This window comes from Lentzea kentuckyensis (genome assembly GCF_002150765.1).
GTDB lineage: Bacteria > Actinomycetota > Actinomycetes > Mycobacteriales > Pseudonocardiaceae > Lentzea > Lentzea kentuckyensis.
In genome coordinates, this window is record NZ_MUYM01000064.1 from 1 (window position 1) to 57,671 (window position 57,671).

General features: G+C 70.1%; 13 protein-coding genes (1 of these 13 running past the window's edge). 9 read left to right on the forward strand and 4 right to left on the reverse strand.

Annotation, left to right across the window (positions count from 1 at the left end; genetic code table 11):
* From B0F77_RS49990 to B0F77_RS28505, 4 genes are all read left to right on the forward strand, one after another.
* A partial coding sequence (locus B0F77_RS49990; RefSeq protein WP_143466942.1) for a type I polyketide synthase occupies positions 1-17,060 on the forward strand: 17,060 nt, incomplete at its 5' end.
* 30 nt (positions 17,061-17,090) lie between these two features.
* The gene (locus tag B0F77_RS28495; protein WP_086666086.1) at positions 17,091-21,722 is read left to right on the forward strand and encodes a type I polyketide synthase; all 4,632 of its coding nucleotides are present in this window, start codon (positions 17,091-17,093) and stop codon (positions 21,720-21,722) included.
* 2 nt (positions 21,723-21,724) lie between these two features.
* Complete coding sequence (locus B0F77_RS28500) at positions 21,725-33,121, forward strand: type I polyketide synthase (RefSeq protein WP_425435737.1); 11,397 nt, start codon at positions 21,725-21,727, stop codon at positions 33,119-33,121.
* A gap of 27 nt (positions 33,122-33,148) precedes the next feature.
* Positions 33,149-48,205: a type I polyketide synthase gene (locus B0F77_RS28505; protein WP_086666087.1), complete on the forward strand. Its 15,057-nt coding sequence runs from the start codon at positions 33,149-33,151 to the stop codon at positions 48,203-48,205.
* A gap of 270 nt (positions 48,206-48,475) precedes the next feature.
* Here the strand turns inward: B0F77_RS28505 and B0F77_RS48100 are convergent, their stop codons facing one another.
* From B0F77_RS48100 to B0F77_RS28515, 3 genes are all read right to left on the reverse strand, one after another.
* Positions 48,476-48,682 carry a DUF5988 family protein gene (locus tag B0F77_RS48100; protein ID WP_281252554.1) on the reverse strand — a complete coding sequence of 69 codons (207 nt, stop codon included), beginning with the start codon at positions 48,680-48,682 and terminating at the stop codon, positions 48,476-48,478.
* A gap of 135 nt (positions 48,683-48,817) precedes the next feature.
* Positions 48,818-50,707 (reverse strand): ABC transporter ATP-binding protein, encoded by a 1,890-nt coding sequence (locus B0F77_RS28510; protein WP_086666088.1) that lies wholly within the window; start codon positions 50,705-50,707, stop codon positions 48,818-48,820.
* Entirely contained in the window at positions 50,704-52,431 is a 1,728-nt protein-coding gene (locus B0F77_RS28515; RefSeq protein ID WP_086666089.1) for an ABC transporter ATP-binding protein, read from the reverse strand. The genes B0F77_RS28510 and B0F77_RS28515 overlap by 4 nt, the downstream gene beginning before the upstream one ends.
* Before the next feature lie 240 nt (positions 52,432-52,671).
* On the opposite strand from B0F77_RS28515, the gene B0F77_RS28520 reads away from it, so the two are divergent.
* Entirely contained in the window at positions 52,672-53,154 is a 483-nt protein-coding gene (locus tag B0F77_RS28520) for a glycosyltransferase (RefSeq protein ID WP_086666090.1), read from the forward strand.
* 68 nt (positions 53,155-53,222) lie between these two features.
* Here the strand turns inward: B0F77_RS28520 and B0F77_RS28525 are convergent, their stop codons facing one another.
* Positions 53,223-53,675 carry a hypothetical protein gene (locus B0F77_RS28525; protein ID WP_143466943.1) on the reverse strand — a complete coding sequence of 151 codons (453 nt, stop codon included), beginning with the start codon at positions 53,673-53,675 and terminating at the stop codon, positions 53,223-53,225.
* Between the two features lie 414 nt (positions 53,676-54,089).
* Here B0F77_RS28525 and B0F77_RS28530 point away from each other — a divergent pair, with 414 nt between their 5' ends.
* The 4 genes in view from B0F77_RS28530 to B0F77_RS28545 are tightly spaced (each overlapping or abutting the next) and all read left to right on the forward strand, a layout consistent with a single transcriptional unit that may run on beyond the window.
* Complete coding sequence (locus B0F77_RS28530) at positions 54,090-56,369, forward strand: sensor histidine kinase (RefSeq protein WP_245848758.1); 2,280 nt, start codon at positions 54,090-54,092, stop codon at positions 56,367-56,369.
* Positions 56,366-56,794, forward strand: a complete 429-nt coding sequence (locus B0F77_RS28535; protein WP_169730994.1) for a roadblock/LC7 domain-containing protein — start codon at positions 56,366-56,368, stop codon at positions 56,792-56,794. Before B0F77_RS28530 ends, B0F77_RS28535 begins: the two co-directional genes overlap by 4 nt.
* Positions 56,791-57,207: a DUF742 domain-containing protein gene (locus B0F77_RS28540; RefSeq protein ID WP_086666092.1), complete on the forward strand. Its 417-nt coding sequence runs from the start codon at positions 56,791-56,793 to the stop codon at positions 57,205-57,207. Before B0F77_RS28535 ends, B0F77_RS28540 begins: the two co-directional genes overlap by 4 nt.
* On the forward strand, positions 57,191-57,671 hold the 5' portion of the coding sequence (locus B0F77_RS28545) for a GTP-binding protein (RefSeq protein WP_086666093.1). The gene runs 104 nt beyond the window's last position; only the first 481 of its 585 coding nucleotides appear in the window; it begins with the start codon at positions 57,191-57,193; its stop codon lies off the right edge, out of view. Before B0F77_RS28540 ends, B0F77_RS28545 begins: the two co-directional genes overlap by 17 nt.

Sequence of the window (57,671 nt, forward strand, 5' to 3'; positions counted from 1 at the left end):
CCGGACTGATGGGCAGTCCGGGCCAGGCGTCCTACTCGGCGGCGAACGCCTTCCTGGACGCGTTGGCCCACAACCGCAGGAGCACGGGTCTTCCCGCGCGCTCACTGGCGTGGGGCGCCTGGCAGCAGTCCGGCGGTATGACGGCCTCCTTGTCGGACACCGACATCCACCGGATGACCAGGGACGGCATGCCGCCGCTGTCGGTGGAGGAGGGCCTGCGCCTGTACGACATGGCGGTCAACCTGGACGAGGCGCTGACGGTTCCGCTCCGGCTGGACGTGGCGNNCGGGATCACCCGGCGCACCGCGGCTCGGGCCGGGTCTTCCGGCACCGCGGGTTCCCTGGCCCGGCGTCTGGTCGGCCTGCCCGACGACGAGCGGATCCCGGCGCTGGTCGAGCTGATCCGCGCGGAGGCGGCGGCGGTGCTCGGGCACGGCAGCCCGAGCGCGATCGACCAGGGCGTCGAGTTCCGGGGCCTGGGCTTCGACTCGCTCACCTCGATCGAACTGCGCAACCGGCTGGTCGCCGCCACCGGGCTGCGGTTGCCCGCCACCCTCGTGTTCGACTACCCCACACCGGACGCCCTGGCGGAGTTCCTGGTGCGGGAGCTGACAGGCTCGGACGGCCCGATCGTCGCGCCGGCCGCACCTGTCGCCGCCACGACGGACGACCCGATCGCGATCGTCGGCATGGCCTGCCGGTTCCCCGGTGGCGTCACGTCCGCGGACGAGCTGTGGGACCTGGTCGTCTCCGGCCGGGACGCGATCGCCGGCATCCCCGGTGATCGTGGCTGGGATCTCGGCGCGGAGCGCGGTTCGACCGACTCCGGCGGGTTCCTGGAGGACGTGGCCGGGTTCGACGCGGGTTTCTTCGGGATCTCGCCACGGGAAGCGCTGGCGATGGATCCGCAGCAGCGGCTGTTGCTGGAGACGTCCTGGGAGGCGATCGAGCACGCCGGAATCGACCCGCGATCGTTGCGGGGCAGCCAGACGGGCGTGTTCGCCGGGGCGTCGGGCACCGACTACGCGAGCCTGCTGGGCGACGGGTCCGAGGGCCTGGTGCTGACCGGCAACACGACCAGCGTCATCTCCGGCCGGGTGTCCTACACCTTCGGCTTCGAGGGCCCCGCGGTCACGGTGGACACCGCGTGCTCGTCGGCCCTGGTGGCGTTGCACCTCGCCGTGCAGGCGCTGCGCGGCGGCGAGTGCACCCTCGCGCTGGCCGGCGGTGTGTCGATCATGGCGGATTCCCTGGTGTTCACGGAGTTCTCCCGCCAGGGCGGACTCGCGGCGGACGGCCGGTGCAAGGCGTTCGCGGACGCGGCGGACGGCACCGGCTGGGGTGAAGGCGTCGGAGTGCTGGTGGTCGAGCGTCTGTCCGACGCTCAGCGCAACGGGCACCGTGTGCTGGCGGTGGTGCGCGGTTCGGCGGTGAACCAGGACGGTGCGTCGAACGGCCTCTCGGCGCCGAACGGCCCGTCGCAGCAGCGGGTCATCCGCAGGGCACTGGCAGTGGCGGGGCTGAACACGTCCGATGTGGACGTTGTCGAGGCGCACGGCACGGGTACCGCTCTGGGTGATCCGATCGAGGCGCAGGCGTTGCTGGCGACCTATGGTCAGGATCGGGATCGGCCGTTGTTGCTGGGGTCGGTGAAGTCGAACCTCGGCCACACGCAGGCCGCCGCCGGTGCGGCCGGTGTGATCAAGATGGTGCAGGCGTTGCGCCATGGTGTGGTGCCACAGACGTTGCACGTGGATGAGCCGTCGTCGCATGTGGACTGGTCGGCGGGCTCGGTGGAGCTGTTGTCCGAGGCGGTGTCCTGGCCGGAGGTGGATCGTCCGCGCCGCGCCGGTGTGTCGTCGTTCGGGATCAGTGGCACGAATGCGCACGTGGTCGTCGAACAGGCGCCGGTCGTGGAGGTGCCGGAGCCGGTGGAGGTGCCGGCGGTGCCGTGGGTGGTGTCGGCGAGGTCGGAGTCGGCGTTGGCGGCTCAGGTCTCACGGTTGCGTTCGGCCGACGCCCCGCGGGTCGACGTGGGCTGGACCTTGCTGGGGCGTTCGGTGTTCGAGCACCGGGCGGTGTTGCTCGCGACCGAGACCGACGTCGCTGAGGTGGCTCGCGGTACGGCCTCCGGCCAGCGTGTGGCGTTTGTGTTCTCTGGTCAGGGTTCGCAGCGGGTGGGGATGGGCCGTGGTCTGGCTGAGCGGTTCCCGGTGTTCGCTGAGGCGTTGGACGAGGTGCTGTCGCGGTTTGATCCGGTTCTGCGTGAGGTGATCTGGGGTGCGGATCAGGATCGGTTGAACCGTACGGAGTTTGCTCAGCCGGGGTTGTTCGCGGTTGAGGTGGCGTTGTTCCGTTTGTTGGAGTCGTGGGGTGTGCGCCCTGATTTTGTGGGTGGGCATTCGATTGGTGAGGTGGCTGCCGCGCATGTCGCGGGCGTGTTGTCTCTTGATGACGCTTGTGTGTTGGTTGGTGCGCGGGCGCGGTTGATGCAGGCACTGCCCGAGGGTGGGGCGATGGTGGCGGTTCAGGCCACCGAATCCGAGGTCGTGCCGCACCTGACCGACGGTGTTTCGATCGCTGCGGTGAACCGGCACGACTCGGTGGTGATCGCGGGTGAAGTGTCCGCTGTGGACGGCGTGTTGGCGGCGTTCGCGGACCGGAAGACCTCGCGGTTGCGGGTGTCGCATGCGTTCCATTCGCCGTTGATGGAGCCGATGCTGGCGGAGTTCGCCGAGGTAGTGGAGGGCTTGTCGTTCGGTGAGCCGCGCATTGCGGTGGTGTCGAACGTGACCGGTGCGCTGGTCACGGATGAGCTTGGCGTGCCGGAGTATTGGGTGCGGCATGTTCGGGAGACGGTGCGGTTCGCCGACGGTGTCCAGGCGCTGACCGACGCCGGTGTGACGATGTTCGTTGAGCTGGGCCCAGACGGTGTGTTGTCGGCGTTGATCGACGATGTGCCCGCGGTGCCGTTGCTGCGCAAGGAACGCGACGAGGAAACCACGCTGCTGAACGCGCTCGGGCGTTTGTACGTCAACGGGGTTGATGTCGACTGGCGGGGAGTGGTTCCCGCCGGACGGCTGGCGGACCTGCCGACCTACGCCTTCGACCACCAGCGGTACTGGCCGGAGATCGGTCGGCCGAACGACGCCGGGTTCGTGGACGCGGATTTCTGGGCTGTGGTGGACCGGGCCGATGTCGGAGCTCTCGCGTCCGATCTGGGGATCGACGACGACGCGGCCTCCGTGCTGGCGCCCGCACTGACGTCGTGGCGTGCGCGCCGGCAGCTGTCGTCCGTGGTGGATTCGTTGCGCTATCGGATTTCCTGGTCGCGGCTGGCTTCGGCGCCGGTGGCCGGTGGCGTGGGCCGATGGCTGGTCGTCGTGCCGGCGGGGGAGTCCGATCGTGAGCGGGTCGGCGTGGTGACCGCCGCGCTGGGCGCGGACACGGAGCTTCTCGAGGTCGCGGAAACGATCGACCGGGCCGCGCTGGCGGAGCTGCTCGTCGCGACGGGCCCGTTCTCGGGTGTGGTCTGCCTGGCGGGTTCCGTCGAACTGACGTTGGTGCTGACGCAGGCCATGGCCGACACCGGCCAAACCGTGCCGTTGTGGTGCGTGACCCAGGGCGCGGTCTCCGTGGGCGACGACGATCCGGTGACCAGTCCGGAGCAGTCGTCGATCTGGGGCTTCGGCCGGGCCGCGGCGCTGGAGCACCCGCGGTGGTGGGGCGGACTGGTCGACCTGCCGGCCGTGGTCGACGAGGGCGTCGCCACCCGTCTGCGCGGTGTGCTGACCTCGTCCGGTACTGAGGACCAGATCGCCGTACGGCCGGCTGGAGTGTTCGGCCGGCGGCTGGTGAAGGCGCGGAGCTCGGCGCGGGCCGGCGGCACCTGGAGCCCGGCGGGCACCGTGCTGATCACCGGTGGGACCGGTGGGCTGGGCAGCGTCGTGGCGCGCTGGCTGGCGCACAACGGTGCTGAGCATCTGGTGCTGATGTCGCGGCGCGGCATCGACACGCCAGGCACCGTGGAACTGCGGAACGAACTGACGGCACTGGGTTCCCAGGTGAGTGTCGTCGCCGGTGACGCCGCCGACCGGGACGCGGTCGACGCCGTGCTCGCCGGGATTCCGGCGGAACTGCCGTTGACGGCGGTGTTCCACGCCGCTGGTGTGGTGGACGACCAGGAGCTGTCGGGACTGACCCGTCAGCAGCTGACCGCGGTGCTGCGGTCGAAGGTCACCTCGGCCCGGCACCTCCACGAGGCGACCCGAGAGCACGGGCTGACGGCGTTCGTGCTGTTCTCCTCGATCGCCGGTGTGTGGGGCAGCGGCGGTCAGGCGGCCTACTCGGCCGCGAACGCCTACCTGGACGGACTGGCCGGACTCAGGCGGGCGGAAGGCCTGCCGGCCACCTCGGTGGCGTGGGGCGCGTGGGCCGAAGCGGGAATGGCGGCGGATCCCGGCGCCGACGCTCGGCTCCGGCGACAGGGAATCCGGCCGATGCACCCGGCCACTGCCATCGCGGCGTTGCGCAGCGCGTTGGATCACGACGAGACGGCCGTGGTCGTGGCGGACATCGACTGGTCGAAGTTCGCCACGCTGTTCACCTCGGGGCGTGGCAGCGCGCTGCTGACCGGGCTGCCGGAGGTCGCCGAGATCCTCGGTGCCGCAGATGGCGGGGATGGCGCGGAGCCGTTGTTCCGGCGGCGTCTCGAGGGCCTGGACGAGGCCGGGCGCCGGCGTGCGGCGCTGGACGTCGTGCGGACGCAGGCGGCCGCTGTGCTCGGGCACGACGGTCCTGGCGCGGTCGCCGTGGACAGGGCGTTCCGCGACCTCGGCTACGACTCCCTGATGGCGGTGGAACTCCGGGCCCGGCTTGCCACCGCGACCGGACTCACGCTGCCGTCGACGGTGGCGTTCGACCATCCGACGCCGGAGATCCTCGCTGATCATCTACTGGCGGAGCTGTTCGGGGCGCGGGCCGACGTGCCGGTGCGGACGACCGCAGTCGGCGGACCGGCCGAGGATCCCGTGGTGATCGTCGGCATGTCCTGCCGCTTCCCCGGTGGGGTCGCATCGGCGGACGACCTGTGGGAGCTGGTGGTCGCGGGACGTGACGCGATCGCGGAGTTCCCCGCCGACCGAGGCTGGGATCCCGAACTGACGGGTTCCGGCGGGTTCCTGGAGGACGTGGCCGGGTTCGACGCGGGCTTCTTCGGCATCTCGCCGCGCGAGGCGCTGGCGATGGATCCGCAGCAGCGGTTGTTGCTGGAGGTGTCCTGGGAGGCGGTCGAGCGGGCCGGGATCGACCCGCGATCGTTGCGGGGCAGCCAGACCGGCGTGTTCGTCGGAGCTGGCAGCGTCAACTACTCCGAGCTGCTGACGGAGGAGTCCGAGGGCCTTGTGCTCACGGGCAGCGTCACCAGTGCCATCTCCGGCAGGGTCGCGTACACGCTGGGGCTGGAAGGCCCGGCGATGACCGTGGACACGGCGTGCTCGTCGTCTCTGGTCGCTCTCCACGTCGCCATTCAGGCTCTGCACCAGGGAGATTGTTCGCTCGCGCTGGTCGGCGGCGTGAACGTGATTCCTGATCCGTTCATCTTCGAGGAGTTCGCCCGCCAGGGCGGGTTGTCGTCGGACGGGCGGTGCAAGGCGTTCGCCGACACCGCCGATGGCACCGGCTGGTCAGAAGGCGCCGGCGTCCTGGTGGTGGAGCGACGCTCCGAGGCCGAACGCAACGGGCATCGCGTCCTCGCCGTGATCCGGGCGAGCGCGACGAACCAGGACGGCGCGTCGAACGGCATGACCGCGCCGAACGGTCCGTCGCAACGCCGCGTGATCCGCCGCGCGCTGTCGATCGCGGGACTGTCCCCGTCCGAGGTGGACGTGGTGGAGGCGCACGGAACCGGGACGACGCTGGGTGATCCGATCGAGGCGCAGGCGCTGCTCGCGACCTACGGTCAGGATCGGGACCAGCCGTTGTTGCTGGGGTCGGTGAAGTCGAACCTCGGCCACCCCGCGGCAGCCGCGGGCGTCGCCGGCGTGATCAAGATGGTGCAGGCGTTGCGTCATGGTGTGGCGCCGAAGAGCCTGCACCTCGACGCTCCTTCGGCGCAGGTCGACTGGTCGGCGGGCGCGGTGGAGCTGCTGGCGGAGAACACCGCGTGGCCGGAGGTGGGTCGCCCGCGTCGTGCCGGTGTGTCCTCGTTCGGGATCAGCGGAACGAACGCGCACGTGATCCTGGAACAGGCCGAGCCGGTGTACGAACCGGTGTCGGTGGAGGTGCCGGTCGTGCCGTGGGTGGTGTCCGCGAAGTCGGAGCCGGCGCTGGCGGCTCAGGTCGAGCGCTTCGAGTCCGTTGAGGACTCTCGGGTCGACGTCGGTTGGTCTTTGTGTGCAAGGAGTGTGTTCGAGCACCGGGCGGTGTTGCTGGCGACTGACGCCGGCGTCGCCGAGGTGGCTCGTGGTGTGTCTTCTGATCAGCGTGTGGCGTTTGTGTTTTCTGGTCAGGGTTCGCAGCGGGTGGGGATGGGCCGTGGTCTGGCTGAACGGTTCCCGGTGTTCGCTGCCGCGTTGGATGAGGTTCTTGGACATTTCGACCCTGCCGTGCGTGAGGCGATGTGGGGTGCAGATCAGGAACGTCTGAACCGCACGGAGTTTGCTCAGCCGACGTTGTTCGCGGTTGAGGTGGCGTTGTTCCGGCTGCTGGAGTCGTGGGGAGTTCGCCCGGAGTTCGTGGGCGGGCATTCGATCGGCGAAGTGGCCGCCGCTCACGTCGCGGGCGTGTTGTCGCTGGCCGACGCGTGTGCGTTGGTTGACGCGCGTGCTCAACTGATGCAGGCGTTGCCCGAGGGTGGGGCGATGGTGGCGGTGCAGGCCACCGAGGCTGAGGTCGCGCCGCACCTGACCGACGGTGTGTCGATTGCGGCGGTGAACAAGGCTGACTCCGTGGTGATCGCGGGTGAAGTGTCCGCTGTGGACGGTGTACTGGCCGCGTTCGCCGATCGCAAGACCTCGCGGTTGCGGGTGTCGCACGCGTTCCACTCGCCGTTGATGGAGCCGATGCTGGAGGACTTCGCCGAGGTTGTCCGAGGCTTGTCGTTCGGCGAGCCCCGCATCGCGGTGGTGTCGAACGTGACCGGTGCACTGGTGACGGATGAGCTTGGTGCGCCTGAGTATTGGGTGCGGCATGTGCGGGAGACCGTGCGGTTCGCCGACGGCGTCCAGACGCTGACCGATGCCGGTGCGACGATGGTCGTGGAGCTGGGGCCGGATGGTGTGTTGTCGGCGTTGATCGACGATGTGCCGTCGGTGCCGTTGCTGCGCAAGGAACGTGACGAGGAAATCACGCTGCTGACCGCGCTCGGCCGGTTGTACGTCAACGGTGTGGACGTGGACTGGCGGGAAGTCGTTCCCGCAGGACGGTTGGTGGACCTGCCGACCTACGCCTTCGACCATCAGCGGTACTGGCCGGCCGCGATCGTGTCGCGGGCGGGAGATGTGGCCGCCGCAGGGCTTGGCGCCCCCGCGCACCCGTTGCTGGGCGCGGCGGTGCCGGTGGCGGGCTCGGACGAGGTACTGCTCACCGGCAGGCTGTCGTTGTCGACCCACCCGTGGCTCGCCGGGCATCGCGTCGGCGGCGTGGTGCTCTTTCCCGGCACCGGCTTCCTCGAACTGGCTGTTCGTGCCGGGGACGAGGTCGGGTGCGGCCGGGTCGAGGAGCTTCTGCTCACCGCGCCGCTCGTGTTGCCGGAACGGGAAGCGGTGCAGCTCCAGGTCCGCATCGACGCGCCGGACGACAAGGGGCGTCGCGGACTGCTGGTGCACTCGCGGCCGGTCGACGGCGGCGAGCGGCAGTGGACCCTGCACGCCAGCGGAACTCTGGCGGAAGGCAGCTCCACGCCACAGGTCGGTGAGTGGCTGCCGCAGGGCGCCGAGCCGATCGACCTCGGGGAGTTCTACCCGGCGTTCGTCGAAGCAGGGTTCGTCTACAGCGGTGCGTTCCAGGGCGTGAAGTCGGCCTGGCGACTGGGCGGCGAGATCTACGCCGAGGTCGAACTGCCCGCGGACCTGCCCGGCGCCGGTGCGTTCGGGATTCACCCGGCGCTGCTCGACTCGGCGCTGCAGGCGTCGTCATTGACCGACGGTGCCGCGGGTCTGCCGTTCTCGTGGCAGGGCGTGACTCTGCACGCGTCCGGCGCGTCGGTGCTGCGGGTACGGCTCACCGCGACCGGTCCGGACTCGATCGCACTGGTGGCCACGGACCCCGAAGGCCAGCCGGTCGTGTCGGTGGATTCCCTGGTGTTCCGTGCGATGTCCGCCGAGCCGGCACGGACCCGGCTGGACTCGCTGCTCCGGCTCAGGTGGACGACGTGGACGGGCGACGTGCTTTCCTCGCCGGACTGCCGGATCGTCGACTCCCTGGCCGAACTGGACGTGGTCGCGGAATTCGTGCTCGTCCCGGTCTCCGGCGGCACCGGACCGGAGGCGGTTCGGGCGTTGACCGCGCGCGTTCTCGGGCTGCTGCAGGAGTTCCTGGCCGACGAGCGGTACGACCGGTCGAAGCTGGTCCTGGTGACCAGCGGTGCGGTCGCGACGGACGGCGACGAGTCCGTTGTGGACCTGGCGGCGGCCGCGGTCTGGGGACTGGTGCGTTCGGCACAGTCGGAGAACCCGGGTCGGCTGCTCCTGGTCGACTCCGACGAGGTGGAGGCCGCGGTCGGCGTGGCCGGGCTGCTGGAAGCCGGTGAGACTCAGGTTGCCGTGCGCGGTGGTGTGATCCGGGTGCCGAGGCTCGCCCAGACGGAGACGTTGGTACCGCCGGTGGGTGTGCCGTGGCGACTGGACAGCACGCGCAAGGGAAGTCTGGAGGCGTTGGCTCTTCTGCCCTGCCCGCAGGTGCTGGAGCCGTTGACCGGCCGTCAGATCCGCGTTCGCGTGTCGGCCGCCGGGGTGAACTTCCGCGACGTGCTGAACGCGTTGGGCATGTACCCCGGTGAGGCTGGTCTGCTCGGCGGTGAGGCCGCCGGCGTGGTGGCCGAGGTCGGCCCGGACGTGACCGGCGTGCGGCCGGGTGATCGGGTCATGGGGATGCTCTTCGGCAGCTACGGCCCCGTGGCGGTCGTCGACGAGCGTCTGGTGATCCGTGTCCCGGACGGCTGGTCCGACGAGACCGCCTCGTCCGTTCCGGTGGTGTTCCTCACGGCGTTCCACGGTCTCCTCGACCTGGCTCGGCTCGAAGCGGGAGAACGCGTGCTGATCCACGCCGGTGCCGGCGGCGTCGGCATGGCGGCGGTCCAGCTCGCCCGGCACGTCGGCGCCGAGGTGTACGCGACCGCGAGCGAGGGCAAGTGGGACGTGCTGCGCGCGATGGGCATCCCCGACGACCGGATCTCCTCGTCCAGGACGCTCGACTTCGAAACGAAGTTCCCCCGCGTCGACGTCGTGCTCAACGCGTTGGCCGGCGAGGCACTGGACGCGTCGTTGCGACTGCTCGGTCCTGGCGGCCGGTTCGTCGAGATGGGCAAGACCGACGTCAGGGACGCCAGCGAACTGTCCGATGTGGACTATCACACCTTCGACGTCGGAATCGTGGCCCCGGAACGGATCCAGGAGATGCTCGTCGAGCTGGTGGGCCTGTTCGAGCGTGGCGTGCTGGCGCCGCTGCCGGTGATCACGTGGGACGTCCGCCGGGCACCGGAGGCGTTCCGGTTCATGAGCCAGGCCAAGCACGTCGGCAAGATCGTGCTCACGGTGCCGAAGGCGTGGGACCGCGACGGCACGGTGCTGATCACGGGTGGCACCGGCGCACTGGGCAGGGAACTGGCCAGGCACCTGGTGGTCCAGCACGGGACCCGGCACCTGCTGCTGACGAGCCGCGGCGGGCAGATGCCACCCGAGCTCGTCGAGGAGTTGACCGGGCTCGGTGCGACGGTCGACGTGGTCGCCTGCGACGCGGCGGACCGGGACGCTCTCGCCGAGCTGCTGGCAGGTGTCCCCGCCGAGCGTCCGCTGACCGCGGTGGTGCACGCCGCCGGTGTTCTCGACGACGGTGTGATCGGATCACTCACGCCGCAGCGGCTGGACACCGCGATGAGGCCCAAGGTCGATGCCGCGTGGAACCTGCACGAGCTGACGCGGGACATGGACCTGGCGGCGTTCGTGCTGTTCTCGTCGATCTCGGGAGTTCTGGGCAACCCCGGTCAGGCCGGCTACGCCGCGGCGAACGTCTTCCTCGACTCACTCGCGGAGCACCGCAGGAACCTCGGGCTCCCGGCGATCTCGCTGGCCTGGCCGCTGTGGGAGAGCACCGGGGGCATGGCCGGGTCGCTGACCGACGCCGAGATCAGGCGGATGACCAGGGAAGGATTCCCGCCACTCGCGGTCGAGCAGGGCCTGGAGCTGTTCGACTCCGCTGTCGGCACCGACGAGAGCCTGGTCGTGCCGTTGATCCCCAACTACTCCGCCCTGCGTTCCCGCGACGACGTTCCACCGCTCCTGCGAGGGCTCGTCAGGACGACCGGCCGCCGCACGGCGGCCTCGGCCGACGCCACCGCGCCAGGCCTCGCCGACCGGCTGGCGGGGCTGCCGGAAGCCGAGCGCGAGGAACTGCTCCTCGACCTGATCCGCAACCAGGCCGCGCTGGTGCTCGGCCACGACAGCGGGACCGGCGTCGAGGCCGGCCGGGAGTTCCGCGCTCTCGGCTTCGACTCGCTGACCGCGGTCGAGCTGCGCAACCGGCTCGCGGACGCGACCGGGCTGCGACTGCCGGCCACCCTGGTCTTCGACTACCCGAACCCCTTGGTGCTCACGAAGTTCCTGCGGGACGAGCTGCTGGGATCGGACGCTCCCGCACCGAACCCCGTGCTGCCGCGGGTGCAGACGCAGGACGACCCGATCGTGGTCGTGGGCATGGCCTGCCGGTATCCCGGCGGCGTCGCCTCGCCCGACGACCTGTGGCGGCTCGTCACGGCGGGCGAGGACGCGATCACCGGCTTCCCGGCCGATCGTGGCTGGGACCTCGACGGGCTCTACCACCCGGACCCGGACCACCACGGCACCGCGTACACGCGCGCCGGTGGCTTTCTGCACGACGCCGGAGACTTCGACGCCGGCTTCTTCGGGATCTCGCCACGTGAGGCGCTGGCGATGGACTCGCAGCAGCGGTTGCTGCTGGAGACCTCGTGGGAGGCGATCGAGCGGGCCGGGATCGACCCGCAGTCGTTGCGCGGCAGCCAGACCGGTGTGTTCGCCGGAGTCATCTTCAACGACTACGGCACGCTGCTGGAGTCGGCGGAGTACGAGGGAATGCGGGGCACGGGCACCTCACCGAGCGTGGCCTCCGGCCGGGTGGCGTACTCGCTGGGGCTGGAGGGCCCGGCTGTGACCGTGGACACCGCGTGCTCCTCCTCCCTGGTGGCCATGCACTGGGCGGTGCAGGCACTGCGTGCGGGCGAGTGTTCGCTGGCGCTGGCGGGCGGTGTGACCGTCATGTCCACGCCCGAGATGTTCATCGAGTTCTCGCGCCAGCGGGGATTGTCGAAGGACGGGCGGATCAGGGCGTACGCGGACGGCGCGGACGGCACCGCCTGGGGTGAGGGCGTCGGGATGCTGGTGCTGGAGCGCCTGTCGGACGCGCAGCGCAACGGTCACCCGGTGCTGGCCGTGGTCCGCGGCTCCGCGGTGAACCAGGACGGTGCGTCCAACGGGCTCACCGCGCCGAACGGTCCTTCACAGCAACGGGTGATCCGCCAGGCGCTGGCCAGTTCCGGGCTCGGCACCTCCGAGGTGGACGTCGTGGAGGGACACGGCACCGGCACGACGCTGGGTGACCCGATCGAGGCGCAGGCCCTGGTCGCCACCTACGGGCAGGACCGGGACCAGCCGCTGTTGCTGGGTTCGTTGAAGTCGAACATCGGCCACACCCAGGGTGCCGCGGGCGTCGGCGGTGTCATCAAGATGATCCTGGCGCTGCGCCACGGCGTGGCACCGAGGTCGCTGCACACCGAGACCCCGTCGTCGCGAGTGGACTGGACCGCGGGTGCGGTGCGGCTGCTGACCGAGAACACGCCTTGGCCGGAACTGGATCGGCCGCGCAGGGCCGCGGTGTCGTCGTTCGGCATGAGCGGCACCAACGCCCACGTGATCCTGGAACAGGCAGGGCCGGCGGACGAACCGGCCTCGGCCGAGCCGCCGGTCGTCCCCTGGGTGATGTCGGCCAAGTCCGGTGAGGCGTTGACGGCGCTGGCGGAGGGCCTGCGGCAGGTCGAGCACTCACGGACCGACGTGGGCGCGGCACTTCTGCGCCGCTCCGTGTTCGAGCATCGCGCGGTCGCGCTGGCGACGGCGGACGGTGTCACCGAGGTGGCGCGTGGTGTCGCCACCGGCAATGGCCGCCCGGTGTTCGTCTTCCCTGGACAGGGCGCCCAGTGGCGGGGCATGGGGCGGGGGCTGCTGGAGAACTCGCCGGTGTTCCGCGACAGCATCGAGGCCTGTGAACGGGCGTTGGCGCCTTGGGTCGACTGGTCGCTGACCGAGGTACTGCGCGAGGGCGGGGAACTGGACCGCGTCGACGTGGTTCAGCCGGTGTCCTGGGCGGTCATGGTGTCGCTCGCGGCATGGTGGCGTTCGCACGGAGTCGTGCCCGCCGCTGTGGTGGGGCATTCCCAGGGTGAGATCGCCGCGGCCTGTGTGGCAGGGGTGTTGTCGCTGGAGGACGCCGCTCGCGTCGTGGCGGTGCGCAGCCGGCTGATCGGCCGGGTGTTGTCCGGCAAGGGCGGGATGATGTCGGTCTCGGCCGGACCGGACGCCGTGACCGAGCACCTCGGCCGGTTGTCGATCGCCGCCGTGAACGGTCCGGCGAGCGTCGTGGTTTCCGGCGGTGTGGACGATCTCGACGAGTTCGGTGCGGCCTGTGCGCGTGCCGGTCTGCGGACGAAGCGGATCCCGGTGGACTACGCGTCGCACTCGGCCCACGTGGAACTGCTGGAGGCCGAACTCGGCGAGGCGCTGGGCGGGCTCACGCCGCTCGACGGTGAGATTCCGTGGTTGTCGACCGTCACCGGCGAGTGGATCGGAAAGTCCTCTGTGGACGGTTCTTACTGGTACGACAACCTGCGCAACCAGGTTCGGCTGCACGCCGCGATCGAGACGCTGGCCGAGCGAGGTCACGAGGTCTTCGTCGAGTGCAGCCCGCATCCGGTGCTGACCGCGGCCGTTCAGGACGCCGTCGACGCCGCGGTGGTGGGGACGCTGCGACGGGACGACGACTCGCACGAGCGGGTGCTGACCTCCCTGGCCGAGGCGTTCGTCCGGGGCGTCGACGTCGACTGGCGGCAGGTCGTGCCCGCGGGGCGCTGGGCCGAGCTGCCGGTGTACCCGTTCCAGCACGAACGGTACTGGCCGCGGGCGACGGGCTTCGCCGGAGACGTCGCGGCCATGGGGCTCGGCTCGGCGGCGCACCCGCTGCTGGGCGCGGCCGTGCCGCTCGCGGGCTCGGGCGAGGTGGTGCTGACCGGGCGGCTGTCGCTCTCGACCCAGCCGTGGCTGGGTGATCACCGGATCGGTGGCCAGGCGTTGTTCCCCGGCACCGGGTTCCTCGAACTCGCGATCCGGGCGGGGGACGAGGTCGGCTGTGGCCAGGTCGAGGAGCTGACCCTGGCGGCACCGCTCGTGCTGCCCGAGACCGGAGCTGTGCAGTTGCAGGTGTGGGTCGGCGCGCCGGACGACTCCGGTCGCCGCGAACTGCGGATGCACTCGCGCACCGCGGACGGCGCCGATCGCGAGTGGACCCAGCACGCCACCGGGATGCTGGCCGAGGAGGTGCTCGGTGAGTCGGACGGCACGCTGGCCTGGCCGCCCGCCGGAGCGGAGCCCGTGGATCTCGGCGAGTGCCGTGCCGCCTTCGCGGAGGTGGGCTTCGCCTACGGTGACGCGTTCCAGGGCCTGAAGGCCGCCTGGCTGCGTGGTGACGAGGTCTTCGCCGAGGTCGAGCTGCCGGAACACGTGCGCGACGGTGCGGCGTTCTGCCTCCACCCCGCGCTGCTCGACGCGGCGCTGCACGCGACGTCGTACCTCGACATCGGCGACGACCAGGGCATGTTGCCCTTCTCCTGGCAGGGCGTCTCGCTGCACGCGTCCGGTGCCTCGCTGATGCGGGTGCGGTTGGCGAAGACCGGCCACGAGTCGGTCTCGCTCGTCGCCGTGGACCCGGAGGGCAGGCCGGTCGTATCGGCCGGTTCCCTGAGTTTCCGGACCGGTCAGCAGCAGGCGGTGCCGGTCGTGCGGCCGGAGTCGCTGCTGCACGTCCGATGGGTGGCGGTGGACGCCGTGCCTGCGCCGCCCGACGCCACGTTCGGCCTGGTGGGGTGTCAGTTCGAGCTGGACCTGACGACCGTGGTGGGCTCGCTGCCCGAGCTCGCTTCCGCGCCGCCGGACTACGTGCTGGTCCCGGTGTCCGGCGGCACGGACCCCCGGTCGGTCACGGCCGAGGTGCTGGCCCTGCTGCAGGACTTCCTGGCCGACGACCGCTTCGCGGCTTCCCGTCTGGTGTTCGTGACGCGCGGCGCGGTGGCGGTCGGCGCTGACGACGCCGTGGCGGATCTGGCGGCGTCGGCGGTGTGGGGACTGGTCCGGTCCGCGCAGTCGGAGAACCCGGACCGCGTCCTGTTGGTGGACACCGACGAACCGGCGGAGGTCTCCCGGGTCGTCGGTCTGGCCGCGGCGGGGGAGACACAGCTCGCGCTGCGTGGCGGAACGGTCCACGTGGCCCGGCTGCGCGCCGTGGATTCGTTGGTGCCGCCGGTGAACGTCCCGTGGCGGTTGGACACCGCGAGCAAGGGCAGCCTCGAAGCGCTGGCGTTGGTGCCCTGCCCGGAGGTGCTGGAGCCGCTGGGCGGCCGGGACGTCCGCGTCCGGGTCACGGCTGCCGGGGTGAACTTCCGCGACGTGCTCAACGCGCTCGGGATGTATCCGGGCGACGGGGTGCTGCTGGGTTCCGAGGCGGTGGGCGTCGTCACCGAGACCGGTCCTGACGTGACCGCGGTGCGGCCGGGTGACCGCGTCATGGGGATGTTCACCGGAACCTTCGGGCCCGTCGCCGTGGTGGACGAACGCTACGTCGTGCCGGTGCCGGAGGGCTGGACCGACGAGATCGCGGCAGCGGTTCCCACCGTGTTCACGACCGCTTACCACGGTCTCGTCGACCTGGCCGGGCTGAAGGCAGGCGAACGAGTCCTCGTGCACGCCGGCGCCGGTGGTGTGGGCATGGCGGCCATCCAGCTGGCGCGGTACCTCGGGGCGGAGGTGTTCGCGACGGCGAGCGAGAGCAAGTGGGAGGTGCTGCGTTCCCTCGGGCTCGCGGAGGACCACATCGCCTCGTCCAGGACCACCGAGTTCGAGCAGCTGTTCCCCCGCGTCGACGTGGTGCTGAACTCGCTCGCGGGCGAGTTCGTGGACGCCTCGCTGAGGAAGCTCTGCGAGGGCGGCCGGTTCGTCGAGATGGGCAAGACCGACCTCAGGCGGTCCGCGGACCTGGCCGGGGTGCAGTACCACCCGTTCGACGTGAGTCAGGTCCACCCGGACCGGATGCGGCGAATGCTGCTCGACCTGGCGGACCTGTTCGAGCAGGGCGCGTTGCAGCCGTTGCCGGTGCGGACCTGGGATGTGCGGCGGGCCAGGGAGGCCTTCCGGTTCATGAGCCTGGCCAGGCACGTCGGCAAGATCGTCCTCACGATGCCGCGCGAGTGGGATCCCGACGGAACGGTGTTGATCACTGGTGGCACCGGTGGCCTCGGCAGCGAGCTGGCCAGGCATCTGGTGGCCGAGCGGGGCATGCGGCACCTGCTGCTGGTCAGCCGCACCGGCGAGACCGAACCGGGTTTCCTCGACGAGCTCGCCGGACTCGGTGCGGTGGTCACGGTCGCCAACTGCGACGTCGCGGACCGCGGTGCGCTGACCGAGCTGCTCGGGACCGTTCCCGCCGAGCATCCGCTGACCGCGGTGGTGCACGCGGCCGGTGTCCTCGACGACGGTGTCGTCAGCGCGCTGACGCCGCAGCGGCTGGACGCGGTCATGCGGCCGAAGGTGGACGCGGCCCTGCACCTGCACGACCTGACCAGGGAGCTGGACCTCGCCGGGTTCGTGCTGTTCTCCAGCCTGGCGGGCGTCGTCGGCAACGCCGGGCAGGCGAACTACGCCGCGGCCAACGCGTTCCTCGACACGCTCGCGGAGTACCGCCGCGGCGAGGGGTTGCCCGCGATCTCGCTCGCCTGGCCGTTGTGGGAACGAGCCACCGCGATGACGGGTGCGCTCGCCGGCACGGACGTGCAACGGATGAAGAACGACGGGCTGCCGCCGATCAGCACCGAACTGGGGCTGGCGCTCTTCGACGCCGCGACGGGGTCGGACGAGGCCGCGGTGGCGCTGACCGGCACCAGCGACTGGAGGGTGTCGGGCGAGGTGCCCGCGCTCCTGCGGGGGTTGGTGAAGGTGGGCCGCCGGACCGCGGCGGCGGGCGGCTCTGGCCAGGCGGGGCTCGGTCAGCGGCTGCTGCTGGTGAAGACCGCCGAGCGCGTTCCGTTCGTCGTCGACTTCGTCCGCTCGGAGGTCGCCTCGGTGCTCGGGCACGACGGCAAGGGGCTGATCCAGCCCGAACGGGAGTTCCGTCAGCTCGGGCTCGACTCGCTGACGGCCGTGGAGCTGCGCAACCGGCTGAACGCGGCGACGGGACTGAGGCTGCCCGCGACCCTGGCGTTCGACTACCCCACCCCGCGGATCCTCGCCGGCCACCTGGTCAGTGCCCTGGGCGTGGGCGACGTGCCGGACGAGGGCTCTTCCGCCCTGGCCGAGCTCGATCGCCTGGACGCGCTGCTCACGGCGAGCGAACCCGACGAGGACACGAAGGCAGGGCTCACGACCCGGTTGCGCAGGCTGCTGGAGAAGTGGGGCCAGCCGGCGAGTGCGGCCGGTGCGGACGCGGTGGCCCAGCAGATCGAGTCGGCCAGCGCGGACGAGGTGCTGGCGTTCATCGACCAGGAGTTCGGCCAGACCGGCGCCAACTGATCCGGTTCGTCTCGAGAGGAGGGATTCCGCATGCCGGACGAAGAGAAGCTCGTCGCGTACCTGAAGCGAGTCACCGCGGACCTGCACCAGACGCGTCAGCGGCTGGCTGAGGTGGAGTCCGGCAGGCAGGAGCCGATCGCCGTCGTCGGTATGGCCTGCCGCTATCCGGGTGGGGTCCGCTCCACCGAGGACCTGTGGGACCTCGTGAGGTCGGGAGGAGACGCCGTCACCGGCTTTCCCGCCGACCGCGGCTGGGAGCCGGGGCTGACCGGATCCGGCGGGTTCCTGGCCGACGTGGCCGGGTTCGACGCGGGGTTCTTCGGGGTTTCACCGCGCGAGGCGCTGGCGATGGATCCGCAGCAGCGGTTGTCGCTGGAAGTGTCGTGGGAGGCGATCGAGCACGCGGGCATCGACCCGCGGTCGTTGCGGGGCAGCCGCACCGGTGTGTTCGTGGGAGCGACGGGCGGCAGCGGCTACTCCGGTCTGTTGTCGGAGGCGTCCGACGGTCTCGTGCTGACCGGGAGCGCGTCCAGCGTGATCTCGGGCCGTGTCTCCTACACCCTGGGACTTGAGGGGCCCGCGGTCACGGTGGACACGGCGTGCTCGGCCTCACTGGTGGCGATTCACCTTGCCGCACAGGCGCTGCGGGCCGACGAATGCTCGCTCGCCCTCGCCGGTGGCGTCACCGTGCTCGCCGATCCGTTCATCTTCACCGAGTTCTCCCGGCAGGGCGGGTTGTCGCCGGACGGGCGGTGCAAGGCGTTCGCGGACGCGGCGGACGGCACCGGAATGGCCGAGGGCGTCGGCCTGATTCTGCTGGAGCGACTGTCGGACGCGGAACGCCGTGGCCGTCGCATCCTGGCGGTGATCCGTGGTTCCGCGGTGAACCAGGACGGTGCGTCGAACGGGCTCTCGGCACCGAACGGCCCGTCGCAGCAGCGGGTCATCCGCAAGGCACTGGCGGTTTCGGGTCTGATCGAGTCCGATGTGGACGCGGTGGAGGCGCACGGCACGGGAACGACGCTGGGTGATCCGATCGAGGCGCAGGCGTTGCTGGCGACCTACGGTCAGGATCGGGACCGGCCGTTGTGGCTCGGGTCGGTGAAGTCGAACATCGGGCACACGCAGGCCGCCGCGGGTGTGGCGGGCGTGATCAAGATGGTGCAGGCACTGCGGCACGGCCTGCTGCCGAGGACGCTGCACGTCGACGAGCCATCGTCGCATGTGGACTGGAGCGAGGGCTCGGTCCGGTTGCTGACGGAGAACACGGCGTGGGAACCCTCCGGCCGGCCGCGCCGGGCCGGGGTGTCGTCGTTCGGCATCAGCGGGACCAACGCACACGTGATCGTCGAGGAGGCTCCAGCACGGGCCGACCAGGACCCCGTCGAGGTGCCGGTGGTGCCCTGGGTCGTGTCGGCGCGAACAGAGGCGGCACTGGCCGCCCAGCTGGACGTCGTGCGCTCGGCCGCCGCGTCGCCCGCCGAGGTGGGCCGGTCGTTGCTCGGCCGGTCGGCGTTCGAGCACCGCGCGGTGCTGCTCGTCGCCGGGGACGAGGTGACGGAGGCCGCTCGCGGGGTGGTCGTGGACGGCGGTCTGGTCCTGGTGTTCCCGGGACAGGGAGCGCAGTGGGCCGGGATGGGCCGCGGCCTGCTGGAGACCTCTGAGGTGTTCCGCGAGCGCGTCGAGGAGTGCGCGGCGGCGTTGCGGCCGTTCGTGGACTGGTCCCTGGTCGACGTGCTGCGTGAGGGGCGGAACCTGGACCGGGTCGACGTGGTCCAGCCGGTCTCGTGGGCCGTGATGGTGTCGCTGGCGGCGTTGTGGCGGTCCTACGGCGTGGTGCCCGCGGCGGTCGTGGGCCACTCGCAGGGTGAGATCGCGGCCGCGTGCGTCGCGGGGGTCCTTTCGCTGGAGGACGCCGCCCGGATCGTCGCCACGCGCAGCCAGTTGATCGCGCGGGTGTTGTCCGGCAAGGGCGGGATGGCTTCGGTGTCGGCAGGACTGGAGGCCGTGCTGGCGCGTGCTGAGGGCGTGTCGATCGCGGCGGTCAACGGCCCGGCGAACGTCGTGGTGTCGGGTGCGGTGGACGAGTTCGTGGCCGCCTGTGAGCGTGACGGCGTTCGGGTGAAACGGATTCCGGTGGACTACGCCTCCCATTCGCCCGAGGTCGAGCTGCTGGAGGACGAGCTGCGCGAGGCGCTGGCCGGGGTCAAGGCACGCGAAGGAGACGTGCCGTGGCTGTCCACGGTGACCGGTGACTGGGTGGATCCTCTCTCGCTGGACGGTGGCTACTGGTACGAGAACCTTCGCAACACGGTCCGGTTGCACGACGCGATCCGGCTGTTGGCCGAACAGGGCCATGGTGTGTTCGTCGAGTGCAGCCCGCATCCGGTGCTGACGATGGGTATCCAGGACACGGTCGAGGCCTGTGGCGTTCAGGCGGCCGTCCTGGGGACGCTGCGCCGGGACGACGACAGCGAGACGCGAGTGCTGACGTCGTTGGCCGAGGCGTTCGTGCGGGGTGTGGAAGTCGACTGGGGCCAGGTGATTCCCGCCGGGCCCTCGGCCGAACTGCCGACCTACCCGTTCCAGCACGAGAGGTTCTGGCCGTCGCGCACGCCCGCGGTCGCCCTGGACACGGTGGAGGGCGAGTTCTGGGCCGCGGTGGAACGGGCGGACGTGGCGTCGCTGGCCGGTGAGCTGGACGTCGACGAGGACGTGCTGGCGGAGGTGGTGCCCAGGCTGGCGTCGTGGCGGCAGCGCAGGAACACGTCGTCCACCGTCGACTCGTGGCGTTACCGGGTGACGTGGACGCAGCTGCCCAGCGCCAGGCTCGCCGCGCCCCGGGGGAACTGGCTTGTCGTCGTTCCGCAGGACGACCCCTGGGCGGACTCGGTGGTCGTGTCGTTGCGCGACTTGATGTCGGTGGAGGTCGTCGGCCAGACGCAGATCGCCGCCCGGCTGGTGTCCGAGCCACCGGCGGGTGTGCTGTCGCTGTCGGCAACGGCTGAGTCCACAGTGGACCTGGTTCAGGCGCTGTCGAACACCGGTGTCGAGGTGCCGTTGTGGTGCCTGACCCGCGGTGCGGTGTCCGTCGGTGGCGGTGACCGCGTGACGAGCCCGGACCAGGCAGCGGTCTGGGGTCTCGGCAGGGTGGCGGCGCTGGAGTACCCGCGGTGGTGGGGCGGGTTGATCGACCTGCCGGTCGAGCTGGACGCGGACGCCGCGGGTGCGGTCGCGGGCGTGCTGGCCGCGGGTGATGGCGAGGACCAGGTCGCGGTGCGAGCGTCCCGTGTGTACGGACGTCGTCTCGTGCACGCGCCTGTGCCTGCTGGCGGCGGACAGTCCTGGCAGCCGCGTGGCACGGTGCTGGTCACCGGCGGCACCGGCGGTGTCGGAGCGGAGGTGGCGCGCTGGCTGGCCGGTCAGGGTGCCGAGCACCTCGTGCTGCTGTCGAGGCGTGGCCAGGACGCTCCTGGAGCGGGAGAGCTGGCCGAGGAACTGGGCGCCATGGGCGTGGAGGTCTCCGTGGTGGCCTGCGATGCGGGCGACCGGGCGCAGCTCGCCGAGGTGCTGGCCGGGATTCCGCACGACCGACCGCTGAAGGCGGTGTTCCACGCGGCGGGCATCGTGGAGTACCGCGACCTGGCCACGTTGACCGTGCCGGAGATGCAGCCGGAGTTGCGGGCCAAGATGGTGGCCGCCGCACACCTGCACGAGCTGACTCGCGACCTGGAGCTCGACGCGTTCGTGTTGTTCGCGTCCGGAGCGGGAGTCTGGGGTGGCGCGGGCCAGGGTGTCTACGCCGCCGCGAACGCCTATCTGGACGGGCTCGCGGAGCATCGCCGTGCGGAAGGGCTGGCCGCGACCTCGGTTTCCTGGGGAGCGTGGGCGGAGGTGGGACTCGCCGCCGATGCCGAGCAACTCTGGCGGCGTGGTGTCCGGCCGATGAGTCCCGGCACGGCTCTGGCCGCTCTGCGCGTGGCGCTGGAGCTGGACGAGACCGCGGTCACCGTGTCCAACATGGACTGGGAGCGCTTCGCCCCGGCGTTCACCGCGAGCAGGCCGAGCCCTCTGCTCGCGGCGATTCCCGAGGTCGTCGCCGCACTGTCCATCTCGGACGCCGCACAGGCCGGTGCGCAGGCCGGTTCGGCGTTGCGGCGGCGACTCGAGACCGCGGCGGAGGAAGAACGCCACGCCGTCCTGGTGGAGCTGACCCGTACCCACGCGGCCAGCGTGATCGGCCACCGGTCGGCTGACGAGGTCCCACCGGACAAGGCCTTCCGCCAACTGGGCTTCGACTCCCTGACCGCTGTCGAGCTGCGCAACCGGCTGGTCGCCGCCACCGGACTGGCCCTGCCCTCGACGCTCGTCTTCGACTACCCGACGCCGCTGGCTCTCGCCCGGCACCTGCGTTCGGCACTGCTCCCGGACCAGCCGGTCGAGGGAAGCCAGGACGCCGAGGAGACCCGGATTCGCAAGGTGCTCGCGGGCATCCCGATCGAGCGCTACCGGGAGGCCGGGCTGCTGGACATGATCATGCAACTCGCGTCCGGTGACACCGCCGTGTCCCGGCCGGCGCAGCAGGACGCGGAGTCATTGGACGACCTGGACGCCGCGAGCCTGCTGAGGCTGGCCGCCGGGACCATCACGAGCGAAGGATGACGGTGGAGAGCGCGATGAACCCACCCGCGGACGACTTCGTCGAGGCCCTCAGGGCGCAGCTCAAGGAGAACGAACGGCTGCGCAAGCAGAACCAGCAGCTCGTGGCCGCTCGGGTGGAGCCGATGGCCATCGTCGGAATGGCCTGCCGGCTGCCCGGCGGTGTCGAGTCGCCCGCGGACCTGTGGGATCTCCTGGCCGACGGTCGCGACGCCATCTCCGGGTTCCCGGCCGACCGCGGTTGGGACCTGTCCGGGCTGATCGGGACCGAACCCGGCCAGAGCGTGACCGGCTCGGGTGGGTTCGTCACCGACGTGGCGGGTTTCGACGCGGACTTCTTCGGGATCGCCCCGCGGGAGGCGCTGGCGATGGACCCGCAGCAGCGGCTCTCGCTCGAGGTCGCCTGGCAGGCGCTCGAACACGCCGGCATCGACCCCACGACGCTCACCGGAAGCCAGACCGGTGTGTTCGTCGGGGCGTCCGCCGGCGACTACGACGCGATGTCGGACGGAACCGAGGGCTACAACCTGACCGGTGGTTCGATGGCGGTCGTCTCCGGCCGGCTGTCCTACCTGCTGGGCCTGGAAGGTCCGGCGGTCACGGTGGACACCGCGTGTTCGTCGTCGCTGGTGGCCCTGCACTGGGCGAGTCAGTCGCTGCGGCAGGGGGAGTGCGATCTGGCGCTGGTCGGCGGTGTGGCGGTGCTCTCCACGCCGGGGGTGTTCGTCGAGTTCTCCCGGCAGGGCGGACTCTCCGCCGACGGCCGGTGCAAGACGTTCTCCGAGGCCGCCGACGGCACCGGATGGGCCGAGGGTGCCGCGATGGTGGTGCTGGAACGACTGTCCGACGCCAAGCGCAACGGACATCGGATTCTGGCCGTGGTGCGCGGTTCGGCGGTGAACCAGGACGGCGCCTCCAACGGCCTGTCGGCGCCGAACGGCCCGTCTCAGCAACGGGTGATCCGCAGCGCCTTGAAGCGGGCGGGGCTCGCCACGTCCGACGTGGATGTGGTGGAGGCGCACGGCACGGGGACGACGCTGGGTGATCCGATCGAGGCGCAGGCGTTGCTCGCGACCTACGGCCAGGACCGGGAACGGCCGGTGCTGGTCGGGTCGATGAAGTCGAACCTCGGTCACACGCAAGCCGCGTCCGGTGTCGCCGGTGTGATCAAGATGGTGCAGGCGTTGCGCCGTGGTGTGGTGCCGCGGACGTTGCACATTGATGAGCCGTCGTCGCATGTGGACTGGTCGACGGGTTCGGTCGAGTTGTTGTCGCAGGCCGTTTCCTGGCCGGAGATGGATCGTCCGCGTCGTGCCGGTGTGTCGGCCTTCGGTGTCAGCGGGACGAACGCGCATGTGATTCTGGAGCAGGCCGAGCCGGTGGACGTGCCGGTGTCGGTGGACGTGCCGGTGGTGCCGTGGGTGGTGTCGGCGAAGTCGGTGTCGGCGCTGGCGTCCCAGGTCGAGCGCATCCGGTCCGTTGAGGACTCTCGGGTCGATGTCGGCTGGAGCCTGTTGGGCCGTTCGGTGTTCGAGCACCGGGCCGTGTTGCTGGCGTCCGACGACGGTGTCGTTGAAGTAGCCCGCGGTGTGGCTGTTCAGCATCGGGTGGCGTTCCTGTTCTCTGGTCAGGGTTCGCAGCGTCTGGGGATGGGCCGGGGGTTGTACGAGCGGTTCCCGGTGTTCGAGGCTGCGCTGGACGAGGTGCTGCGGCGGTTTGATCCGGTTCTTCGTGAGGTGATCTGGGGTGCGGATCAGGATCGGTTGAATCGGACGGAGTTTGCTCAGCCTGCGTTGTTCGCGGTCGAGGTGGCGTTGTACCGGTTGCTTGAGTCGTGGGGTGTTCGCCCGGAGTTTGTGGGTGGGCATTCGATCGGTGAAGTGGCTGCCGCGCATGTCGCTGGTGTGTTGTCTCTCGATGACGCTTGTGTGTTGGTTGGTGCGCGGGCGAGGTTGATGCAGGCGTTGCCTGAGGGTGGGGCGATGGTGGCGGTGCAGGCCACCGAAGCCGAGGTCGTGCCGCACTTGACCGAGGGTGTGTCGATCGCGGCGGTGAACCGGGCCGACTCGGTGGTGATCGCGGGCGAGGTGTCCGCTGTGGACGGTGTACTGGCGGCGTTTGCCGATCGCAAGACCTCGCGGTTGCGGGTGTCGCATGCGTTCCATTCGCCGTTGATGGAGTCGATGCTGGAGGACTTCGCCGAGGTCGTCCGGGGCTTGTCGTTCGGTGAGCCGCAGATCGCGGTGGTGTCGAACGTGACCGGTGCGCTCGTGACCGACGAGCTGGGTGCGTCGGAGTATTGGGTGCGGCATGTGCGCGAGACCGTGCGGTTCGCCGACGGCGTCCAGACGCTGACCGATGCCGGCGCGACGATGGTCGTGGAGCTGGGGCCGGACGGTGTGTTGTCGGCGTTGATCGACGATGTGCCGGCGGTGCCGTTGCTGCGCAAGGATCGTGACGAGGAAACGGCCCTGCTGACCGCGCTCGGACGCTTGTACGTCAACGGGGTTGACGTCGGCTGGCGGGGAGTGGTTCCCGCGGGGCGGTTGGTGGACCTGCCGACCTACCCCTTCGAGCGCGAACGGTTCTGGCCGACGGGATCACCGGTCGCGGCCCTGCCTGGTGTGAGTGCCGCGGACCTGGTGCTGTCGGGAAGCATCGCCGAACGCACCAGGGCCATGGTCGACGTGGTGCGTGCCGAGACCGCGGCGGTGCTCGGACATGCCAGCGCCGATCGCGTCGCCGTCGGCAGGGCGTTCGGAGATCTTGGCTTCGACTCGCTGATGGCGGTCGAGCTGCGCCGCCGGCTGGCCACGATGACGGGCGTGGACCTCGCCGCCACCGCGGTGTTCGACCATCCCACCCCCAGTGCGATGGCGGGTCACCTCGCTGCCCTGATGCTCGGCCACGACGCCGACACCGACCGGCCCTTCTCGCTCCGGACGGTGTCGGCCGACGATCCGATCGCGATCGTCGGGATGGCGTGCCGCTACCCCGGCGGCATCGGCTCACCCGACGACCTGTGGGACCTCGTGTCCGGCGGCGTCGACGGGATCAGCTCGTTCCCCACTGATCGGGGCTGGGACCTGGACGCGCTGTCCGGGACGGGTTCCGGCCGCAGCACGACCGGCGCGGGTGGCTTCCTCACGGACATCGCCGGGTTCGACGCCCGCTTCTTCGGGATCTCGGCACGTGAGGCGCTCGCGATGGACCCGCAGCAACGACTGCTGCTGGAGGTGTCGTGGGAGGCGATCGAACGGGCCGGCATCGACCCCGCCTCCCTGCGCGGCAGCCACAGCGGGGTCTTCGTCGGCACCAACGGTCAGGACTACGGCAAGCTCCTGATCACCGCGGACGACGACGTCCTGGGGCACGCGGGTACCGGTCTGGCGGCCAGTGTCATGTCCGGGCGGGTGGCCTACGCGCTGGGGCTCGAAGGCCCTGCCGTCACCGTCGACACCGCGTGTTCGTCTTCACTGGTGGCGCTGCACTGGGCGGCCCAGGCGTTGCGCAAGGGCGAATGCTCGCTGGCGCTGGCCGGTGGCGTCAACCTGATGTCCACCCCGGACGCGTTCGTCGGTTTCTCCCTGCAGGGCGGCCTCGCGCCGGATGGCCGCAGCAAGTCGTTCGCGGACACCGCGGACGGCGTCGCGTGGGCAGAGGGCGTCGGAATGCTGCTGCTGGAAAGGCTTTCCGACGCCGAACGCAACGGTCACCGGGTGCTGGCGCTCGTGCGCGGCTCGGCCGTGAACCAGGACGGCGCCTCCAACGGCCTGACCGCGCCACACGGCCCTTCTCAGCGCAGGGTCATCCGCCAGGCGCTGGCCGACGCGAGGCTGCGAACGTCCGATGTGGACGTTGTGGAAGCACATGGCACCGGAACGGCCCTCGGTGACCCGATCGAGGCGCAGGCACTGCTGCGGACCTACGGGCAGGACCGCGAACAGCCGCTGATCCTGGGCTCGATCAAGTCGAACATCGGTCATGCCCAGGCGGCGGCGGGTGTCGCCGGTGTGATCAAGATGGTGCAGGCCGTGCGTAATGGCGTGGTACCGAAGACGTTGCACGTGGACGCGCCGTCGTCCAAGGTCGACTGGTCGGCAGGAGCGATCGAACTGGCGACCGAGCAGACCGCGTGGCCGGAAACCGGACGCCCCCGGCGCGCCGCCGTGTCGTCGTTCGGCGTCAGCGGGACGAACGCGCACGTCATCGTGGAGCAGTTCGAGACACCGGACGTGCCGAGCTCGTCCGATCTGCCCGTCGTTCCCTGGTCGATCTCGGCCAGGTCGGAGTCGGCGCTGGCGTCCCAGGTCGAACGACTCAGGGCCGTTGAGGACTCTCGGGTCGACGTCGGATGGTCGTTGTCCGCAAGGAGTGTGTTCGAGCATCGCGCGGTGTTGCTGGCGTCGGAGGGTGGCGTTTCCGAGGTTGCCCGTGGTGTGGCGGCCGGTCAGCGTGTGGCGTTTGTGTTCTCTGGTCAGGGTTCGCAGCGGGTGGGGATGGGCCGTGGTCTGGCTGAACGGTTCCCGGTGTTCGCTGCCGCGTTGGACGAGGCTCTTGGTCATTTCGAACCTGTTGTGCGTGAAGTGATCTGGGGTGCGGATCAGGATCGTCTGAACCGCACGGAGTTTGCTCAGCCGGCGTTGTTCGCGGTTGAGGTGGCGTTGTTCCGTTTGCTGGAGTCGTGGGGTGTGCGCCCTGATTTTGTGGGTGGGCATTCGATCGGTGAGGTGGCCGCCGCGCATGTCGCGGGTGTGTTGTCGCTGGCTGATGCCTGCACGCTGGTCGACGCGCGTGCACGACTGATGCAGGCGTTGCCCGAGGGTGGGGCGATGGTGGCGGTGCAGGCCACCGAAGTCGAGGTCGCGCCGCACCTGACCGACGGTGTGTCGATTGCGGCGGTGAACCGAGCTGACTCCGTGGTGATCGCGGGCGAAGTGTCTGCTGTGGACGGCGTGCTGGCGGCGTTCGCCGATCGCAAGACCTCGCGGTTGCGGGTGTCGCATGCGTTCCATTCGCCGTTGATGGAGCCGATGCTGGCGGAGTTCGCCGAGGTCGTTGCTGGCTTGTCGTTCGGGGATCCCCGCATTGCGGTGGTGTCGAACGTGACCGGTGCACTGGTCACGGATGAGCTTGCTGCGCCGGAGTATTGGGTGCGGCATGTTCGGGAGACGGTGCGGTTCGCCGACGGCGTCCAGGCCTTGACCGATGCCGGTGTGACGATGTTCGTGGAGCTGGGTCCGGACGGTGTGTTGTCGGCGTTGATCGACGATGTGCCGGCGGTGCCGTTGCTGCGCAAGGAACGCGACGAGGAAACCACGCTGCTCACCGCGCTCGGCCGGTTGCACGTCGAAGGTGTCGACGTCGACTGGCGGCGGGTGGTTCCCGCAGGGCGGTTGGTGGACCTGCCGACCTACCCCTTCGAACACGAGCGGTTCTGGCCCGTGATCGACAGCGCGCCGGACGTCGACTCCTGGCGCTACGGCGTGGACTGGCTGTCGGTGCCCACGACGAACGCCGAGGTGCCGTCAGGTCGATGGCTGGTGGTCGTCCCGGAGGATGGTTCCGGTGCCGACCGGGTGATCGAGGCGCTGGGGACCGAGGTCGACTGCCAGACACTGGGCGATCCGATCGATCCGTCCCGGTCCTACGCGGGTGTGCTGTCCCTTCTGGACACCGTGGAGTCGACGCTGCTGCTGGTTCAGGCAGTGCTCGCCGCCGGCCTCGAAGCGAAGTTGTGGTGTGTGACCCGAGGCGCGGTGGCGGTGGACGAGAACGACCTGGTCGCCGATGCCGGGTTGTCCATGGTCTGGGGCCTGGGACGAGTGGTGGCACTGGAGTGCCCAACGATGTGGGGCGGCCTGGTCGACCTGCCGGTGGAGATCGACGAACGGATCGTGGAGGGCCTTCGATCGGTGCTCGGCGGGAGCGAGGACCAGGTCGCGGTCAGGACCACCGGCGTTTTCGGTCGCCGGTTGGTCCGCGCGGCCGCTCCCACGGGCGACAGCTGGCAACCGCGCGGGACCGCTCTCATCACCGGGGGAACCGGTGGACTGGGTGCCTACCTGGCCCGCTGGCTCGCCCGCGACGGTGCGGAGCATCTCGTGCTGGCGTCGAGGCGTGGACCGGCGGCGCCTGGCGCGAACGAGCTCCGCGAAGAGCTGGAGGGCCTGGGGGCACGGGTCACCATCGTCGCCTGTGACGCCGCGGACCGGGACGCGGTCGCGAGCGTCCTCGCTGCCATCCCGGCCGAACTGCCGTTGGCCGCGGTGTTCCACGCCGCGGGCGTGGTGGCGGGCAACGCCGGAGTGGAGTCGCTGACGCCGGCCGATCTCGAAGGTGAGATCCGGGCGAAGGTGACGTCGGCCTGGCACCTGCACGAGCTCACCAAGGACATCGAGCTGGACGTGTTCGTGCTGTTCTCCTCCATCGCCGGCATCTGGGGCACGGGCGGGCAGTCCGGCTACGCGGCGGCGAACGCCTACCTCGACGGACTCGCGGAGTACCGGAAGGGCCGCGGCCTCCCGGCCACGGCGGTCGCCTGGGGTGCGTGGGCCGAAGCCGGCATGGCCGCCGATCCCGAGGTCGGGGAGCATCTGCGCAAGCGCGGCGTGCTGCCGATCCGGCCGGACGCGGGAATCACCGCGTTGCGACGGGCGATCGAGGCGGGCGACACCGCGGTGACGGTGTCCAACATGGACTGGGCGCGGTTCGCCCCCGGTTTCACGGCCGCACGGCCGAGTCCGCTCCTGGCGGAGATTCCCGAGGTCGCCGAGGCCCTGGTGGTCAAGGGCATCGGTGAGGACGCCGCGTTGCGGCGCGACCTCGTCGTCCTGTCCGAGCCCGAGCGACGGCAGCACCTGCTGGATCTGGTCCGCACGACCGCGTCGGCCGCTCTCGGACGCGGCGATGTCGACGAGGTCCCACCGGACAAGGCTTTCCGCGAACTCGGGTTCGACTCGCTGACAGCGGTCGAACTGCGCGGCAAGCTGGTTGGCGCGACCGGCTTGAACCTGCCGACCACTTTGGCATTCGACTACCCGTCCGCGGAGGTGCTCGCCGAGTATCTCCTCGGGGAGTTGTTCGGGACCGGACCTGACGAGCCCGCGTCGGCGGAACCGCTGTCCGGCCCGGTGGCGGGCGACCCGGTCGTCATCGTGGGCATGGCGTGCCGCTTCCCCGGCGGTGTCGGCTCGGCCGAGGAGTTGTGGCACCTCGTCGCGTCCGGAACGGATGCGATCGGCGACTTCCCGGCCGATCGCGGCTGGAGGGTGGAACCGGGCCTGAGCGCGACGACCTCCGGTGGGTTCCTGCGGGACATAGCCGGGTTCGACGCGGGGTTCTTCGGTCTCTCGCCGCGTGAGGCGCAGGTGATGGATCCGCAGCAGCGGTTGCTGCTGGAGACGTCGTGGGAGGCGCTCGAAGACGCCGGGATCGACTCGCGCGCGGTGCGGGGCAGCCAGACGGGTGTCTTCGTCGGCACCAACGGCCAGGACTACGCGACACTGGTGGAGAACGCGGTGGAGGACGTCGGCGGGATGGCGGGAACCGGCCTGGCCGCCAGTGTTCTTTCCGGCCGCGTGTCCTACACGTTCGGATTCGAGGGTCCGGCGATGACGATCGACACGGCGTGTTCCTCCTCGCTCGTGGCGTTGCATCTCGCCGCACAGGCACTCCGTCTCGGGGAGTGCTCGCTCGCGTTGGCCGGCGGTGTCACCGTGATGTCCACACCGGACGCTTTCGTGGAGTTCACCAGGCAGGGAGGCCTGGCACCGGACGGCCGCTGCAAGCCGTTCTCCGACGAGGCGGACGGCACGGGCTGGTCGGAAGGCGTGGGCGTGCTGGTGGTCGAACGGCAGTCGGACGCCGAACGCAACGGGCATCCGATCCTGGCCGTGCTGCGCGGAAGCGCGGTCAACCAGGACGGCGCGAGCAACGGCCTGACTGCGCCGAACGGGCCGTCGCAGCAGCGGGTGATCCGGCGAGCGCTGGCCACCGCCGGATTGTCACCGTCCGATGTGGACGCGGTCGAAGCACACGGCACCGGTACGACGCTCGGCGATCCGATCGAGGCACAGGCCCTCGTGCAGGCCTACGGGCAGGATCGGGAACGGCCACTGCTGCTCGGCGCGATCAAGTCGAACATCGGTCACACCCAGGCGGCCGCCGGCGTCGCGGGCGTGATCAAGATGATCATGGCGATGCGCCACGGCATGCTGCCGAAGACGTTGCACGCCGGCACTCCGTCGTCGCATGTGGACTGGTCGGCCGGCGCGGTGCGGCTGCTGTCGGAGAACACCCCCTGGGAGACCGCCGGCAGGCCGAGGCGGGCCGGGATCTCGTCGTTCGGGCTCAGCGGGACGAACGCCCACGTCATCATCGAACAGCCGGAAGCCGTGGCGGAGCAGGAGTTCTCCGACCAGGCGGTCGTGCCGTGGGTCGTGTCGGCGAAGTCCGAACCCGCGTTGACGGACCAGATAGGCCGTCTGCGCGAAGTCGGCGCACCGCGCGGCGACGTCGGCTGGTCGTTGCTGACCAGGTCGGATCTCGACCACCGGGCCGTTCTGCTCGCGACCGACGGTGGCATCACCGAGGTCGCCAGAGGTGTCCCCGCGAAGCAGTCCCCTGCCCTGTTGTTCCCTGGGCAGGGCTCGCAGCGCATCGGCATGGGAATGGAGCTGTACCACCGTTTCCCGGTGTTCGCGGAGGCGCTGGACGAGGTGCTGCGGCACCTGCCGGCCGATGTGCGCGAACGGATGTGGGGCTCGGCGGCCGACGAGCTGAACCAGACAGGTCACGCCCAACCGGCGTTGTTCGCGGTGGAGGTCGCACTCTTCCGGCTCCTGGAGTCGTGGGGGATCGTCCCCGGCTTCGTCGGTGGTCACTCCGTCGGCGAGATCGCGGCGGCGCATGTCGCGGGCGTGTTCTCACTGCCAGACGCCTGCCTGCTCGTCGAGCACAGGGCGAGGCTGATGCAGGCGCTGCCGGCGGGCGGCGCGATGGTCGCGATCGCCGCGACCGAGGCCGAAGTCGTGCCGCTGCTGTCCAGCGAGGTGTCGATCGCCGCGGTCAACGGCCCGTCGGCGCTGGTGATCGCCGGCCGGGAAGCCGCCGTCTCCGAGGTGGCGGCCCGGTTCGAGGGACGCAGGACGACCAGGCTTCGGGTCTCGCACGCGTTCCACTCGCCGCTGATGGAACCGATGCTCGACGACTTCGCCGAGATCGTCGCGGAGGTGGGTTTCAGCACACCGGCCATCCCGATCGTCTCGAACCTGACCGGTGGCCTGGTGTCGGACGAGCTGTGCGCACCGGAGTACTGGGTCCGGCACGTGCGGGAGACCGTGCGGTTCGCCGACGGGGTGCGAGCGCTGACCGACGCCGGCGCGACCCTGTTCCTGGAGGTGGGACCGGGCAGTGCGCTGGCAGCCCTGGCCGACGAGGCGACCGTGGTGCCCACGTTGCGCGGTGACCGGGGCGAGGAGGTCGCCCTCCTGACCGCGCTCGCCAAGGCACACGTCGCCGGTGTTCCGGTGGACTGGCGGCGGATCGTGCCCGCCGGGCGCCGGGTGAAGCTGCCCGGCTACGCCTTCCAGCACCAACGCCTCTGGCTCGAACCGGCCGCCGTCGAACCGGCGCGGCACGACACGTTGTTCCGGGTCGGCTGGGCCGAGCTGCCCGTCGGCGACGCGGCGGTGGGCGACGACGTGGTGTTCCTCCGGCAGTCCACCGGCGGTGACGTCGTCGGAGGCCTGCACGACTCCGTTCGCGCGGTGCTGCGGGCGATCCAGGACCGGCTCGCCGCCGACCACCCGGACACCGCCCGGCTCGTCGTGGTGACCACCGGGGCCGTGGCCGCCGGGCAGAGCGACGAGATCACCGGGATCGCGGACGCGGGCGTGTGGGGCCTGGTCCGTTCGGCCCAGTCCGAACATCCCGACCGATTCCTGCTGGTCGACCTGGACGGGGACGAACGTTCGGAGCACATCCTCCGCGCCGCGGTCGGTGCTGCTCTCGGCCGGAACGAGTCGCAGCTGGCGATTCGGGAAGGCGTCGTCCTGGTGCCACGTCTGTCCCGTGTGGACGAAGCACCGGCGGCGGCCGAGCAGCGGGAGCTGTCCGGAACCGTGCTCGTCACCGGCGGCACGGGCGCTCTGGGCGGTGTGATCGCGCGTCACCTGGTGACGACTCGTGGGGTGCGCAGCCTCCTGCTGACCAGCCGCCGGGGACCCGAGGCACCGGACGCGCTGCGACTGGCCGCGGAGCTGACCGAGCTGGGCGCCGAGGTCAGGGTCGTCGCCTGCGACATGGCGGACCGGCAGGACGTCGCCAAGCTCATCGCCGACGTGCCGGCCGAACATCCGCTGGCCGGTGTCGTTCACGCCGCGGGCATCGTGGACGACGGCGTGGTCGCCACGATGACCGATGACCAGATCGACGAGGTCCTGCGAGCCAAGGCCGACTCGGCGTGGTACCTGCACGAGCTGACGCAGCACCTGGATCTCGGGCTGTTCGTGCTGTTCTCCTCGGCGGCGGGTGTGCTGGGTGCTCAGGGACAGGCGAACTACGCGGCGGCCAACACCTTCCTGGACGCGTTGGCGCAGCGACGGCGTGCCGGCGGACTGGCCGCGACGTCGCTCGCGTGGGGCCTGTGGGCACAGCGCTCCGGCCTCAGCGGCAACCTGACCGGCGCGGAACTCGCCCGGCTCAGGCGAAGCGGCGCCATCGCACTGGAAACCGGGCAGGGACTGGAGCTCTTCGACGTCGCGACCGCGATGGAGGACGCGCTGGTGGTCCCCTCGCCACTGGATGTGCGCGTGCTGTCGGCCGGTGACGTGCCCGCGTTGTTGCGGGATCTGGTTCCTGCCACGCAGGCCGCGGCCGAGGACGTGCGTCCGGCCGGTCCTTCTCTGGCGGAGCGGCTCGCCGGACTCGCCCCGGACGAGCGGGATCGGGTGCTGCTCGACCTCGTGTCCAGCCACGCGGCGACCGTGCTCGGCCTCGACTCGCCCCGCCTGGTCGACCCGCAGCGGGGTTTCCTGGAACTCGGGGTCACCTCGCTGACCGCGGTGGAACTGGGCAACCTGCTCGCGGCCGACGCCGGTGTCCGCCTGTCCAGCACGCTGGTCTTCGACCACCCGACCCCCGCCGCACTGGCCAGGCACCTGAGGGCGGAGCTCGACGCGGAGGAGACGCCGGCTGTCGGCACGCTCCTCGCCGAGCTCGAGAACGCGGCAACCGGACTGTCCATTGAGGACAAAGAGAACCTGCTCCTGCGCCTGAACGATCTGCAGCGGAAACTCCTCGGCTCCACCGAGCCGCCGGACGACTCGGCTCTGGTGCTCGCGGACGCGAGCGACGACGAGATGTTCGCCCTGATCGAAAAAGAACTCGGCCTCGGCTGAGTTCGATCCACCCTGGAGGAACCACCCATGGCGAGCACCGAGGACAAGCTCCGCGACTACCTCAAGCTGGTCACCACCGATCTCCAGCAGACTCGCAGGCGGCTGCAGGCGATCCAGGACTCGGACACCGAGCCGATCGCCATCGTCGGCATGGCCTGCCGGTTTCCGGGTGGTGCCGACTCACCGGAGAAGCTGTGGTCCCTGCTGGCCGGTGGGCAGGACGCGATGTCGGAGTTCCCCCGCGACCGCGGCTGGGACGTCGAGGGGCTCTACAGCCCGGATCCGGACGACCGCGGCAGGACCTACTGCACCCGCGGCGGGTTCGTGCACGGCGTGACCGAGTTCGACGCGGAGTTCTTCGGGATCTCGCCGCGTGAGGCGCTGGCGATGGACCCGCAGCAGCGGCTGCTGCTGGAGGTCGTGTGGGAGGCGATCGAACGCGGTGGCATCGACCCGGTCACGTTGCGCGGAAGCCTGACGGGGACGTTCATCGGTTCCTACGGCACCGGTTACGCGTCGGGCGCGGACGTGCCGGAGTCGGCCGAAGGCCATCTGATGACGGGTATCTCGACCAGTGTGACGTCCGGCCGGGTCGCCTACCTGTTCGGGCTGGAAGGCCCGGCGATCACCGTGGACACCGCGTGTTCGTCCTCCCTGGTGGCCCTGCACTGGGCGGCCCACGCGCTGCGCAAGGGCGAGTGCACCCTCGCGCTCGCGGGCGGCGTCACCGTCATGCCCACGCCGGACCTGTTCGTGGAGTTCTCCCGCCAGCGCGGTCTCGCCGCGGACGCGCGGTGCAAGGCGTTCGCCGACGACGCGGACGGTACGGCCTGGGGTGAAGGCGCCGGAGTGCTGGTGCTGGAACGACTTTCCGACGCCCAGCGCAACGGCCACCCGGTGCTCGCCGTGATCCGCGGCTCCGCGATCAACCAGGACGGCGCGAGCAGCGGTCTCACCGCACCGAACGGGCCGGCCCAGCAGCGCGTGATCCGGGCGGCGCTGGCGCAGGCCGGATTGTCGGCGTCCGATGTGGACGCGGTGGAGGCGCACGGCACGGGTACCCCGCTCGGTGATCCGATCGAGGCGCAGGCGTTGCTCGCCACCTACGGCCAGGACCGGCCCCGGCCGTTGTTGCTGGGATCGGTGAAGTCGAACATCGGGCACACCCAGGCCGCCGCGGGCGTGGCGGGCGTGATCAAGATGGTGCTGGCGATGCGGCACGGCGTCGTGCCGCAGACCCTGCACGTCGGCCAGCCATCGTCCCATGTGGACTGGGACGCTGGAGCGGTCGAACTCGCGCGCGAGAGCACCGAATGGCCGCAGGCCGATCGGCCGCGCCGGGCGGCGGTCTCCGCGTTCGGCATCAGCGGAACCAACGCGCACGTGATCCTCGAACAACACCAGCCGGTGGAGGACCCCGAGCCTTTCGCGGGCGCGATGGTGCCGTGGGTGGTGACGGCGAGGACCCCGGTCGCGTTGACCGAGCTGCTCGACGGTGTGCGGTCGGCGGACGGATCGAAGACCGATGTGGGCTGGACTCTGGCTGGTCGTTCGGCGTTCGAGCATCGCGTCGTCCTGCTGGCCTCGGACGAGGGCGTGGTGGAGATCGCCAGGGGATCCGCGGGCGGCGGGGCTCTGGGCTTCGTCTTCTCCGGTCAGGGTTCGCAGCGACTGGGCATGGGACGTGAGCTGTACGGCCGGTACCCGGTGTTCGCGGCGGCGATCGACGAAGTGCTGAGGCACTTCGGTTCCGACGTGCGCGACGCGATGTGGGGCGAGGACCAGGAACGGCTCAACCGCACGGAGTTCACCCAGCCGGCGTTGTTCGCGTTCGAGGTGGCGTTGTTCCGGCTCGTGGAATCCTGGGGAGTGGTGCCGGACTTCGTCGGCGGGCACTCGATCGGCGAGGTCGCTGCCGCTCACGTCGCCGGTGTGTTGTCCCTGTCCGACGCCTGCACTCTTGTCGAGGCGCGGGCACGGCTGATGCAGGCGTTGCCCTCCGGGGGCGCGATGGTGGCGGTGCAGGCCACCGAGAACGAGGTCGCCGCCCACCTGACCGAGGGTGTGTCGATCGCCGCCGTGAATCGTGCCGACTCGGTGGTGATCGCGGGTGAAGTGTCCGCTGTGGACGGTGTGCTGGCGGCGTTCGTCGACCGGAAGACCTCGCGGTTGCGGGTGTCGCACGCCTTCCACTCGCCGTTGATGGACCCGATGCTGGCGGACTTCGCCGACGTCGTCCGGGGCCTGTCGTTCGCGCGCCCGCGACTGAGGTTCGTGTCGAACCTGACCGGCGGCCTCGTCACCGACGAGGTGTGCGAGCCGGAGTACTGGGTGCGGCACGTCCGGGAGACCGTCAGGTTCGCCGACGGAGTCCGCACCCTGACGGAGAACGGTGTGGCGGCCGTCCTCGAACTGGGGCCGGACGGTGTGCTGTCCGCACTCGCGGACGACCTCCCCATGGTGCCCTCACTGCGCAAGGACAGCGGTGAGGAGACCTCGCTGCTGACCGCACTGGCCCGGCTGTTCGTGCACGGTGCGGCGGTGGACTGGCGCCGGGTGATCCCGGCCGGTCGGCTGGTCGACCTGCCGACGTACGCCTTTCAGCGGGAGCGGTTCTGGCTCGGCCGTTCGGCGACCGCGACGGCAGATCTGACGTCGGCCGGGTTGAGCTCGACGGCACACCCCCTGCTCGCGGCGACGACGATCGTGGCCGGTTCGGACGAGGTCGTGCTGTCCGGGCGGTTGTCCCTGGCGACCCACGCCTGGCTCGCCGATCACGAGATCATGGGACGCGTGCTGTTCCCCGGCACGGCGTTCGTCGAACTGGCGGTACGGGCGGGCGACGAGGTCGGGTGCACCGCGATCGAGGATCTGACGGTGGCCGTCCCGCTGGTGCTGCCGGAGTCCGGTGCGGTCCAGCTCCAGGTCTGGGTCGGGGCCGCCGACGAGGCCGGACGGCGCGAGGTGCGCGTGCATTCGAGGGCCGCCGAGGACGCGGAGCAGGAGTGGACCCGGCACGCCACGGGAACGCTCGGCGCTGAACTTCCGCCGGCGCTCGCCGACTTCGGCGCCTGGCCGCCCGCCGGGGCGGAGCCGGTGGACCTCGATGGCCTCTACGACGGAATGGTCGACGCCGGCTTCGCGTACGGGCCGGCGTTTCGCGGCCTGCGTGCGGTGTGGCGTGGCGGCGACGAGGTGTTCGCCGAGGTCGCCCTCGACGACGACGTCTCCGGCGCGGACACGTTCGGGGTGCACCCGGCGCTGCTGGACGCCGTCCTGCACGCGAGCGTGTTCCTCGACGGAATCGGCGGGGGTCTGCCGTTCTCCTGGGAGGGCGTGTCGTTGCGGGCCGCGGGTGCTCGCGCGGTGAGGGTCCGGATGTCGCGGACGGGCGAGAACGCGGTGTCACTGGTGCTCGCCGACGAGTCGGGTTCGCTTGTGGCGTCGGCCGAGTCGCTGGTGCTGCGTTCGGTGACGCCTGAGCAGTTCGCCGGGGTGGCGGACAGCATGTTCCGGGTGGACCGGGTGCCCGTCACGTCGCGTTCGGTGGAGACTCCGGTCGTCGTGACCGGTATGGACGTCTCCGCGCTCGACCACGAGCACGCGGGTCCTGTCCTGGTCGTCGTGGACGACGATCAGGAGGACGTGGTCGGCGCCGCACACGAGAGCGCGCGTCGTGTGCTGGAACTGATCCGGCACTGGCTCGCGCGGGACGACGTCGCCGGGGCGCGACTGGTCTTCGTGACTCGCGCCGGCCTGGGGGCGGCCACGGCACGGGGGCTGGTCCGGTCGGCGATGTCGGAGCATCCAGGGCGGTTCGGCCTGGTCGAACTGGCGGAAGGTGAGTCGCTGCCGACGGCGCTGGATCCGGACGAACCCGAGGTGCTGATCTCCGGCGGCCGGCTGTTCGCGCCGCGACTCGTCCGCGTCCCGGTCACTCGGACCGAGGCCGGCTGGGACCCGGACGGTGCGGTGCTGATCACCGGAGGAACCGGCGGCCTGGGCGGCCTGCTCGCCCGGCATCTGGTGACCAGGCACGGAGTTCGTCGCCTGGTGCTGACCAGCCGAGGCGGACAGGCGCCCGAACTGGCCGCCGAGTTGACCGCACTCGGGGCAGAGGTCGTGGTGCGCGCGTGTGACGTGTCGGATCGCGCCGCGCTGGCGAGCCTGCTGGCCGAGCACCCGTGCGCCGCCGTGATCCACACGGCGGGTGTGCTGGACGACGGCCTGGTGGAGTCGTTGACGCCGGACCGGCTGGCCGCGGTGTTGCGGCCCAAGGTGGACGGCGCGTGGCACCTGCACGAGCTCACCGCGTGGCTGGGTGTGCGGAAGTTCGTGACGTTCTCCTCGGTCGCCGGTGTGTTCGGTGCGGCCGGGCAGGGGAACTACGCGGCGGCCAACGTGTTCCTGGACGAGCTGGCGCGGTACCGGCGTGAGCTGGGATTGCCGTCGGTGTCGCTGGCGTGGGGTTCGTGGGCGCAGTCCACTGGTATGACGGCGACACTGTCCGAAGCGGACATGGAACGCATGGCACGGTCGGGAATGCCGCCGCTGTCGGTCGAACAGGGCCTGGCCCTGTTCGACGCGGCCATGGCGGCGGACGAGCCCGCGCTCGTTCCCGTGCGGCTGGAGCTGTCCGCGCTGCGTGGGCTCGGCGACGTGCCGCCCTTGCTGCGGGGGATGATCCGGCTGCCGGTCAGGCGATCGGCGGTGGTGTCCTCGGGATTCGCCGGAAGGCTGGCGGGCCTGGACGCCGCCGGGCAGCAGAACCTCCTGCTGGAGCTGGTGCGCGGGCAGGTCGCGCAGGCCCTGGGCCATTCCGAGGCCGGCAGGGTCGACCCGGAGCGAGAGTTCCGTGCGCTGGGATTCGACTCGCTGACGTCGGTGGAGCTGCGCAACCGGCTGGCCGCGGAAACCGGCGTCAGGTTGCCCGCGACCCTGGTGTTCGACTACCCGACACCTGCCGCGCTGGCGGTCTTCCTCCGCGAGGAGCTGACCGGAGCGCAGGACGACCTCGCGCCGTCCATCGTCCCGACTCTGTCCACTTCGGACGATCCAGTCGTCGTGGTCGGGATGTCCTGTCGCTATCCCGGTGGCATCTCCTCGCCGGAGGACCTGTGGCGCGTGGTCCTGGACGAGCGGGACGTGATCTCCGACTTCCCGGCCGACCGCGGCTGGGACCTCGAGAGCGTCTACCACCCGGATCCCGACCGGGCGGGAACCACCCACGTTCGGCAGGGCGGGTTCCTGCACGACGCGGGGTTGTTCGATCCCGGCTTTTTCGGGATGTCGCCGCGGGAAGCGCTGGCGACGGACTCGCAGCAGCGGTTGTTGCTGGAGGTGTCGTGGGAGGCGGTCGAGCGGGCGGGCATCGACCCGCAGTCGTTGCGGGGCAGTCAGACCGGCGTGTTCGCGGGTGTGATGTACAACGACTACAGCGCTTTGCTGGGCGGAGACGAGTTCGAGGGGCTCCGAGGTACCGGTAGCTCGCCGAGCGTGGTGTCCGGCCGCGTGTCCTATGCGCTGGGCCTCGAAGGACCGGCGGTGACGGTGGACACGGCGTGTTCGTCCTCGCTGGTGACCGTTCACCTTGCCGCTCAGGCGCTGCGCGCGGGGGAGTGCTCGCTGGCGCTGGCCGGTGGTGTGACGGTGATGTCGACACCTGAGGTCTTCGTGGAGTTCTCGCGTCAGCGCGGGCTGGCGCCGGACGGCCGCTGCAAGTCGTTCGCGGACGCGGCCGACGGTGTGGCCTGGTCCGAGGGCGTCGGCGTGCTGGTGCTGGAGCGGTTGTCCGATGCTCGGCGCAACGGGCACCGGGTGCTGGCGGTGGTGCGGGGTTCGGCGGTGAACCAGGACGGTGCCTCGAATGGGTTGACGGCGCCGAACGGTCCGTCGCAGCGGCGGGTGATTCGGCAGGCGCTGGCGAGTGCGGGGCTGTCCCCGGCCGACGTCGATGTGGTGGAGGCCCACGGTACGGGAACCACTCTGGGCGATCCGATCGAGGCGCAGGCGTTGCTCGCGACGTATGGTCAGGATCGGGATCGGCCGTTGTTGCTGGGGTCGGTGAAGTCGAACCTCGGTCACACGCAGGCCGCCGCCGGTGTCGCGGGGATCATCAAGATGGTGCAGGCGTTCCACCACGGTGTCGTGCCCAGGACGATGCACGTGGACGAGCCGTCGTCGCATGTGGACTGGTCGGCTGGCGCGGTGGAGCTGTTGTCGCAGGCGGTTTCCTGGCCGGAGGTGGACCGTCCGCGCCGGGCGGGTGTTTCCTCGTTCGGGATCAGCGGGACGAACGCGCACGTGATCCTGGAGCAGGCCGAACCGGTGGACGTGCCGGTGTCGGTGGTCGTGCCGGTGGTGCCGTGGGTGGTGTCGGCGAAGTCGGCGTCGGCGCTGGCGTCCCAAATCGAGCTTGTTCGCTCCGTTGAGGACTCGCGGGTCGACGTGGGCTGGTCGTTGCTGGGGCGTTCGGTGTTCGAGCATCGGGCGGTGTTGCTGGCGACTGACGCCGGTGTCGCTGAGGTGGCTCGCGGTGTGGCGGCCGGCCAGCGTGTGGCGTTTGTGTTCTCTGGTCAGGGTTCGCAGCGGGTGGGAATGGGCCGTGGTCTGGCCGAGCGGTTCCCGGTGTTCGCTGAGGCGTTGGACGAGGTGCTGTCGCGGTTTGATCCGGTTCTGCGTGAGGTGATCTGGGGTGCGGATCAGGATCGGTTGAACCGTACGGAGTTTGCTCAGCCTGCGTTGTTCGCGGTTGAGGTGGCGTTGTTCCGTTTGCTGGAGTCGTGGGGTGTTCGCCCGGAGTTTGTGGGTGGGCATTCGATCGGTGAGGTGGCCGCCGCGCATGTCGCGGGCGTGTTGTCTCTCGATGACGCCTGCACGCTGGTCGGTGCGCGGGCGCGGTTGATGCAGGCGTTGCCCGAGGGTGGGGCGATGGTGGCGGTTCAAGCCACCGAAGTCGAGGTCGCGTCGCACTTGACCGAGGGTGTGTCGATCGCGGCGGTGAACCGTGCCGGTTCGGTGGTGATCGCGGGCGAAGTGTCTGCTGTGGATGGTGTGCTGGCTTCGTTCGCTGATCGTAAGTCGTCGCGGTTGCGGGTGTCGCATGCGTTCCATTCGCCGTTGATGGAGCCGATGCTGGCGGAGTTCGCCGAGGTCGTCGGTGGCTTGTCGTTCGGGGAGCCCCGCATCGCGGTGGTGTCGAACGTTACTGGCGCGTTGGTGACCGATGAGCTTGCTGCGCCTGAGTATTGGGTGCGGCATGTTCGGGAGACGGTGCGGTTCGCCGACGGCGTCCAGGCCTTGACCGATGCCGGTGTGACGATGTTCGTGGAGCTGGGCCCAGACGGTGTGTTGTCGGCGTTGATCGACGATGTGCCTGCCGTGCCGTTGCTGCGCAAGGAACGCGACGAGGAAACCACGCTGCTCACCGCGCTCGGCCGGTTGCACGTCGAAGGTGTCGACGTCGACTGGCGGGGAGTGGTTCCCGCAGGACGGCTGGTCGACCTGCCGACCTACGCCTTCGACCACGAACGGTACTGGCCGACGGGATCGGCGTACTTCAGCGACGTGTCGGCGGCTGGGCTCGGTCGTACGAATCACCCGTTGCTCGCTGCTTCCGTGTCGATGGCGGGTTCGGATGAGGTGGTGCTGACGGGCAGGTTGTCGCTGTCGGCGCAGCCGTGGCTGGCTGATCACGTGGTGGGGGAGCAGGTGTTGTTCCCCGGTGCTGGTTTCCTGGAGCTCGCGGTGCGGGCGGGCGACGAGGTGGCGTTCGGTCAGGTGCGGGAACTGACGCTGTCGGCGCCGCTGGTGCTGCCGGACAGTGGCGGTGTTCAGGTCCAGGTTCACGTCGGCGGCCGTGAGGAGGCGGGCGTCCGTCCGGTGACGATCCATTCACGGCCGGACGGCTCGGATTTGCCGTGGGTCGAGCACGCGGCGGGTGTTCTCACCGACGAAGCCACCGTTGCGGTTGGCGATGTCGCCGAGTGGCCGCCGGCCGGAGCCGAGGATGTTGATCTGGAAGGGTTCTACGAGAACCTGGACGAGGCTGGGCTTCGTTACGGGCCGGCGTTTCGGGGCCTGCGTTCGGTGTGGGCGCGCAATGGTGAGGTTTTCGCCGAGGTGGTCCTGCCCGGTGAGCCTGGGGAGTTCGGGATTCACCCGGCGTTGCTGGACGCGGTGTTGCACGCGGGTGGGTTCCTCGAAGGACTCGGCGGTGGCCTGCCGTTCTCCTGGGAGGCGGTGTCGCTGCACGCCACAGGTGCTCGTGCGGTGCGGGTTCGGCTGTCGGGCCTGCCCAACGGCGGCTTTTCCCTGGCGATCGTCGATGAGTCGGGCGAGCCGGTGATGACGGTCGGGTCGCTGGTGTTGCGTCCGGTGCCGGACGGCCGGTCCTTGCCAGGGCAGGACGGCTTGTTCCGGATCGACTGGGCCCCGCTGGGCCTTCCGGCCGCGGTGTCCCCGGACGACGTCGTCCTGGTGCCCGTGGAGGGTGACGACGAAGACGTTGCCGGTGCCGCGCATCGGCTGGCGGCGCGGGTGTTGGAGCAGGTTCAGCTGGGGTTGACCACACAGGCCTCTCGGGTGGTGTTCGTGACGAGGGGTGGTGTGTCGGTCGCGGCGGTCCGTGGTCTGGTGCGGTCGGCGGTGTCGGAGCATCCTGGCCGTTTCGGGCTGGTGCACGTGGAGTCGGGTGAGGCCGACGAGGCTTTGCTGCTGGCAGCCGCGGGCTCGGGAGAGTCCGAGGTGGTGGTGCGGGACGGGGAGTTGTTCGCTGCTCGGCTGGCGCGGATCGCGCCGGTGGCGGACGACGACCTGGGTTGGGATCCCGACGGCACTGTGCTGATCACTGGTGGTTCCGGTGGTCTTGGACGGGAGTTGGCCCGGCACCTGGTGGTGCGGCACGGGATGCGGCATCTGGTGTTGGTGAGCCGCAGCGGAGTGGCCGACGCGGTGTTCGTGGCGGAGTTGGCCGCGCATGGTGCCGAGGTCTCGGTCGTGGCGGGCGATGTGGCCGATCGCGGTGAGGTCGCGGCGTTGCTCGCCGGCGTGTCGGCGGATCATCCGTTGACGGCGGTGGTGCATGCGGCCGGAGTGCTGGACGACGGCGTGCTGGAGGCGTTGACACCGGATCGGCTGGCTGGGGTGTTGCGGCCCAAGGTGGATGGCGCGTGGCACCTGCATGAGCTCACCGCGGATCTTGGTCTGCGGGGGTTCGTGACGTTCTCGTCGGTGGCGGGTGTGTTCGGTGCGGCCGGGCAGGGGAACTACGCGGCCGCGAACGTGTTCGTGGATGAGCTGGCGCGGTACCGGTGTGAGCTGGGGTTGCCCGCGGTGTCGCTGGCGTGGGGCCCGTGGGCCACGGGTATGGCCGCTGCCGTGGACCTCGAATGGATGTCGCGGTCGGGCATGCCACCGTTGTCGGTGGAGCAGGGGCTGGCGTTGTTCGACGCGGCTCTGGTCGCCGACGAGCCGGTGGTCGTGCCGGTGTTGCTGGACTTGCCGCGGTTGCGGGAGTTCGGTGAAGTTCCGGAGGTCCTGCGCGGACTGGTCCGAGGCCCGGTCCGGCGGTCCGCCGCGGGTGCGACGGGTGGTTTGGCGCAGCGGCTGCGCGGACTGCCGGCGGACGAGCGGCGGGCGGCCGTGCGCGAGGTCGTACTCACCGAGGTGGCTGCCGTCCTGAGCCATCCCGACACCTCGACGGTGGACCTGAGCAAGGACTTCCGCGCGCTGGGGTTCGACTCGTTGACGGCGGTCGAGCTGCGCAACCGGCTGGCGGCGGTGACGGGGGTACGGCTGCCCGCGACGCTGGTGTTCGACTACCCGACCGTCGACACGCTGGCCGTCTTCCTGCTCGCCGAACTGACCGGCGGAGAGGACGCCGTGGCGACACTGCCGCCTGTCGTGGCGGTGACCGATGATCCGATCGTGATCGTGGGGATGGCGTGCCGGTATCCGGGTGGGGTGTCGTCGCCGGAGGATCTGTGGCAGCTGGTGGTCGAGGGCAGGGACGCGGTGTCGGGGTTCCCGGTGAATCGCGGCTGGGACTTGGAGAGTTTGTTCGATCCGGATCCGGATCACGCGGGGACGTCGTACACGCGGTCAGGCGGCTTCCTGCACGACGCTGGACTGTTCGACCCGGAGTTCTTCGGGATGTCGCCGCGGGAAGCGTTGGCGACGGACTCGCAGCAGCGGTTGCTGCTGGAGACGTCCTGGGAGGCCGTCGAACGAGCGGGCATCGACCCGCAGTCGTTGCGGGGCAGCCAGACCGGCGTTTTCGCGGGTGTGATGTACACCGACTATGTGATGGTGCTGTCCGGTGGTGATTTCGAGGGGCATCAGGGGAGTGGGACGGCTCCGAGCATCGCGTCGGGCCGGGTGGCGTATTCGCTGGGGCTTGAAGGTCCGGCGGTGTCGGTGGACACGGCGTGTTCGTCGTCGTTGGTGGCGTTGCATTGGGCGATGCAGGCGTTGCGGGCGGGGGAGTGCTCGTTGGCGTTGGCCGGTGGTGTGACGGTGATGTCGACGCCGGGTTCGTTCGTGGAGTTCTCGCGTCAGCGTGGGTTGTCTCCTGACGGCCGGTGCAAGGCGTTCTCGGACCGTGCGGACGGTGTGGGCTGGTCCGAGGGTGTGGGCATGCTGGTGCTGGAGCGCTTGTCGGACGCGAAGCGCAACGGGCACCGAGTGCTGGCGGTGGTGCGTGGTTCGGCGGTGAACCAGGACGGTGCGTCGAATGGGTTGACGGCGCCGAATGGTCCGTCGCAGCAGCGGGTGATCCGTCAGGCGCTGGCCAGTGCGGGGTTGTCCACGTCCGAGGTGGACGTGGTGGAGGCGCACGGAACCGGCACGACCCTGGGTGACCCGATCGAGGCACAGGCGCTGCTCGCGACCTACGGTCAGGACCGGGATCGGCCGTTGTTGCTGGGCTCGGTGAAGTCGAACCTCGGCCACACCCAGGCCGCCGCAGGCGTCGCGGGGATCATCAAGATGGTGCAGGCGTTGCGCCACGGTGTGGTGCCGAAGACGCTGCACGTCGACGAGCCTTCGTCGCATGTGGACTGGTCGGCTGGCTCGGTCGAGCTGTTGTCCGACACGGTGTCCTGGCCGGAGGCGGACCGTCCGCGGCGGGCCGGTGTCTCGTCGTTCGGGATCAGCGGCACGAACGCGCACGTGATCCTGGAGCAGGCCGAGCCGGTGGACGAGCCGGAGCCGGTGGACGTGCCGGTGGTGCCGTGGGTGGTTTCGGCGAAGTCGGAGTCCGCGCTGGCGTCCCAGGTCGACCGTGCTCGGTCCATTGAGGACTCCAGGGTCGATGTCGGCTGGAGTCTGCTGGGTCGTTCGGCTTTCGGACATCGGGCGGTGTTGCTGGCGTCCGATGACGGCGTCGTCGAGGTGGCTCGTGGTGTGGCCGCAGGTCAGCGTGTGGCGTTCCTGTTCTCGGGACAGGGTTCGCAGCGCCTGGGGATGGGCCGGGGGCTGTACGAGCGGTTCCCGGCGTTCGCGGCCGCGCTGGACGAGGTTCTTGGTCATTTCGACCCGGCTTTGCGTGATGTCGTCTGGGGCGCGGACGCGGAGCTGTTGAATCGGACGGAGTTTGCTCAGCCCGCGTTGTTCGCGGTTGAGGTGGCGTTGTTCCGGCTGCTGGAGTCGTGGGGTGTTCGCCCTGGTTTCGTGGGTGGGCACTCGATCGGCGAAGTGGCCGCCGCGCACGTCGCGGGCGTGTTGTCGCTGGCCGACGCCTGCACCTTGGTTGGCGCGCGGGCGCGGTTGATGCAGGCATTGCCCGAGGGTGGGGCGATGGTCGCGGTGCAGGCTGCCGAAGCCGAGATCATGCCGCACCTGACCGACGGCGTGTCCATCGCGGCGGTGAACCGGGCTGACTCGGTGGTGATCGCGGGCGAAGTGTCCGCTGTGGACGGTGTGCTGGCGGCGTTCGCTGACCGGAAGACCTCGCGGTTGCGGGTGTCGCACGCGTTCCACTCGCCGTTGATGGAGCCGATGCTCGCGGAGTTCGCGGCGGTGGTGGAGGGCTTGTCGTTCGGAGAGCCCCGCATCGCGGTGGTGTCGAACGTGACCGGTGCGCTGGTGACCCATGAGCTGGGCAAGCCGGAGTACTGGGTGCGGCACGTGCGGGAGACCGTGCGGTTCGCCGACGGCGTCCAGGCGCTGACCGAGGCCGGCGCGACGGCGTTCGTGGAGCTGGGGCCGGACGGTGTGCTGTCGGCTCTGGTGGACGAGAGCCTGGCGGTGCCGTTGCTGCGCAAGGACCGTGACGAGGAAACCACGCTGCTCACCGCACTCGGCCGGTTGCACGTCAACGGGATCGACGTCGACTGGCGGCGGGTCGTTCCCGCTGGCCGGCTGGTCGATCTGCCGACCTACGCCTTCGACCACGAGCAGTTCTGGCCGGTGGGTTCGGTTGTCGGAACCGACGCGTCGGGGCTGGGCCTGGATTCGCTGCGGCATCCACTGCTGGGCGCGGCGGTGCCGGTCGCGGGCTCGGACGAGGTGGTGCTGACCGGACGGCTGTCGCTGTCGACCCATCCCTGGCTGGCCGATCACGTCATCTTCGGTCAGGTCCTGGTGCCGGGTGCGGCGATCGCCGAACTCGCCGTTCGCGCGGGCGACGAGGTCGGCTGCGGCCGCATCGGGGAGCTGACGATCGCCGCGCCCCTGGTGTTGCCGGAACAGGGTGCCGTGCAGGTTCAGCTGTGGGTGGGTGCGCCGGATGACGGCGGAACCCGTGAACTGCGACTGCATTCACGCCCTGCCGGCACGACCGGTGAGTGGGTTCAGCACGCGACCGGCCTGCTCACCAGCGACACCGGGGGTGCGGACTCTCGACTGGACGGACCGTGGCCGCCCGCGGGGCTCGAACCGGTCGACGTGGCCGGGTGTTACGACGCCTTCGCCGACGCCGGCTTCGCCTACGGTCCGGCTTTCCAGGGACTGCGTGCGGCCTGGCGTGGTGAGAACGGTGACCTGTTCGCGGAAGTCGCCTTGCCTGACGCGCTGCGCGACGGTGCCGAGGCGTTCGGCATCCACCCCGTGCTGCTCGACGCGGCGTTGCACGCGCTCGTGCTGGACGGAGGCGAAGAAGGCCAGGGCGGGCTGCCCTTCTCCTGGGAGGGCGTGTCGTTGTACGCCGCCGGCGCCTCGGTGCTGCGGGTGAGGCTGTCGAAGACCGAGTCGGGCGCCGTGTCGCTGGTCATGGTCAACGAGTCAGGCGCACTCGTGCTCGCCGTCGACTCGCTCGTGCTGCGCGCGGTGGACGCGAAACAGCTCGGTGCGAACAACGACGCGTTGTTCCGGACCGGGTGGGTGCCGGTGTCCTCGACCAGCCCGGCCGAGCCGGTCGCGGTGATCGGCTCGGTGGCCCTGGGACTCGACGTGCCGGTGCACGACTCTCTGGACACGGTGCCGGACGGCCTGGTCGTGGTCGCCGTGGAGGGTGACGCCGAGGATGTGGTGGGCACAGCGCACTCGCGTGCGTCGGAAGTGCTGGCCATGGTTCAACAGTGGTCGGGTCAGGAGCGCTCCGCCGGCTCACGGCTGGTGTTCGTGACGAGCGGCGGCGTGTCCGTGGCGACCGTGCGCGGTCTGGTGCGCACCGCGATTTCGGAGCATCCCGATGCGTTCGGGTTGGTGGACCTGGATTCCACGGGCACCGATCCCGCCCTCCTGCTGGAGGCCCTCGGCACGGACGAGCCCGAGTTGGTGGTGCGCGACGGCCGGGTCCTGGCGCCCCGGCTGACGCGAATGCCCGTCACCCCGGACTTGCCGCCGTCCGGATGGGATCCGGACGGGACGGTGCTCATCACCGGCGGCATGGGCGGTCTGGGCGCCGTGTTCGCGAGGCATCTGGTGGTCGAACACGGGGTGAGGCACCTCGTCCTGGCCGGACGGCGGGTGCCGGACACCGCGGATGAGCTGATCGAGTCACTGACGGAGCTCGGCGCCGCGGTGCGCGCGGTGCCCTGTGACGTCTCCGACCGGGACGCGCTGGCGAGGTTGCTGGCGGAGATCCCCGCCGCCCACCCGCTGACCGCGATCGTGCACACCGCGGGTGTGCTGGACGACGGCGTCATCGGCTCCCTGACCCCGGAGCGGTTGCGGAACGTCCTGCGGCCCAAGGTGGACGGCGGGTGGCACCTCCACGAACTGACCGCGGGGCTTGATCTCCGTGCCTTCGTGGTGTTCTCGTCGGTGGCGGGCGTGTTCGGCGCGGCCGGACAGGGCAACTACGCCGCCGCCAACGCGTTCGCCGACGAGCTGGCCCGGCACCGCCAGGATCTCGGCCTGCCGGCGACCTCGCTGGCCTGGGGTCCCTGGACGCCGGAGGTGGGCATGACGACCGCGCTCTCCGACGAGGACCGGAGCCGCATGACGCGGTCGGGAACGGGCCTGCTCTCCGTGGCACAGGGACTCGCCCTGTTCGACGCGGCCATGGCGGCGAACGAGCCGGTGGCCGTTCCGGTGCTGCTGGATTTGCCGGCCCTGCGCGCGACGGGTGAGCTTCCGGCTCTCCTGCACGGATTGGTCCGCACGTCGGTGCGACGGCCTGTGATCAGTTTCGCCGGACTGGCGGACCGGCTGCAGGGCCTGACGGGTGAGGCACGACGAGAGGTCCTCCTGGATCTCGTCAGCGCGCAGGTCGCGTTCGTGCTCGGACACGCCGGTGGGACGACGGTCGATCCCGACCGGCAGTTCCAGGACATGGGGTTCGACTCGATGACCTCGGTCGAGCTCCGCAACCGGCTGGGCGGGGAGACCGGCCTGCGCCTGCCCGCCACGTTGCTGTTCGACTACCCGACGCCCGCCGATCTCGTCGAGCACCTCGCCGGCCGGTTCGGGTCCACCTCGGCCGACGAACCGGAGTCCGTCCTGGCGGCGGTCGAGGCCTTGGAACGGTTGCTGTTCGCGCAGGCTCTCGACCTGAAGGTGCACAGCCAGGTGGCCGGCCGCCTCGACGTTCTGCGGGCGAGGCTGGCCAGCCCGGCCGGAGGGCCGGCGGCAGAGGTCGATCTCGACTCGGCGACCGACGACGAAATGTTCGCGCTGCTGGACGAACTCGCGGAGCCCTGATTCCGCGAATGCGGTGAGCGATAAAAATTTCGGCCAGGCACAGCATCGCCCGGATGGCGCCGATCAGTCGGCGTCCTCCGGGCGATGAGTGTTTCTTCTGGAAATACCTGCCCCCCATTGGCGAGACAGCAAGAAGGGGCCTCTGGTCCGTGTGAACAACGAACTGGTTCACGCGGCAGAGGCCCCTTCTCGGGGCAAGTCGGTGTCGCCGTGGGTCAGAGCAGCGGAGGTGGAAGGGGCAACGGGCGAGTTCCGGCCCTGGTCGGGGGGCTACTCGGCGATCTTGGTGCGGCCGATCCAGTCGAACCTGTGCACCTGCTCGCCGTCCAGCTCCATGGTCGCGCCCGAATAGGCGAAATGCTCGCGGCCGTTGCCGTGCACCATCTTGACGTTGGCGGACAGGTCATCGACCTCGCACACTCGCACATTCGCCGAGAGCTGAGGGCCACCGTGAAGGACAACGCGATGCTGCGTCATGGCTGCACTTCCTTCCGAGCTATGTCCTGTATCACTTTTACGATGCAGGTCAGCCCGGTTGAGCGTCAATGGAACTCCGCCGCAATTGGGAAGTTGCCTAGAAATGGGGCGGAAGAGTGCCTTCCTGAAGATTGTTCAGATTGAGGAGTACAGCCGGGCGTAGAAGCCGTTGGCCGCCATCAGTTCGTCGTGCGTCCCGCGTTCCACGACGGCTCCCTGATCCATCACCACGATGAGGTCGGCGCCCCGGATCGTGGACAGCCGGTGCGCGATGACGAAGCTCGTCCGGCCCGCCCGCAGCGACGTCATGGCTTGCTGGATCAGGACTTCCGTGCGGGTGTCGACCGACGACGTGGCCTCGTCCAGCAGCAGGATCGCCGGCTGGGCGAGGAACGCGCGGGCCAGCGTGATCAGCTGCCGTTCGCCCGCGGACAGGCCGCCGTGCTCCTCGTCGAGCACGGTGTCGTAGCCGTCGGGCAGCGAGCGCACGAACCGGTCGACGCACATCGCCTGCGCCGCCTCGACGATCTCCTCGCGGGTCGCGCCGGGCCGTCCGTAGGCGATGTTGTCGGCGATCGTGCCCTCGAACAGCCAGGTGTCCTGCGAAACCAGCCCGATGGCGGATCTGAGGTCCTCGCGGGTCATCGACGTGATGTCCGTGCCGTCCAACAGGATCCGGCCGCCGTCGAGCTCGTGGAACCGCAGCAGCAGGTTGCCCAGCGTCGTCTTGCCGGCACCGGTCGGTCCGACGATCGCGACGAGCTGACCGGGTTTCGCGGTGAGCGACAGGTCGTCGATCAACGGCTTCTCCGGCAGGTACCGGAAGGAGACGCGCGAGAACTCGACGTGGCCGCGCACCGGGGAGACCTTCGCCGGTGTAGCGGGCGGGGCCGACTGCTCCGGCTCGTCCAGCAGCTCGAACACCCGCTCGGCGGACGCGATGCCGGACTGCAGCTGGCCGGAGAAGTTCGCGACGTCGATGATCGGCTGGGAGAACATGTCCGAGTACTGGATGAAGGCCTGCACGTCACCGATCGACACCGAACCGGAAGCCACGCGCAGCGCACCGACGACGGCGACGAGCACGTAGTTGAGGTCGGTGACGAACCGGATGGCGGGCCCGATCAGGCCGGAGATCGCCTGCGCGGCCGACGACGACCGGTACATGGCCTCGTTGCGCTCGGCGAACTCCCGCGCGGCCTCCTCCTGGCGGCCGAACGCGGTGATCAGCGCGTGCCCGCTGTACATCTCCTCGACGTGCGCGTTCAACGCGCCGGTCGACTGCCATTGCCGCGCGAACTTCGGCGCGGCCCGTTTGGCGATCCATGCGGCGAGCACCAGCGCGGCGGGCACGCAGATCAGCACCAGCAGGGCGAGTTCGACCGAGATCACCAGCATGATCACCAGCACCCCGAACACGCTGACGACTGCGGTGGACATCTGGCCGATCGAGAGCTGCAGGGTTCGTTGCAGGTTGTCGACGTCGTTGGTGACACGGGACAACACCTCGCCGCGCGGGTTGCGGTCGAAGTAGGACAACGGAATCCGGGTCAGCTTCGCGTCGATCTCCTCGCGCAGCTTGTACATCGCGTGCTGCACCACGCTCGTGACGATCCGCCCCTGCACGAGCAGGCTGAGTGAGCCGAGGAGGTAGAGACCGAGGACGAGCACCAGCAACTGGCCCAGCGCGGGGAAGTCGACGCCTTGGCCGGGGACGATGTGGACGGTGCTGACAACGTTGGCGAGGGTGTCCTTGCCCTGTTCGCGCAGCTGGGCCAGGACCTCCTCCTGGCTCGCTCCCGCGGGCAGGCCGCGGCTGACCAGACCGGCGACGATGAGATCGGTGGCGCGGCCGAGGAGAATCGGGCCCAGCACGTTGAGCCCGATCGTCGCGACCGCGAGCGATCCGATGACGACGAGCTTCCTCCGGTAGGGCAACAACAACCCGAACAGTCGTTTGGTGGCACCGGGCTTTCCGGGCTCTTCGACGGCCACGGTGACTTCGGGATCGGCGTGCAGCGTCATCGGGCGGTCCCTTGCACAGGTTGGGAGAGAGCGATTCCGCGGTAGGTCTCGTTGGTGGCGATCAGCTCGGCATGCGTGCCGGAGCCGGTGACCCGGCCGCCCTCCAGCACCACGACCCGCGACGCGGCCTCCGCGGTGCTGATCCGCTGGGTCGCCACCAGGACTGTGGCGTTGTGCAGTTCGCGGGCCAGCGCGCCGCGCAGGCGTGCCTCGGTGGCCGCGTCGAGCGCGGAGAAGCAGTCGTCGAGCAGGTAGATCTCGGGTCCGCGCACCAGCGTCCGCGCGATCGCGAGTCGTTGCCGCTGCCCTCCCGAGACGTTCGAGCCGCCCTGCGTGATCGGCCCGTCGAGCCCGAGCGGCCGTACGAACTCGGCGGCCTGCGCGATCTCCAGCGCGTGCCACAGCTCGTCGTCGGTCGCGTCCGCCTTGCCGTACCGGAGGTTCGACGCGATCGTGCCGCTGAACAGGTGTGCCTTCTGCGGCACGTACCCGACGACCTCGTGCAGCACCACCGGGTCCAGCTCGCGGATGTCGACCCCGTTGATCCTCACCTGGCCTCCGGTCACGTCGTGGAGCCGTGCGGCCAGGGACAGCAGCGTCGACTTGCCGCTGCCGGTGCTGCCGAGAATCGCGACGACATCGCCCGGCCGGGCCAGCACGGAGACGTCGCGCAGCACCGGGTTCTCGGCTCCGGGATAGCCGAACGTGGCGTCGCGCAGCTCCAGGTGGCCTCGCTCGGGCATCCGCGTGACGGGGTTCTTCGGTGTGGTGATGCTGGATTCCGTCCGCAGCACCTCGTCCACGCGTGCCGCCGAGACCGTGGCGCGCGGGGCGTCGGTGAACACGAGCATCGCCATGATCACCGCGAAGATGATCAGCATCACGTACGACAGCAGCGCCAGGAGCGAGCCGAGTTGCATGGAGCCCGCGTCGATGCGCCGGCCGGAGAACCAGACGATCGCCACGACCAGCACGTTCATCACGGCCATGAGCACCACGGGGATCGTCGCCATGATCCGCCCGACCCGCAGACTGGTGCCGAGGAGGTCGCGGTTGGTCGCGTCGAACCGGCCGCGCTCGTGCGGGTCGCGGACGAACGCCCGGATCACCCGGACCCCGGTGATCCGCTCGCGCAGCAGATGGTTGACGCGGTCCAGTTGGCTCTGCATGGCAGCGTAGAACGGGGAAAGGCGGTGCAGCATCAGGATCAGGCCGATGATCACCACGATGACGAGCGCGACGACGATCGTGGACACCGGCACGTCCTGGACGAGCGCCAGCGCGATACCGCCGGCGCACATGATGATCGCGGACACGGCCACGTCGGCGGTGGTCAGGACGACGTTCTGGACCTGCTGGACGTCGTTGACGGTTCTGGTGATCAGCGACGGCGCGCCGAGCCGGTCGACCTCACGCGCCGAGAGGCTCATGACCCTTCCGAACACCTTGGCCCGCAGATCCCGGCCGAGGCCAGCCGACATCCGCGCGCTCAACAGCATCGCGCCGCTCACCGTCAGCAGCTGCACCGCCGCGACGCCGAGCATGATGAACCCGGTGCGCCAGATGTAACCCGCGTCGCCGCGCAGGACCCCGTTGTCGATGATCTGCGCGTTGAGCGTGGGCAGCAGCAGGGTCGCGGTCGTCTGGACCAGCTGCAGCACCACCAGGAGCAGCGCCGTCCCCCGGTACGGCCGGAGGTGGTGGTTCAGAAATCCAATGAGCACGCCGGCCAGCAGAGCACAGCGGAAGTTCGGGTTTTTACTAGACTTGTGTGCCTCTTCTCGCGGAGTTTTCCTAACGGTGGCCGTCCTATCATGTGTCTCATGGATGACAGCTACCGCGCCGTGCTGGTCGAGGTTCGCAAGGCCAGGTGATCTGCGAGCTGCCCGGCACAGTGCTTTCACCGTGCTGGGACTCGATCATTCGTAGTGTGTTTTCGGGTGGAGGGCGAAAGAGGAAGCCGGATGGTCGAACAGCTGTCTCCCGGCAAGCACATCGCGATCCTGGACCACCCGGCGAACGGGAGACCACTTCCCACCCTGGCGGTCGTCGAGGAGTTCGCCCGGCTCGGCTTCCGCGTCACTTACGTCACCACTGCCGAGATCGCGTCGAGGTTCGTTCTGCTCGGGACGACCGCGGATGCCTGGACCGTCGTCGGCATTCTGGACGAGGGTGCGGAGCCGGTCGCGACCATGCGCGGCTACTTCTCCGAGGATCGGCCGGATCTGGTCGTCTATCGGACCAACGCCCAGAAGACCGCGGCCGGAGTGCTGGAGACCTGGCGGGTTCCGGCAGTGCGGATGATCGCCGGACCGGGCGGGACGGAGGCCGCGGCCTTCAGCGGCCTGTTCGACGTCCGCGTCCGCGACTTCCTGGCTCGGCACGGTCTTTCGCTGGTGCCGCACGACAGCAGCCTGGACTCGTACGTTCAGGAATCCGGCAGGTAGGGACCTCCGGGGTCAGGCCGGTCGGCAGATCGTCGCCGCCGGCCAGAGCCCGGCCGAACCAGCGCCGATCAGACACCCTGCTGGGTGGCGAGCACCCGCCGGGCGGTCGCCACCACCGCGTGGACCGAGGGGAGCACGAGCTTCGGTCCTGGTTCGCGGATCCATCGCGAGTTCGTGCCGGGGGCCGGAACCGCGGTGTGGGTACCGGTGTGCCGGACGCCGGGCAGGTCGGCCACCAGGCCGGTGATCACGCCTGGTGGCGCCGTCGGGATGAGGAAGGTCCAGTCGGTGTCGTCGGGATTCGCGATGACGGGGCCGGCGAGCATGGCGATGCCCAGCTGGGCCTGGACCCTGGTGGCCAGGGGAGCGGGCATGGTGATCGCGTCGAGGGTTCCGCCCAGCGCGATGGTGACCTGCCGCTCGGTGATCGAGATGTTCACCGGCCAGCCGAACCGTTCCTCGTAGTACGTGCGGGCGGCCGTGAGGTCCACAAGCCATTGGGCTAATTCGGATGTCGTCATTTTTCACACCTGCCGGGTCGCAGCGATGTCACCTGTAGGTATAAGCGACGGCGCCCGGTGATGGCGAAACTGGCCGGTAAAGAATTTCGCACCGGTCCGGCCGTGCTTCGGTGAAGAGTCGCGGAGGGCGGGAAACGCGGGCGATCGGGCCGTCGTGACCTGCGTTTTACATCCTTCACATGCTGTTAACTCCCGCTGTTGTCACCGACAGTGGTGGCGCGATCGCCGTCACCTGCGACTACGTCAGCCAGGCGGCTTCCGCGATCGCGCGGGGTGACAGAAGGCGCTGTTGCTCGCCCGTTCGTCGTATTGACACTGTTTTGGGCCTCCTGCGACGTTATCGGCTGCCTGGGCGGGATCAATGGTCGGGGATCTTTTGTGAGGCGACTGTCGATTCCACAATCGGAGGACGCTGTGAGCAGACGTCGTGAGTCAGCGTCCGAGATCGGCGCACGCGTCGAATCGACTCGGCTCATCGAACGGTTGATCGCGCCGCGCACCATCCGCCATCGGCTCACCCAGATCCTTCTGGTGTCGTTGGCGCTCGTGCTGGCCCTGCTCGGCGTGACCATCGCCGGGCAGTTCGCCGACCACTCCGCCGCCAACGGCACGCAGAAGGCGGTGTCACTCGCGCTGACCGTGCAGGACGCGGCACATGAACTGCAACGCGAGCGCGGGCTCACCAACGGCATGCTCGGCGGCGAGAACCGCTACGCCGCGACGATGGGCCCGCAGCGGCTGGCCACGGACAAAGCGTTGGAAACGTTGACCAATGCCGTCGCGGACGACAGCACGCCCGGCGCGCCGACGGTGCGCGCCGCGCTCGACCGGCTCGGCGCGTTGATCACGACCAGGCAGAACGTGGACGCGAGCCGTGCCGACCGAGCCGCCACGTTCCAGTGGTACACCAGCGGAATCGCCGCGCTGAACGAAGCCGAACCAGGTCTGGACCAGGCGTACGACCCGGACCTCCGGCGCGGTCTGCGGGCGCTCGGCGCACTCGGAGCTGCCAAGGAAGCCACCGCGCAGGAACGCGGATTCCTCAACGGTGTCTTCGCCGCGGGCCGGTTCGGCGCGGGCGAGTACGTCCGCTTCACCGAGATCCGCGCGGCCAGGCAGGTCGGGCTAGCGGCGTTCCGGCACGACGCCACCGCGACCAGACGGGCCCAGCTGGACGACGGCCTGAAGACCGAGGCCGCGACGAGGGCCGCCGACTCCGAAACGCTGGCGGTCGCCTCCGCGCAGGGCCCGATCGCCGAGCGCGTCGACCCGGTCGAGTGGTGGGAGCAGATGACGTCGGTCGTCGACCAGATGAGGGACGTCCAACGCGCTGCGGGCGAGGATCTCCGGCAGCGGGCGGTGGAACTGCGCGACGACGCGACCGTCGCGTTGATCGTGTCCCTGGTCCTGGCCGTTCTCGCGGTCGGTCTCGAGGTGGCGTTGGTGGTCCGCTGTCTGCGGTCGATCGTCCGGCCGCTGGCCACGCTCGCCACGGAAGCGCACGACATCGCCGCCCGGCGCCTGCCGAACTCGGTGGCCGCATGGCAGTCGCCGGATGCGAACGCGCCCGCTCCGCCGGAGCCGGTGCGCACACCGGCTCGCGCGGGCGAGGAGATCGCGTCGGTCGCGCGTGCGTTGGACCGGGTCCAGAGCACGGCGTTCGAGCTGGCCAGCGAGCAGGCTCTGGTGCGCCGCAACACCACCGAGTCGCTGGCCAACCTGGGCAGGCGCAACCAGAACCTGGTGCGCCGCCAGCTCGGCTTCATCAGCGAGTTCGAACGCGACGAGCTCGACCCCGCGGCGCTCGCGAAGCTCTTCGAACTGGACCACCTCGCCACCCGCATGCGCCGCAACGCCGAGAGCCTGCTCGTCCTCGTCGGCGAGCAGAGCCCGCGACGCTGGACCGAACCACTCGCCATCACCGACGTCATCCGCGCCGGTCTGTCCGAAGTGGAGGATTACCGGCGGGTCGCGCTGCGCCGCGTCGAGAACGTGCTCGTGACCGGTGCGGTCGTCAGCGAGCTGGCACACCTGCTGGCCGAGCTGATCGAGAACGCCCTCGCCTTCTCCCCTCCGGACGTCGACGTGGAGATCCACGGCGGGAGCGTCGGCACCAGGTACATGCTCGCCGTGGTCGACCACGGCGTGGGCATGTCGGCGGAGCAACTGGCCAGGGCCAACGCCAGGCTGCGCGGCGAGGAGGACTTCATCGTCGCGCCGACCCGGTTCCTCGGCCACTACGTGGTGGGCAGGCTGGCCGAACGGCTGGGCGTCGAGGTCGAGTTGATCGCGGCACCGGTCAGCGGAATCGTCGCCCGCGTCCTGCTCCCGGCGGAGATCCTCGCGGACGCGGCGGCCGTCGCACCCGCCGTCGCACCGCCGGAGACACCGGCCGCTCGCACCGGGGAGATCAGGTGGCCGGTGGCCGAAGCGGACGTCCCCGTGACGAACGGAACCGCGACCGCGGTGCTGCGCCGGCCACACCGTGTCGAGGCACCCGAACCCAGCCAGACCACCCGCAACGGCCTGGTGAAACGCAATCCCGGGAACCGGACCGGCGTGGTCAGGCCGAGCCCGCCGCGTCCGGCCCCCACCGCGGTGGCCGGCCGGTCGCCGGAAGAGGTCCGCGCGATGCTGACCCGGTTCCGCTCGGCGCATCAGCGTGGCGCCGACGAGAAGGAGGAGTCCCTGTGACGGTCGACGTTCGGCAGAAGGATCCGCAGGCGTTCAACTGGATGATGGCGAACTTCGTGCGGAGCACCGACGGGGTGCGCGACGCCGTCGCGGTGTCCTCCGACGGGCTGCTGATCGCCATGTCCGAGGGGCTGAACCGGGAGGCGGCCGACCGGCTGGCCGCGATCGTCGCCGGGCTGGCCGGCCTGTCACGCAGCGCCGCGCGCAGCTACGACTTCGACGGCCTGAAGCTCATCATGATCGAGATGCGGAAGGGCTTCCTGCTGGTGTCGGCGATCGCGGACGGCAGCTGCGTCGGCGTGATCGCGGACGACTCCTGCGACGTCGGCCTGGTCGGCTACGAGATCGCGGTGCTCGCCGACCGGGCCGGCATGCTGCTCAACCCGGCGCTGATCGCGGAACTGAGAGAAACCCTGCGGCGATGAACATCGAGGACCCGCACCGCCTGCCATCGCCCTGGTTCGAGCCCGCGACCGACTCACCGCCCGACCCGCGCGGGACCGTGGAGTCCGAAGTGGACGAACTGGTCGTGCGGCCGTTCGTCGTCACCGGCGGCCGGACCCGGCCGCTGTGTGCGGACCTGCGGCTCGAGACGCTGGTACAGGCACCACCGGCCGCCTTGTCCGCGCCATTGTGGTTCGAGGAACACGCGATCGTCCGGCTCTGCCAGCGGCCGCGATCGACCGCGGAGATCGCGTCGGCGCTGGGGGTGCCGATCGGGGTCGCCCGAGTGGTCATCGGTGACCTCGCCGCGGCCAGGCACGTGTCGATCACTGAGTCCGGCGAGCTGCCGCTCGCCACCATCGAAAGGATGCGCGACCTTGTCCGGGCGCTCTGACACCTACCGAGGGCCGTCCTCGACGAAGATCGTCATCTCCGGCGGGTTCGGGGTGGGCAAAACCACCTTCATCGGCGCGATCTCCGAGATCGAGCCGCTGGTCACCGAGGCGGCGATGACCGAGGTCTCGGTCGGTGTCGACGACTCCGGCGCGTTGCCGGACAAGCACACCACCACGGTCGCGCTCGACTTCGGCCGGATCACGCTGGACGAGTCGTTGATCCTCTACCTGTTCGGCACACCGGGCCAGGATCGCTTCGTGTTCCTGTGGGACGACCTGGTCGACGGCGCTCTGGGGGCGGTCGTGCTGGTGGACACCAGACGCGTCGAGGACTGCTACCCGGTGCTGGACTACTTCGAGCGGGCCGGCACGCCGTTCATCGTCGCGGTCAACCAGTTCGACGACGCGCAGGTGTTCGACCTCGACGAGGTGCGCGAGGCACTGGGAGTGGAGCAGCGCATTC

What these genes read in the sequence shown, in the direction of transcription:
- B0F77_RS28495 (WP_086666086.1), top strand. Translation starts at nt 17,091, where the DNA reads ATGCCGGACGAAGAGAAGCTCGTCGCGTACCTGAAGCGAGTCACCGCG.
- B0F77_RS28505 (WP_086666087.1), top strand. Translation starts at nt 33,149, where the DNA reads ATGGCGAGCACCGAGGACAAGCTCCGCGACTACCTCAAGCTGGTCACC.
- B0F77_RS48100 (WP_281252554.1), bottom strand. Translation starts at nt 48,682, where the DNA reads ATGACGCAGCATCGCGTTGTCCTTCACGGTGGCCCTCAGCTCTCGGCG.
- B0F77_RS28510 (WP_086666088.1), bottom strand. Translation starts at nt 50,707, where the DNA reads ATGACGCTGCACGCCGATCCCGAAGTCACCGTGGCCGTCGAAGAGCCC.
- B0F77_RS28520 (WP_086666090.1), top strand. Translation starts at nt 52,672, where the DNA reads ATGGTCGAACAGCTGTCTCCCGGCAAGCACATCGCGATCCTGGACCAC.
- B0F77_RS28525 (WP_143466943.1), bottom strand. Translation starts at nt 53,675, where the DNA reads ATGACGACATCCGAATTAGCCCAATGGCTTGTGGACCTCACGGCCGCC.
- B0F77_RS28540 (WP_086666092.1), top strand. Translation starts at nt 56,791, where the DNA reads ATGAACATCGAGGACCCGCACCGCCTGCCATCGCCCTGGTTCGAGCCC.